The sequence below is a fragment of the Vibrio kyushuensis genome (assembly GCF_050337325.1).
Classification (GTDB): Bacteria; Pseudomonadota; Gammaproteobacteria; order Enterobacterales; family Vibrionaceae; genus Vibrio; species Vibrio kyushuensis.
This window is the reverse complement of record NZ_JAKJSV010000005.1, coordinates 288,357-346,027: the sequence shown is the minus strand read 5'-3', so window position 1 is coordinate 346,027 and position 57,671 is coordinate 288,357. Positions and strand designations below refer to the sequence as shown.

The following is a 57,671-nucleotide window of genomic DNA, read 5'->3' as shown; positions in this document are numbered from 1 at the left end:
TCTGTTTTGTTTTTCAATTGCTTGTACAACAGCTGCTGGAAAACACCACTTTGCTCCCTCTTGAATTAGTGCATCAAGGTGAAGCTTTGTTAACTGCCAATCAAATCTAAGACCATGCTCCGGCCCCAAAGGTTCTGTTGGCATCACTGGCGAAAAAGAAGCGGCGACATAATCTTCTGCTAAGCCACCTTTTCCGCTTTCGGGGTAGCTAGTGCAGCCCCCTAAAAAAGTGATGGATATAACTATAGCTATGTATACTTTAAGTCCATTCATGCCAACGTCCGTTTTTATAATAATTATTAGTAGTATAGTTATGTTTAGTGAGTATTTGAGTTAACTGGTATTGCTTGGCTTATACGCAATAGATTGATTATTTCTAAAGGCTGACCAGTTACGTTTTCAATACGCATATTTCGTTCACGTTCAACGAGTCGTTTGTAAAGGTAAACCAACGCACCAACACCTGATGAATCAAGGAATTCAACTCGACTGAAATCTAATTCAATTTCACTATGCAGGTCATCTGTTATCACTGCATCAATGTGAGGCTGTGCATCACGACTACCTTCAGCGTCAAGGTTACCGACAATTTCTAATGTAAGAATAGTTTCGTTTGCTTCAACAGTACGTAGTTCCATGATGCTATCTCCTATGCGATTTATTCTAATACAGCAGGTTCTGTGCCAATGTATAATAGCTTTATATTCAATACGTTAGAGATCTAGTTGCGAGTATTCTCAAATTGACAAATGACATTCTCAAATTGAGAATCATAAGTAGTGTTGAGAAATCGCTTCAAATATGATGAAACTAAATCATCATCATCGATGATTAGTATGAATCAAGTCGCACTGATGAATTACATTAATGAAGTGCTGTGACATTTCCTGTAAGAATGATCCTAGTCATTAAACAAGGAGTGTTTTATGCGATTGTCTTTTATCTCAATAGGTATTTTGCTAGCGGTCAGTGGTCCAGCCATCGCAGACGTCGGCTATGATTTGGGTGTAATGAATGCGCACAGTTATAAGTCTGGAGTTGATATCTCTGAATACTGGAAAAGTGAAAAACTTGACGGTATTCGCGCTATATGGACTGGTGAGATATTGGTAACACGACAAGGTAATCGAATATACCCACCTAAATGGTTTACCGATCCATTACCAGCTCACGCACTAGAGGGAGAACTTTGGGCGGGCCGAGGAAACTTTCACATCGTACAGCAAACCGTAATGGACCGTGTCCCATCAGATTCTGCATGGAAGCAGATCGACTACATGCTGTTCGACATCCCTCAAAGTGCAGGTGACTACCAGAAGCGATATTACAATCTAATACATTGGGTCGATTCAAATCCGTCATTACATCTAAAGTACGTAGAACATACACCTATTGCTTCAGAAACTGAGTTATTTGGCTACCTAGATAACGTAAGCAGTAATAAAGGCGAAGGAATAATGCTGCGCAAGATCACCAGTCGATATCAAGCAGGGCGCAGCAATGACATGCTTAAATTGAAAAAGCACGAAGATACGGAAGCGATAGTGGTGGGGTATAAGTTAGGTAATGGTAAATATAAAGGCTTAATGGGTTCATTGAGAGTAAAACTAGAATCGGGAAAAGAATTTTACATAGGCAGTGGCTTTAGTGATGAGCAAAGACGGAGCCCGCCTAGTATCGGATCGACAATTACATTTCGTTATAACGGAATGACACAAAATGGGATTCCGAAATTTGCACGTTATTTAAGAGAACGAGAAGGGTATTAGTGAACAGATAGCAGTATTTTTTAAGGATTACCTAATACGTAATCAAAAACTAATAAAGCCCAGATCTCATTAAATCTGGGCTTTATTACATCGTGAGTGGTAACTGATAAGTGTTAAGTTATTTTGATGCAAATGTTAGTTGGACATCATCATCTTGCTTATGCATCCAGTGCAGTCTTATACCCAACATCAATGCGGCTGACGATAGACCAACAATGAACCCAATCCAAAATCCATGAGCGCCCATTGGCTCAACTATCCAATCGGTCATACCAAGTATATAACCAGTCGGTAATCCAAGTATCCAATATGCGATAAAGGTACGATTGAAAATCGCGGTCATATCCTTATAGCCACGCAGTGCACCTGCGGCGACTACTTGAATTGAATCTGTACACTGATAAACCGCCGCGAACATCAGTAATTGCATTGCTATAGTGATAACGGCTTTATTATCCGTATATAGATAAGAGATGTTCTCTTTAAATATAATGGTTAACGTTGCAGTTAATATCGATAAGGCGAGGCCAACAAATATGCCGACACGAGATGCAATCATGGCACCTTCCGTATCTTGCTCACCAAGTTTATGGCCAACACGAATACTAACTGCAGCACCGATACTCATAGGTAACATGAACACGAGCGATGAAAAGTTAATCGCGACTTGGTGCGCAGCAACAACCAATGCCCCTAATGGCGCGACGAGTAGAGCAACGACAGCGAATAGCGTTACTTCAAAGAACATTGCCGCTGCAACAGGGAAGCCGAGTTTAAACAAACGTAAGATTGCTTTGGGTTGAGGTCGGTGAAATTGACTAAATAGCTGAATGTGAGCAAGCCTTTTTGACGTCACCACATAAAACAGCAACAAGGCAAACATTAACCAATAAACGATTGCCGTCGCTACACCACAGCCGACGCCACCTAGCGCAGGGGCACCAAATTTACCGTAAACAAAAATCCAGTTAAGTGGAATGTTAACCAATAATCCAATGAAACCGATAACCATTGCTGGTTTAGTTAATGCTAAGCCATCAGTAAAACTTCGTAGAGCTTGAAACAGCAGAAATGCTGGAACTGCAAATATAACCGCAAACATATAGCCGTTGGTCTTATCAGCCATCACCTGATCTATTTTCATCAAATCCATGATCCATTGCGTCTGAAGCAGCACAATAATGATAGGGACTGAAGTGAAGAGCGCTAAAGCAATACCCTGATGTATTTCAAACGGAATCTTAACTTGACGACCGGAACCGTTAAGTTGAGCAACGACGGGAACGATCGCCATTAACAGCCCGATGCCAAATAGGATAGAAGGCAGCCAGATACTTGAGGCTATAGATACCGCAGCCATATCAATAGCGCTAACGCCGCCGGCCATAATGGTATCGACAAAGCTCATTCCAGTTTGTGCGATTGAAGCAATGAAAACAGGCGTCGCCAGTTTAACTAAGTTAGATGTTTCTTTTTTATAACGATGCACAAAGACTCCGATAAGAGAAAGAAGAAAAAAGAGTCCACCGACGAAGAATTATGAATCTTGGTGTTGTCGGGCATGATAAAGAAATGTAACACTAAGCTCCATAAAAAACTCATGGAATCTACCGATGTTTACGGGAATTGTACAAGGCACAGCAAAAATCGTTTCAATTGAGAAAAAAGAAGAGTTTCAAACTCACACTATTTCACTCGCGGAAGAAAGCAGAGTTGGCCTGACTATAGGTGCATCAGTTGCTCATAACGGATGTTGTTTAACGGTAACCTCGATTGAAAATGAATTGGTCAAGTTTGATTTAATGCAAGCAACGCTTAAGTTGACTAACCTCGGTGAGTTAGCAGTCGGTGACTCTGTAAACATAGAGCGAGCCGCTAAATTTGGTGATGAAATTGGTGGGCATTCAATGTCTGGGCACATATCGCTAACCGCAGAGATAGACGAAGTGATTAATACACCGAACAATCGCACATTATGGTTTAGAATTGATAGATCAGCAATGAGGTATGTTTTAGAAAAAGGTTATGTTGGTCTAGATGGCTGTTCATTAACGATTGGAGAAGTCGAAAGTGATCGTTTTAGTGTCCACCTCATTCCAGAAACACTTGAACGTACGTTGTTTGGCGAAAGGAAAGTGAACGATAGAATTAATGTAGAGTTTGATCCGCAAACACAAGCTATTGTTAACACCGTTGAGCGTGTATTGGCACAGCGCCTTTAATCATCGTCACAATAGAATAAAAATAAGCGCCAAAAGGCGCTTATTTCACAATTAAGGTTAATGTAGGCATTAGCTGTATGGCTCGTCTTCAATACAGGCCGTTAAGTTGATTTGATGCTGATTACTATCAACCAACATATTTAGATGAAATGCACGGTGGCAATAAGGACAGTCGTCGTGAAAATCTTGGTTTCCGTTAGTAGGATCGAGAGTGAGGCCAATTGTATGTTCACAATGTGGGCACTGAACTTGTTTCTCTGTGTAATTTCGCATTGCGTACTCCCTAACATCTATGCAATACGGTAATCTTAATCGTCCAAGTTAGTAATGGTCGTGAATTAAGTAGAAACTTTGAGTTAGGCCAAAAAAACAAGAGAAAATTTTCCCACTATTTTCTTTGTCATTGTTTTCTATAAGTTTAGCTAAGGTATTGCTGATGGTTTTATTTGCATTGTGAATGCATTTGACGTGAGTATTTGTTTTATTTCGTAAACTGAACGCTTATTAAACTTAGATAGAAGGTTGCTATTCGATTAATTACCCCAATAGCTTATTGATACGGCAAAGAGACTATTCAAGTTTTACCCCAAAGTAAACCGGCAAAACAGAAGGCCTATCTATGCAAGAGCAATCTCCACCAGATGAAACTGTTGAAGCTGAAGTTCAACAGAAGAGTGATAAAAGTAAAAACTTAAGTATCTTGTTTGAGCTAGTAAAATTTATTCATCCCTATAAAGGTCGCGTTGCTGCTGCATTGGTCGCGTTGGTGTTTACTGCGTCTTTGACATTATCAGTCGGGCATGGTGTTCGAATTTTAATCGATGAAGGTTTTACTCAGCAATCCATTGTTGATCTTGGAAATGCGATTAAGTTTATTCTTGTCGTCACCGTTCTTATTTCTATAGGGACATTCTTTCGTTTCTATCTCGTCTCATCGGTTGGAGAGCGAGTCAGCGCCGATATTCGCCTCGCGGTGTTTAATCACGTGATCACCTTACACCCAAGCTATTTTGAAACCAATGGCAGCGGTGACATCATGTCACGAATTACTACTGACACAACGCTATTACAGAGCATTATTGGTTCCTCTTTTTCAATGGCAATGCGTAGTGCACTGATGTGTACGGGCGCGATTATCATGTTGTTTGCGACCAACGTAAAACTAACCTTAATAGTGTTGGCCTCTGTTCCCTTTATTCTTATTCCTATTTTGGTCTACGGCAGACGAGTAAGGGCGCTATCTCGTAAGAGTCAAGATTCGATGGCTGACGTAGGCAGTTATGCTGGAGAGGCCATTGAGCACATCAAGACGGTTCAAAGTTACAGCCATGAGGCACAAGAAAGAGAGTCTTTCGCGACTGAAGTAGAGAAGGCTTATGAAATTGGCCGTCAGCGTGTTAAACAGCGCGCCATTCTGATTTCTGGTGTGATAGTCATTGTCTTTAGTGCCATCGCTGGCATGCTGTGGGTAGGTGGCAGCGATGTTATTAAAGGCACTATGTCAGCAGGCGACTTAGGCGCTTTTGTTTTTTATGCCATTATGGTTGCGTCCTCGTTAGCGACAATTTCTGAAGTGCTTGGTGAACTGCAACGTGCAGCGGGCGCAACGGAAAGGCTCATCGAAATACTTCAAGTGGAAAGCCATATCGTTGCACCCAAACAAAACATAGCGTCCCCTAAAGCGCTCAATGCGGAAGTGCTTTTTGATAACGTTACGTTTCATTATCCTTCTAGACCCGATCAAGCCGCGACCGATAAGCTGAATTTGAAAGCAGAAGAAGGAAAAGTGTTGGCACTTGTTGGTCCTTCTGGCGCAGGTAAAACTACGTTGTTTGAATTACTTCAACGCTTTTATGATCCTCAATTTGGCAACGTTACTTTAGGCGGTGTCGACATTCGTGACTTCGAACCAAACGAGTTGCGTCAGCAAATGGCATTAGTTCCGCAGCAACCGGCTTTATTTAGCAATGATGTGTACCACAATATTCGCTATGGCAATCCAAAAGCAACGGACGAACAAGTGATAGAAGCGGCCAAAAAAGCGCATGCGCATGAGTTTATTATGAAGCTTCCTGAAGGGTATAAAAGCTTTCTCGGTGAACGCGGCGTTAGGCTTTCTGGTGGCCAGCGACAACGTATCGCAATTGCTCGCGCAATATTGAAAGATCCTAACCTTTTACTGCTTGATGAAGCGACAAGCGCACTTGATAGTGAAAGCGAGCATCACGTTCAGTTAGCATTGGAGGAGTTAATGCGTGGGCGAACGACGTTAATCATTGCTCACCGCCTATCAACAATTAAGCATGCCGATAAGATTGCGGTTATGGACCAAGGACGTTTAATTGATGTGGGTGATCATAAGTCATTACTGACAAGCTGCGATTTATATCAGCGATTGGTAGAGCTTCAGTTTAAGCACATGGAACGTTAGGCGATTACTAAATAAGCATAACGATTTTATTTATGTATTAACGCTTTATTTATTCGGCTTGGTTCCATAGGATCACGTTTCCTTTACTACTAAGTCGTTATTTATTTATGCCGTTACCGTTTTTGAACGCCATTCCCGTCGGGCTACGCTATATGCTTATGTCCGCATTGGCGTTTTCACTTATGTCTGCTTGTGTCAAATTAGTCAGTCACCATGGAATCCCCGTTTTTGAAATCGTTGCTGCTAGGGCACTCGTTTCGCTTATCATCAGTTACATCGACGTACGCAGGAAAGGAATTTCACTTTGGGGCAACAATAAAAAGCTTCTATTTGCGAGAGGGGCAGTGGGTTCACTGGCCCTTATTTGTGTCTATTTCGCCATCGCTACGCTGCCACTTGCTGAAGCGACCATCCTTCAATATTTGCATCCAGTATTTACCGCTGTACTAGCTTTAATCTTTTTACGAGAAAGAATCCAGATTTCGACTATTATCTGTATTCTTTTCTGTTTAACTGGTTTGTATTTGATCGTGTCGCCAGGTACAACATTGGCTGGTTCAATAGAGTTACCCGTTATAAGTGTTGCAGCAGCGTTATTCGGCGCGTTTGGTAGCGCGATTGCTTACGTTATCGTGAAAAAATTGAGTAGCACGGAAGATACCTCAGTGATCATCGTGTATTTCCCGTTAATTGCTTTACCTTTGTCACTTACCTTACTTGGCAGCGATTTTGTTGTGCCAAGCTTTGATGCCTTGATCCTACTTTTGTTTGTGGGGATTTTCACTCAAATAGGTCAGATAGGTTTAACCAAGGCAATGAAAGCTGAAGTTGCAAGTAAAGCAACGGCATTTTCCTACATACAGGTTGTCTTTTCCATTATCTTCGGCTGGCTGATCTTTAGTGAGATTCCGTCAACATGGACGTTAGCTGGTGGCAGTTTAATCATTATAGGTGCTTTGATAAATGTATTCGGTGGTCGAAGATCAAAACCACTTAAACCTAAAGAAGCTAGTTGATGATGGAAAGTTATAGGTAACAAAAAGCCGACATAGTGTCGGCTTTTTTATGAGTGTAATCTAAGGGTAGAGTGCGCTACAAACCTTGAACGTACTGAGCGTTTGTTCGAACTTGAACCATATTGTTCAACTGCTCCTGGGACCCTTCAACGCCATCAATCAAACCTTCAAAGTGTTTGATTAACTCGACCTTATTTTGCACCTCTTTTGAACCAGCACCGATATTTGTTAGGTCGATAAAGAACTCATCGAATAAACCAGAGAAATCAGTAACTGCATCTTGGTTTAAGAACTGTTCGTGATTATAAATGCTCGGGTAACCACCTTTTTGTTTATCAACAGCAAATGAAATACCTTTGACATTAGTAATGGTGGTCGCTTTTTCACACTTCAGCATGCAGCCAGCTTCAATAGAAGGTTTGTTACAGCCAACCGTTCTTTGGAAGAAACATTGGCGACTCGTCATCATTAAGATCGGGTGATAGATGCTGTAGAAAAGTTTAAACTTCTCAGGGCGGCTAATGTGTCGAATCTGGCCTTTATTGATCTCGTTAGAGATGAAAGCACCAGCACAGTTCAACTCTTCTTTTAGCGTGACGAGTGCATGAGAGTTAGTTGTGTTCATGAACGGTCCTGCCACCCATTCAATACCCATCTCATAGGCCTTGTACGCGATACCAGTATTGTTCGTTACGATACGTGACGGTTTGATTTCTTCAAGTACGCGGACCGCTTCATCATAATCTTTGCCAATCAGAACAGCTGGGAACCATGGAATTAATCGAGGGTTGGCAGCAAGAATATCGATGTATTTATTACAACGCTTCTTGAAGCTCTCTGGTAACTTGAAGTAAATATCAGCATCTGTTTCATTGCATAAATGAAGGTCTTCAATGTCGGCAATGAGCATTGACAACGTAGGCTTATCATTCACTTTAGGATGCTTAGGCAGCGCTGGAACATCGACATGTTTAATCACATCTTTTGAGCCGTTTAAGATAAAATCGATTTCATCTTTCAGCTCAGTCACTTCTCTTAAAGGAATGCTTAACCCTTCATCTAACTCATCGAAGTTGTAAGCTTCTAAAGTATGGACTGGGCTTTTCACTGACTTAAATCGTTTCTGTAATAGCTCTTGCGTGATTGCTTTTTCGCCAGCAATAGAAAGCAGAGACTTAGACTGAACCGTAAACGTTTCAGTGTTTGATTTGATTTTTACAATGAATGGCTTATCAATTTTTGCAACGAATGAGAATGTAAGTTCTGTTTTACTGATGTCCAGAAACTCAATCTTTTCACGCATCTCCACACCAATTTCATTTTTAGAGGTGTAAAGGTCACTGGTTACTTCTTGAATTTGTACAACCGAGATAGATTCATTTTCAGAGGTAGCTTTATCTACCGCATAGTTCACGCTGTTATCACGTGGATTATCGATAAACATGTCTTTCGTTAAGTTCCCTTTTAAGAAAGAGTTAGTAAAGTTTCGATTAAATACTTTATGAAGATTTGAATCATCTTCAATCAACAAGCCTTTTTCAACAAAGCTGTCGATCTGTTTACGCCATGTATCGACAACAGTATAAACATAGTGAGCGCCTTTAATACGGCCTTCGACTTTCAGTGAATCGACTTTAGCATCAACTAACTCTGGCAAGTCATAATATGCAGAGTTGTCTTTTAAATTAAGTGGGTATTTATTACCAGCTTCGGTAATTTCATACTCATCACGGCAAGCTTGGCTACAACGGCCACGATTACCTGAATTACCAACACTTACAGAGCTTGAATAACACTGACCTGAGAAGGCAATACACAGTGCACCATGGACAAAGACTTCAGTAAGAACATCATGGTCATGAGCAACTTCGGTAAGCATTTTAATTTCAGGAAGATTTAATTCACGAGACAAGTTCACACGTGTAGCACCGATTTTGGAAAGAAACTTAATCTGACCTTCATTATGCGTTGTTAACTGAGTTGATGCGTGAACATCTAACGAAGGGAAGTGCTTCTTTACCAAATCAAACAAACCTAAGTCTTGAACGATGATTCCGTCTACTTTGGTATTGACTAGTTGGTTGAGCAATTTGCTGATGCTCTTAATTTCATGCTCTAAAAGCACAATATTTAGAGTAAGAAAAACTTCGCAGCCATATTGATGAGCAAGGCGAATGACACCGTTTAGTTCATCCATTGATAGGTTGGATGCTCGGTTACGTGCGTTGAAAGTGTCTAATCCACAATAAACTGCGTTCGCACCAGCGACGATAGCCGCTTTGATCGCTTCAACATCACCACCAGGGGCCAACAACTCAATTTTTCTGCTCATTTAGAAATCGCTCGTTTATAGACTTATAATTTTTTGAGCGCGTATTCTAACTAGATCACCTATTTATTGCCACAACTCTCTCTTTTATTGATTTAAATCAAATTTAGAATCCGAGGTTATTTCTCTGTTTCTTAAGGCAATAGCGGTGGATTTTCTTTTGAAATTGGAGGTTTACTGGATTGGGCTGTAGCAAAGGGATAGCGTACAAAGGATTAGGCAGAGACTGATGCTATTCAATCTCTACCTCGTATTTCAATACGTTAAGGCATGAGGCAGGGCATTAATAGCTTAATATATTCTTAATCAACTCTTCAGACTCTGCTAAGTAGTGGCCACCAAACTGGTTGTAGTGATTGAGTAGGTGGTAGAGGTTATAAATATCTTTACGCTCTGAGTAACCAAAATCTAATGGTAAAACGCTTTCGTAACCTTGGAAAAACTCTGGTTGAAAGCCACCAAAGAGTTCAGCCATCGCAATGTCACACTCACGATCCCCCCAATAGCAGGCAGGATCATAGCAGATTGGACCAAATGCTGAGTTAGCGACGTTACCATGCCAAAGATCGCCATGAAGCAGGGAAGGGCGAGGATGATGATTTGAAAGTAACTCTTTTACTGTGTCGGTAAACTCTGCAATGTTGACCAGTTCAATACCTTTCTCACGTAAAAGTTGCAGTTGCCAGCCAATACGCTGCTCTGCAAAGAATCGGTGCCATTTACGATCCCATTTATTGGGTTGAAGCGTACTCCCCACGAAATTGTCTTGGTCATAACCAAACTCTTTTTGCTCACCCCAAGAATGAAGTTCGGCAAGCTGAGCGCCAAATTTGTAACTCTGTTTATTATCATCAAGCGGTTTAGTTGAAAGATAATTTAAAACGAGGAATGAATGGTCTTTACTGGTTCCCGTAAGAATGAGCTCTGGAACGTAGACAGTGGAAGTGCTGCGAAGAGATTTTATATTATCTGCTTCAATTAAGTACTTACTGATGAAGTTTCTGGTGTTTGTTTTAACAAAATATCGTTGTTCACCATCACTTATCATGTAACATTCACTTATATCGCCTCCTTTAACTTTTGTACGCTCGGCTATCGTGAAATTAAACATGAGTGTATCAGAGAGCTGTTGAGTCAGTGCTTGCCACATAGTAAAAATCCTTCAGATAAGTACTTATTTATAATCAGTTTAGGACAATAAACTTCGCTTTTCTGATTCTGCTTTCAAAGAACCGTATTAATTGTATTCATTTTTGAGAAAAAGGCCTGAAATGTGACCTTAATCAAATAGGTTCATAATGATAAACATGGCCTAGCTTGCTTAATTTCTAACTTGATGACAAAAAGAACACTGACTCATGTTTTTTGGCACTGCGGTCACGCAATTTGAATACAATTTAGATATTTCGATCTCTATCCTATTTACTGTTTTTTGACTGATCCATACGCCAATATTTGACAGCTACTCCATTAGTTCGCTTTAAAGCGTACTCATCACTATATTCAGGTTGTTAAAACTTGTAGAGTTGTCTTAATATTAGGTGTGAGTCTATTCTCAATGTATGCAGTAACTCGGAGATTTTAGTGTGGTTGTAGAAACCGATGGATATTTAGCCTTAATCGAACATTTAGCCTTTAACTTGGATGTCTTCACATCAAGAGATGGGGATACAGGGGCAGAAAGTGTTGAAGATGTCGCAACCGATATGGTCGCGAGTAATATCATGGCAATTTTTGAGCAAAACCCTGAGCTGCACTCTAGTGTTCGCTTCCAGCTACTAAAAGAAGCTGATTCAGTTGTAGAAGATTTGGGTGAAGTCTTAGCAGGCGTGTGGGGAAGACCCGCTACCAATGAACAAATCACCTTTTTGGACGAATATATTGCACTAGTAAAAAACCTTTTCGATGTTGCAGTCGCGACTTACGATTAAGCGTTAGTCACTAATTAAACTTAGGCGGGTGTTCTACTCGCCTGAAATGCCAAAATTTAGATGCCCAATAGGGGTTGTCCACTCTAGAAATGATCACTCCTTTAGACGTTGACGCATGTAAAAATTGACGCTCGCCTAAATACACACCCACATGACGGGTAGTTCTCGACGTTTTGAAAAAGACTAAATCTCCAATTGAGGCATCGTTATAGTTAACCGAAGATCCAACTTTGCTTTGATGCAGTGTCGTTCTTGGCAAAGTTATATTTAACGCGTCTCTATATGCTACCTGTACAAATGCCGAGCAATCTATTCCCTGAAATGAATTCCCGCCCAATCGGTAAGGTACACCTTCCCATCGATTGTATACACTAAGAAAAGCGTTTTTCGTTTTCTTTTCATAGCTTGATAGATTGGACGATTGACTCGCGGCACTGGGGTGGATGCTCGCAGTTTTAGCTGGAGTTGAACTGGTTGCACAACCGGTAACAAGAGAAAAAGTGATAGTAACTAGCACAACTGATTGAAATTTAATCATATGTAATATTTTCGAAATAGTGTTGAAATTAATTTGTAATACTAAACGCCTAGCATCGACAGCTAACAAATGTTGCTAGAGTCAGCCAGTAAAGTCCATGAAAGCAAAGACAACCAAATCATCGTCCGTGTCGTTAGTCCAAACGATTAACGTCGTTTTTCTCATCATATTAGTGTTAATCGCGATCTTCTCTTTCATTAGTTTTAAAAGCGTTGAACGAGTTGGTAAAGAGTTTAGTGTTTTATCAGAAGAAGCGCTGCCACTGGCTATTAATAATGCCAACTTGACCCAAACAATTTTGGAGCAGGTAAAGCAGCTAAGTTATGCAACTCAGCTAATAACGGTTGAACAATTACAAAGCAATCAAGCCACGGTCTCGACACTGACAAAGCAAAGTAACCGATTACTTAATAACGTAAGTCAGCTTTCTGCAAGCTTCACTAATATCGATGGCCAAAGACAGCAAACACAAGATACGTTTGAACTTAATAGCAAAGTTGAACAGCTCAACCTTTTATCCGGTGATGTACTGTCAACGCAACTGGCGTTATTACAACAACAAAGTATTATTGATGATCAGGTAGGTTCTTTCCGCTACGGTTTGAGCTCTATTGGGCCAGAAATGAATCGCATCTCTTCGTTTCTATCAAATGACAATCCAACATCATCAGATGCCGCGAACCGCTTTATCGCGAGTGCAAGCTCCTTAGAAAGCACCTTCTTAATGCTCATGATGCAAAGTGATCTTGAAAAAGCAGAAACAGAGTATCAAGAAATGCGAAATCGAATAGCTGGAATCAACTTAGCGTATGACGACTTTAAAGATTGGCACCCAGATATCGAAGAGTTCGCAAGCTTAACGACACCTTACGTTATGGTAAATGAAGGATTTCAAGATAATGGGATTCTAAAGAACATCATTGCCAAGCTAGAGCTAATGGAAGCACAAAGGGCTCAAGTCGCGAGAGTGGTAACTTTAGCGGACGAAACCATTGCAGAATTAGAGTCTATCTCCCAAACCGCACTTACCCTTATTGAACAGCGTGAACAAGCGGTCAATGACACTATTGCTTCAACTTTTTATCGCCTATTCGTCATTGGCGCGATAATCGCTGTTCTCATTATTAGTTTTGGTATTGGGATTCGTGGCTGGCTTAACCGAAGCTTAAAGAACATCAAACATCACTTAACGTTGCTTACTGACCACAATCTATCGTCGAGTGTTCCGATGGTAGGCCCATTTGAATTTCAAGAAGTGGCTCGTAAACTTAATCAGGTGATCGAATCGACACGAGAATCTATTTCAACAGTGACGCGAAATTGTGAAACCTTGTATCAAACAGCTGAAATCAGCTATGACGCAGCAGAAAGCTCGAGTAAGACGCTTATCAAACAAAATGAATCTCTCGCGAGTATGGTGACAACGGTCACTGAACTAGAAGCATCCATCCGTGAAATTTCAACGATTACCACTGAATCTTATAAAGATTCTCGGCATGCGACCGATCAATCAACTCGTGGTTTAGAAGTAGTTGAACAAAATAGGCAGCGACTAGAGAAACTGGAAGTTACGTTAGATCTCAATGAATCTTCAATGGTGGAACTCGACCATCGTGTTAAACAAATTCGCGAAATGGTCGAGCTCATTTCTGGTATCGCAGAGAATACCAATTTACTTGCGCTTAATGCTGCTATAGAAGCCGCTAGAGCAGGTGAACAGGGCAGAGGTTTTGCTGTGGTTGCTGACGAAGTACGCCAATTGGCGAGTGGTACATCCCAACAAACTGAGAATATTCGGGTGAAGATGAATCAATTGATTGCAGCGGCTGATAAATCTCGTCAGGCCGTTGAAGTATCACGTCGAGAAATGGCATCAGCATTAGCTTCTAGTGTTGAAGTAAAAACCACCTTCAATGACATTGAACTTGCAGTAAACCACATTCAAACACGGGTAGAACAAATCACTATCGCGACGGAAGAGCAAGAAAGAGCAACGACAGACGTCAGCGAATCGATCACTCATATTTCTGTTCAGGGCGAAGAGACCAAGCATCAACTTCAATCAATGGTAGAAAGCTCAGAGCAGGTTGCTGAAATTGCAGGACACCAGCAAGCAATGCTTCATAAATACACGCTCTAAGCTCTACAGAAGAATTGACTCAACCTTTACGAAAGGGTTGAGTCAGTATTTTATCTAACCATTGCTCTCTAGTTGTTCGGAACTTAGGCAATCCAATCGTCATTTCATCATGTCCAAGCGACGGCTGAGCAATGTAAGTCTTAAACAACCTATCCCAAATCGACAAGAAAAACCCAAAGTTGGAGTGTGTTTCTTTCACGATAATCGAGTGATGTACTCGGTGCATGTCGGGGGTGACAATTAATTTCCTCATTGCTTTGTCGACTGGCATATAGAGGCGAGCATTGCTGTGATTAAACATAGCGCTCACATTGAGTATGACTTCGAAGATCACAACCGCTGTTGCTGGAATACCCAGTGACATAACGATGACGATTTTGATGAGCATAGACAAGATAATTTCAATCGGGTGAAAACGCGATCCCGTTGTCATATCGATATCTTGGTCAGCATGGTGAACCTGATGCAATCTCCACAAGATAGGAATACGGTGAAAAATAACGTGCTGGCAATAAATGGCAAGATCGAGTAACAGTATAGAAAATATCAGCGTAGGAGTGATTGGCAGGGATATTTGGTTTAGTAAACCGATGTTTTGCTGTGCAGAATAGACTGCAGCTTGATAGGCGACAACAGGCAGTAGAATCGATACTAGAGCACTGCTCAGTGATATTAACGCTATGTTGTTAATCCAACGTACCCATTTACTTTGTGTGAGCGATTTTTTAGGTAATACCCATTCCCATGTTGCACACAATACAAACGTTAAAATAAAAAACATCAATCTTACTAATTCAGGATTCGCCATTCTTTCTCGTACCTCGGGTATTACTAAGTGACAGCATGCTTTGCTTCTTACCGTACTGTAAGTACAATGCCGTCAACTTTCTAGTACTAATCAAATGCCATGAGAATTCACGCTTTCCATCACCTGTATCAATATCGTCAAAGTCAGTCCACACGAGCTTTTAATGCTCGAGGTTCAAAAATAGAACGTTGTGGTTATTGCCAAGTCGCAACTAAGCATTGTTTGTGTGCGTTTCAGCCAGATGTTGATACCAACGTCGCGGCAATGCTGATTGTGTCTGAGAACGAGGTATTCAAACCGAGTAATACTGGAAGACTGATCGCCGATGTAGTGAAGAATACCAGTGTCTATCAATGGAATAGAACGGAACCTGACGCTGAGATGTTGGCTAAATTGAACGATCCAAATTTCTATCCAGTCATTATTTTTCCTGAAGATTATGTTGATGATAAAGCTCGGCTTGTTTCAGATGACATCGCATTAAAAACAAACTCTCTACAAGCAGGTAGAACGCCACTACTGATTTTTATTGATGGCAGTTGGCGAGAAGCTAGGAAGATATTTAGAAAGTCTGACTATCTTTCCAAGCTACCTGTATTCTCAATCAAGCCAGAATCTGTTTCTCAATACTTAATGAGAAAATCTGACAACGAAGATCATCTGTCCACGGCGGAAGTCGCATCTATAGTATTATCAAAGGTTAATGAAGAAAGCGCAGCGAATGTCTTAGAAATGTGGTTTGAAACATTCCGAGAAAGTTACTTGCTCACCAAGACTAGACTAAAGCCGGATCTTACGAAACCTGCATTGAAACATTTCCTCACCGAAGTGAAATTCGAGAAGTAACTCTAATAAATGAAAACTAGGTGGCTTAACAATGAACAGTTGCATTGATAGGCCGAATAAATAGATCGCATGTCACGGTTTGTAGGCTGGTCTATGTGGATAATGTGAAGAGAATAACTTTTAGCTCCTCTTTTGGGTGCTTTTTATGGAGAGAATTGCATGTTTTACGGCTTTGATGTGGGTGGTACTAAAATTGAGTTTGGTGCTTTTGATGACGAACTAAACAGAGTTGCAACAGAACGAGTACCAACACCTACTGACGATTATCCACTACTCGTTGAAACCATCACGGCGATTGTTAAAAAGTACGACCTGCAGTTTAATTGTGAAGGCAAGGTCGGTCTTGGGCTTCCAGGTATGGAAGATGCCGATGATGCGACAGTACTGACTGTTAATGTTCCTGCTGCTAAGGGCAAACCGCTACGTGCTGATTTAGAGAAAAGCTTGGGTCGTAGCGTAAAAGTTGAGAATGACGCTAACTGTTTCGCTCTTTCTGAAGCGTGGGATGATGAACTTAAAGACGAGCCAAGTGTTTTAGGGCTTATCCTTGGCACGGGTTTTGGTGGCGGTCTTATCTATGACGGTAAAGTATTTGGTGGACGAAATAACGTTGCGGGCGAAATTGGCCACACACGTTTACCCATCGACGCTTGGTTCCACCTTGGAGACAATGCACCGTTACTTGGTTGTGGGTGTGGTAAGAAAGGTTGCCTAGACAGCTACCTATCTGGTCGTGGCTTTGAGCTACTTTATGACCATTACTATGGTGAAAAGAAAAAAGCGATAGAGATAATCAAAGCAAATGCAGAAGGGGATGCAAATGCTGTAGAGCATGTTGATCGCTTTATGGAGCTTCTAGCTATCTGTTTCGCTAATATCTTTAGCGCAAACGACCCACATGTTGTTGCTTTAGGTGGCGGTTTATCTAACTTTGAACTCATCTATGAAGAGATGCCAAAGCGTATACCTAAATACCTGCTGTCAGTAGCCAAATGCCCTAAAATCATCAAAGCGAAACATGGCGATTCAGGCGGTGTTCGTGGTGCGGCATTCTTAAATATTAAATAAATGCTTTCATATGAAATCAATAAAAAATGGCTTGCAGTTGCAAGCCATTTTTAGTTTATAAATCGTTCTGACGAGTATGGTAACGGGTTATTTTTTACCAACACCAACGTTATCTTTTTGCTTTAAGGTAATCTTACCAAAGCCTAAACGTTGAAAGTGGTTATCTCGATAGTTGCGAACTGCTTTCGTATCAGAAATTGCTTCTATCTGTTGTTCCATTTTTAGATAACCAGAGATATCAATCCCTTCAGCTTCAGCCACAGCTTCATGAATATTACGGTGCTTTTCATACGAAAATGCTAACTCTTTGTTTTCATCTTTGTACGTGTAAAGGATCGTGCGTACCATAGTATTGTTCTCAAATAAATTGGATCGTTCTAAAATAAAAGCCGGCAAAGCCAGCCTTTATGAAATAGTTTGACTATTAAAATAGGTGGTTCAGTTAGATTCTGCCTTGAAGCGGTATAATTGTCACGCTTTCTCCAACTTTTACCGTATCTACTGCCGGAGAAACTTCAATTAAACAGTTTGCCTCGCTCATTGAACGTAAAATCCCTGAGCCTTGTTTGCCTGTTGTCGATACTGAAATAGTCCCTGAATTATCAACACTATAAACACCGCGGCTAAATTCAGTACGTCCAATGCGAGAGCGTAGTGGCTCAGAGGCTACAGCTGGAACTTTTAGCGGCTGCCAGTTCTGCTGGCCTTGCATCTTTCTAATTGCAGGCTCAACAAAATTGATGAATGAGACCATCACAGCGACAGGGTTACCCGGTAGACCGAAAAATGGCTTATCGTCAATGTGACCAAAAGCAAGAGGACGACCTGGACGCATATTGATACGCCAGAAGTCTATGTTCCCGAGCTTCTCTAAGGCTAGCTTTATATAATCGGCATCACCGACAGAAACACCACCAGATGTTAGAATGAGATCCGCCTGCACTGATGACTTTTCTAAAGCATCAATCATTAGCTTTTCATTATCTTCCAAAATTCCAAAGTCGATAACATCACAGCCGAGCTTCTCAAGTAATCCCATTAAAACAAAACGATTCGAATCGTAAATCGTATTGGCTTTCTGTTCACTTCCCGGCGCTTGAACTTCATCTCCGGTTGAGAATATCGCAACACGAAGTGGTTTTTTGACATTACAGTGAGCAAAACCTAACGATGCTAACATACCCATTTCTGGTGCCTGTATGCGCGTACCTTTGGTAAACACAGTTTGTCCTTCGGAAAGATCTTCACCCGCTTGGCGAACGTTCTGCTTAGCTTTAATGTTTCCACCAGAGAAGGTTACCGCGTCACCGCTGTCAATTGCTTGCTCGCGCATTACAACGGTATCACCGGCCAACGGGGTAGGCGCCCCCGTCATTATTTTAACCGCTTCACCTTTCTTTAATTCGCTGTCGTAAGAGTAACCAGCCAGAACTTCCCCAACCACTTTGTATTCATCACAATCGAGGTCATCACTTCGGATCGCATAACCATCCATCGCTGAATTGGTGTATTGAGGAACATCAATCGGAGAGATAACATCACTAGCTAAGACTCGACCGTAACTGTTTTCAATTGGCGTCGACTCCTTCAATGTAACGCTTGATACCATCGATAAGATTTTGTCTTGACCTTCTTGAACCGATAAAAAGGCAGGGGACAAAATGTCACAACATGTTGATGCTGCCTTTGCTGTCTCTTGCTCACCCACACTGTTAAATGACTTTGCGTAATCCAAAACGAACTGACATATGCCTTCTAGATCATCAATACTTAACTGAGGTAAGTTGCTTTCTACTCGAGTGTCGGCCGCGATTGCAATGATGTTATTGTCGTGAGGATAAATCCAAGGCTTACCGACAACTTCTCTGTGTAGCTCTATTTTAGGGAAAGCTATATTTTTACAACCTTCAACTAATATCAGATCCAGTTTGCTGGAATCAAAGCGAGTCAATAGATAATCAAACTCGGCTTCTGCATCCTCAGTCTCGGTCATCAGTGCATGTCGGTTACGAGATGCAATCAGCATTTGAGATGCGCCCGCTTTTCTTAGGCGATAGCTATCTTTACCTGGTTCGTCCACATCGAAATCGTGATGGGCATGTTTGAGTACACCAATCTTCAACCCCGTTTTAACTAACATCGGTAACAACGCTTCAAGTAGCGTTGTTTTTCCCGTTCCTGAATAAGCAGCAAATCCCAAAAGTGGCAGTTGAGTAGAATGTTTGATCATGACTGGAGTGCTCCAAATTGCGTAAGTTCTTCTGGGGTATTAAGGTTTAGGAAACAGTTGGGGGAATCACTAAAATCGACATATTCTGTGCGACATTCGTTGTAGAGCAAAATGATCTTTCGGTCGCCACGCTGTAAAAATGCATTGAGTTTATTAAGAACACGCTTATTAAAAAGGGTAAACACTGGCTGTTTAAATTCACCGTCGTGAGCGACTAAAATATCCACATCATCTGTGACCTGTTGACTAAAGCGTTTGACTAAATCGGTATTGATTAATGGACTATCACACGGAACAAAGCCAACCCAATCAGTATCCGAGTGAGTGAGGCCCGCATGGATGCCGCCTAGTGGCCCGGGGAAGCCTTCAAATTGATCATTTATAACGGGTGCGATTTTTCTATAGGTGTCTAAGTTTCTATTAGCATTAATCGTAATCGTATCTGTTTGCGTCTGTAATCGTTCGAACACATGCTGAATTAAAGGTTTTCCATCAAGGTTGATTAGTCCTTTATCTTGGCCGCCCATTCGAGTGGCTTGCCCACCAGCTAAAATAACCCAACTAATTTGCTCGGGTGCTAACATACGAATTCTCTTGTTCTAAATCTGGGATAACGTGCAATAGCGGTGATTCAATAAGTGTTGATTCTTTTATCCACCACTGTTTACGACATAGTTGTGTGAGGGCGTTAGTCTGGTGGCTAGTGATAACCAAACTAGAGCCTCTACTAATTAAATCTTTTGCCATGATAACCAAACGCTCAATCGATTCTTGATCGAGTGATGCGCTCGGTTCATCCATTAATAATATAGATGGTTTGAGTATCCAGGCTCTTGCCATTGCGACTCGTTGCTTTTCTCCGCCTGATAATACCGATATATGCTCATCAGCTAAAGTTTCTAGCCCGACCATTCTCAATGCTGTGATGACTTGCACACGTTTATCGATATTTGACTGCTTTTGGAAGCGTATTCCATAAACGACATTTTGATAGACTGTGCCATCAAAGAGGTAAGGGGACTGATGTAGGTAGACAACATCTTTGTGGCCACCACATGACGTTAAGCGATGAAGCCAGTTTTTATTGGGCGTGAGTATTTTCCCTGAGCTAGGTTTAACAAGGCCCGATAAAATCTTGAGTAATGTGGTTTTGCCTACACCATTATCACCTTTCAGATAGATGACATCACTAGGACCAATAGCCAGTTCTGGAATATGGAATAGCACTCGCTCTTTAAAGCGCATCGATAATTGCTGTGTTGTTATTTTTATTGTCATACAGCCTCGTTTAAGTACGTAGGTGGCCTTTGCCACGCATGCTAGAAAGTAAAAAGTTCAGCGCTAGAGCAAGTGTTAATAGCACAATACCCAGTGCCACACCTTGGGCAAACGCACCCTTATGACTTTCCATTGCTATTGCTGTCGGTATATTTCGCGTTAAGCCCATAATGTTACCGCCAACCATCATAGAGCAGCCAACTTCAGTTACAATTCTTGAAAACGCAGCGACCACAGCAGCCATTAATGGGAAGCGCAGTTCCCATATGTTTGTAAGAGCCACACGGTAGATTGAGACACCGAGAGTGATGGATGTTTCAACTGATCGACGGTCACTCGACTGTAATGCGCCATGCATCATCGAAACTAATACAGGGAAACAGATCAACATTTGGCCAATGATCATTGCTCGTTGGCTAAATAGCAGCTGCAAATCGCCTAATGGGCCGGATCGAGAAAGTGTCATATAAAGAAGTAAGCCAATCACAACCGTGGGGATAGCTTGTAGAGTATTGATAATTGAGAGTAAAAACCATTTCCCTCGGAACTCTGTGTACGCTAATACAAAGGAAAACAGTAAAGAGGGGATCAACACGACCGAAATTGCAGATAGCGACACACTGAAGGAAACAGCAACGATTTCCCATAATTCTCGGTCTAAGCTCACTAGTAGAGCTAGAGCATCCAACGTCGTTTGCCAAAGACTCATTAATTTTCTGTTCTCATATAGATATCTAACATCGGTTGTTTGTCTTATTTGCTCGTTTGCTGTTTGGTTTTAACTCATTGAGTTTTAATGAACTACTGGGCGCTAGCAACAAAAAGCTGCTTACCGTTTAGTTTAAAAGTATTGATGAGTTCTTGCCCTTTAGAGTCAATTAACCAATCACTAAATACTTTAGCGCCCTTATGATTAATACTCGGGTAGCGCTCAGGGTTAACGAGAATAACTTGGTATGGATTAAAGAGATTTTTGTCACCTTGGAACAAAAGAGACAAATCGAGCGTATTATTGTAGGCAAGCCACGTTCCTCGATCTGTCATCGTGTATCCCTGCATCTCTGACGCCATGTTTAGTGTTGGCCCCATACCTTGCCCAACTGAGCGGTAACCACCAAAATCTGGTTCAATTTTGCTTTGCTCCCAAAGTCCTTTCTCTTTTTTATGCGTACCAGAGTCGTCACCACGAGAAATAAACGTCGCATTCGTTGAAGCAATCTTACTAAATACTTTGAGTACATCTTTTTCGTTTGTAACTTTAGCTGGGTCCGATTCAGGTCCAACAATCACAAAATCGTTGTACATAAGTTTTCTAGGAAGAATACCGAACCCTTGAGAGACAAAATTAGCTTCTGCTTTTGGTGCGTGTGTCATTACCAAATCAACGTCGCCATTTTCACCCATTTTTAGTGATTTACCTGTTCCCGCTGCAACAACATCAACTTTATAACCGGTATCTTTTTCAAACTCAGGTAGTAGATAATTAAGCAAGCCCGAGTGATAAGTACTGGTTGTCGTCGCCAAGCGAATATGTGGCTGATCGTCATTAGCAAGTGATGAGAAACTAAACAAGCCAACTGATAATGTAACGAAAGCTGAAGTAACCATGTTCATAAAAATACTATTCCGTTAATTGATAAAACATATAGATACAGTGAATTCATAGCATCATTAAGCAAATCGAATGCCAAGTTTTCAATCTATCATAAATCATGGTTTTGGCTTGCTGATAATGTGTTTTCAGCAACTTAGCTGCACAAATAATATGCGGAAGGACAAAATGTCGCACATTCGCAATCGTAGTATGAGCAAAAGTTGGTACACTCTGTCTTAACCTTTGTTCTAATACGAGATCTTCATGTCTGCACTACTTAATCCAGCGACAACTCAAAAATACGATGCCTTTTCCGTTCTAATCGTTGATGATGAAATTGGTATGCAGACTATTTTAAAGAAAGCATTGAGTAAATGGTTTTCTATTGTCGATTGCGCCTCTAGCATCGAAGAAGCGGAAGTTAAAAGAACAGAGAATCATTTCGACTTGGTAATATTAGATATCAATTTACCGGGACGCTCAGGGATTGAATGGGAAGAAGTTTTTACTGACCCGGATAAACGCTGTGATGTGATTTTTATGACAGGTTACGCTGACTTAGAAACAGCAATCAGTGCACTCAAACTCGGTGCGAGTGACTTTATATTAAAGCCTTTTAATCTAGAGCAGATGCTGCAAGCCGTACAACGCTGTATGGAGAAGAGATTGGCGGAGCGTATGCATTACGCATTGCGTCGTGACGCTTTACGTCATTGCACAACGGATATTATTGGTAGCTCTGATAAAACCAAACAGTTAAAACGGATGATTGTTCAATTCGCACCGTCACGCGCTTCAGTATTGATTGAAGGCGAATCAGGTACAGGGAAAGAACTTGTTGCCCGCGGAGTTCACGAAGCGAGCCAGCGTAAGGGGCCGTTTATTCCGATTAACTGTGGGGCTATTGCGCCTGATTTATTGGCTAGTGAGCTATTTGGCCATACATCTGGAGCATTTACGGGAGCAAAGAAGAGTAAAGAAGGGCTATTTAGAGTTGCAAATGGCGGGACGCTGTTTCTTGATGAAATAGGAGAAATGCCTTTAGCGATGCAAGCTTCGTTACTCCGAGTGCTTGAGCAAAGAACCATTCGCCCAGTTGGAAGTGAGAGAGAAGTCAGCATTGATGTGAGAATTGTAGCGGCGACCAACCGTGATTTAGAAGAAGAAGTTAAAAAAGGGCTTTTCCGTTCAGATCTCTATTATCGCCTCAACGTATTAAAGATTGAAGTCCCATCATTAAAAGATCGAAAGGCGGACCTTAAAGATCTAATCCCATATTTTACGACCATGTTAACCAATGAACTTGGAATGCCCATTCCACAGTGGGCACATGAAGATATTTCCGCACTTAATGACTACGATTGGCCGGGTAATATCCGTGAACTCAAAAACCTAATAGAGCGATGCCTATTATTAGACAAGCCGCCAGCCCACTATTGGCGAGAGCTTAATGGCGAGACGATTACCCCTCATATTTCTATTCAAGTCTCCAGTGGTAATGAACTACCTGAACTGGAAGAGCGCAACGTCGTTCAAGGTGAGGGATACCCAGGTTCATGGACACTCAAAGAAGTAGAACGAGCCCATATACTAAAAATAGTTGAGATATACGATGGTAATAAATCGGCTGCAGCTAGAGATTTGGGTGTTGCACGTAAAACATTAGAGAGAAAGTTTAAAGAGTGGTCAATTGAAGGGATCTCTTATGCCGAGTGATTTAGCCTTTCTCTCCAAGTGGCGCTTTCGGTTCAAATCAATGGTGCGATACAGGTTATTAATATTAACGTCTGCCCCTATTTTGTTAATGCTTGTAGCACTAATTGGGATAACCGTTTATTGGTCTATACATTACACGTGGAATGCGACATTAATTGATGTATCTGAACGTTTAGGTATTGCCAATAACAGCATTACGCTGCTGCAAAAGAAACAAGCCAACGACATTGATTCTTTAGCTGAATCATATGATTTTAGAGTTCGCCTAAAAACCTTATCAGCTGATGATAAAGCCCTTACAAACAAAGAGCTTAGCTCTTGGGTATCACAACAAAAGCAGCGGTATGGACTTGATTTCCTGACCTTCCATTCAGTCCACTCCGAACAAAGCGTTTCAATACGCTCAATGGTTACCTACAGCGAAAATGAAAACCATGCAGTGGAAGCCCAAACATTCTTTGACCGACTAACCGCCGATGAATTGAATTATTTAGATGAACAGCTCCGAGTAGACGCTGAAATTTCATTGGTTAACTCAGAACAAATACAAAGTTCTGGTTTGGTTAGTCGTACAGTTTTACCTATAAGGGATGAAAATGGCACCATTGTCGGCTACCTCGATGGCGGGCTTCTTCTAAATAACAGCACAATACTTGTAGACCAAATTCGAGATCTCATTTATCCAGTCGACAACGTTGATAACCGAAGACCCAAAGGGACGGTAACAATATTTCTTGATGAACTTCGGGTTAGTACAAATGTACCGCTGAACAGTAATGACGAACAACGTAGTGGCCGTCGCGCCATAGGTACAAATGTTTCAGGCGAGGTAGAGAAGGCGGTTCTAATCGATGGTAATAAATGGGTGGATCGTGCATTTGTTTATGATGCCTGGTACATCACAGCCTATCAGCCGATTAAAGACAGCAATGATGAAATCATTGGCATGCTCTATACCGGTTACCTTATTTGGCCGTTTTTCAAAGAGTATATGACCAATATTGTCGAAGTTAGCATAATGACTTTGCTGATCCTCGTTGGGTCTGGCTATGTTGTTTATAGAGGCTCTCGGGATCTCTTTCAGCCAATTGAACGTATACACAAAGTAGTCAAACTCATACAGCTTGGTAAAGATAAACGAATTGGTGAGATTGGTTTGGATGAAAAGCATGAGTTAGCTCAGCTTGCGAGACAGTTTGATAACATGCTCGACTCACTAGAAAAACGTAAAGAACAAATTGAAGAGTCAGCCATGGAACTAGAGTTAAAAGTTCAAAAACGGACGGCAAGCCTCGAAGAGAAAACAGCCCAACTAGAGCACCATATCACGCTACTCAATCAAACCAAGGATAAGCTAGTAACAAATGAAAAGCTCGCCGCACTAGGAGAACTCACTGCGGGTATCGCTCATGAAATTAACAATCCAACTGCGGTTATTCTTGGTAATGCAGAACTGATTAAATTTGAACTGGGTGATAATGCAGCTCAAATTGAAGAAGAGATAAGTTCGATTTTAGAACAGGTTGATAGGATTAGAAACATTACGCGTAGTTTGCTTCAATACAGCCGACAGGGTGGGATTCAAGACGAAATTACATGGGAGCATGTGAACCCTATTGTGGAAGAGAGCGTTACGTTAGTAAAAACAGGCTCTAAGAAAAAACAGATTACATTTATTGCCGATCTAAATGCGCATGTTGCCGTTGAGGTAAATCGACATCAGTTTTTACAAGTGTTAGTCAACCTTCAAATGAACGCAATTTATGCGATGGAAGGCAAGGGGGAGTTAAGAATATCCACCTATGACTGGTATGAAGACGGCGAATTGAAAGGGGCTGTTATTCACGTAAAAGATCAAGGATGCGGTATTAGCCCTGAGCAGATAAAACGCGTTTTTGACCCTTTTTATACCACCAAACGAGACGGCACTGGGCTTGGACTATCAGTATCACAAAGTATATTGAGCCAGTCTGGTGGTGAAATCAAAGTGGAATCTGAGCTAGGAAAAGGTAGCCAATTTAGTGTGTACCTACCAAAGCAAGTCGAACACGTTCAATCAGTTTGCGTCGTGTAGACGACTTGTATTGTTAGCTCCGAATTAAACAGATTCAGGCTTTACTCTGCTTATGTTGATACATCAGTTTATCGGCTTTTTTGATCATCTCATCGAGGCTGTGTAGCTCATGGTGTTCAAAGGTAATCCCTCCACAACTAACAGATGTTAAGCCTGTAGGATCGTGCTTTTGAATCATAGAACGATAGCTCTTGATAATACGTTCAGAAAGCTCGTTGAGAGATTGATCATAGGGGCGTTCATTTTCTTCATTAATTAGGGTGATGATAATAAATTCGTCACCACCAACTCGCGCTTTAATATCATTTTCACGACAATTCAGTTCCAGTACTTTAGCAAGCGCTGAAATACAATGATCTCCAATTTGGTGACCTAATTGGTCATTGATTGTCTTAAGGTTATCGATATCCAAATACGTTAACCCGAGAACTTGTTTAGACCTCGTCGCGTCTTTGATGCGCTGCTCTCCAAGAATCATTAATCCCCGTCGATTATTTAGCCCCGTCAATTCATCGGTTAGTGCTAAGCTTTTTAATTCTTCAAAATCACTGAGCATTTTAAGATCAGCTGTGATGAGCTGGCAAAATTGCTCTAACAGTTTTAATAACGTTGTTGAATACTCACTCGCTTTATTATCAATAACACAGATAGTGCCAAACAAAGAACCGTCAGGCCAGTATATGGGCAAGCCACAATAAGAGCGCACAGGGCCTTCTACAACGGGAGGGGCGTTGTGCCAGTAGTTGTCCTGCAGCGCGCTATGAACATAAAGCGCTTTATTCGTCTCAACAATTTCGCGGCAGAAGCTCTTCATGCCCCAGTCCCAACTGTCATTTCGAACAAGGTAGTTATCTTCATTGCAGCTAGTAACCACAACCTTAAATTCATTATTACGAAATTGGACAATGGAGCCATTCACTGACCCATAAAGCTCAGACATCAAGTCAACACTTTGCTGCCATTTCTCCAAGTCGACAATGGTTTGTGTATCCCCTGACAAAGCGTGTCGTTCGTTCAACATTTGAATACCAAAATATTACTACGAATAGTTCTAATTATAGGAGAGCTTGTAGTGTTTGCTCAGTAGTAAAGGGGAGTCGTAGACTTAGTGCGCTAAGAAAAAAGAAGGCTTCATAATTGAAGCCTTCTTTAAACTAGCTCTGAGTAAAAGCTATTTTAGGTGGGTTAATACCGTGCTTTTTAAACTCTTTCATTACTCTTAGTGTAATGTCGGTTTCAAAAAGCTTTTCATATCCAGTATCAACAACATAGGCTTTGCAGGTTAATTGAATCGCTAAATAGTTATCTGTAATTGTTTGCTTAACTAGCACGACTACCGGTTTTGGTAGATGAATATAACGGCTCGAAGAGGCGGCTTCTTGGATCAGATCTCTCGCTAATGATATATCTTCGTCCATGCCGATGTAGAAGGGGATCACCACCTGCATATCGAGTGCGCCATAATTCCCGCTGACCGTTACTTCATTTAAGAATTTGTTATTTGGAATGGTAATAATATCGTCGTTCAGTGTACGCATACGAACAGAACGCAATCCTATCGTAATTATGTCTCCATAGTTCCCTTCAAATGTGACGCGGTCACCTACTTGAAATGGACGATCAACCATCACTGTCATACCTGCGATAAATGAAGCGGCAAGGTCTTTGAGTGCGAAACCAACCGAGACCGCAAGTGTTCCTCCTATCAGTGTGAGTATCTGATCATTGATTCTAAAGCTCATCATAAAGACCAAGATACCAGCCGACATATAAATGAAGAACTGCAAGAACGATTGTAGTTTTTGTAGCAGCATACGATATTGAACAAACTGCCCACCAATGCTGACAACCATTGAGTTAATAAATTTAAGCAGTATCCACGTTGCCAAGACCACAATCACAGACAGGAAAACGCCACTCCAACGAATCAAGCTTGTAAACTGTGAGATGTTTTCAACATTTGCAATCTCTTCTGTTGCGAAGCTAGAGAAGGATAAAATTGCAGTTATTACAAAAAATAGTATTCGAATCATGTTACTTCACCAGTAAATGTTGACGGTCTAGTACATTGGTAATGTGGCGGAACCAGTGGTCAGAAACTCGGGCTTTGTCTTCGCTCCACTCTATAAACCCTCTACTTTGGAAGTAGCGAAGTGTTCCAATGACTTCAGCAATACTTAGCTGTGTACACTCTGAGAGTTCTTCTGGTGAAGCGACTTCTAGTTGCACGATTGAACGTATCACAGCTAGCATTGGCTTGGGCATAGATTCAAGCTCCAGTGATTGAGGTGCATTGAATAGGCGAACCTTAACCTGATCCGTTTCTTTATCTCGATTAAGTGATAAGCGAAAGAAACGCAATGCAACGGTTGGGTTTCCATCAGAATAATGCCAAAGAATTCGATAAAATCCCTTCTTAGCACGCTCTTCTTCAGTAATATCTTCTTGGTCCCATTGCTTTGGAACAACAAGGCCGTCGAAACTCAGCGGATGTTCTATGTCTTGATTGATTCGGCTATCAAGAAGTTGTTGGATTTGTAATTCGTTCCAGCGCGGCATAAACGAAACCCAGTCAAACAGCAATCGTTCCCCTCTGGCTCTATCGACGAATCGCCAACTCGATTTTTCAATAGCCATAACAACACGATGGTTCTTTTTAGATCGTCTCAATAGATTAGTTAGGCGAATTAAACCTGTTAGACCGCCGACCATTGGCTTAACGAGCCTTTGAGCGTTATCTACCGCAATTAAATAAGTGGTATCACTCTTACGTAGAAAGGCGAGAATTTGAATTTCGGTCGCCGTTTCATCTAAACCAAGGCTAAGTGCTAATAGCTCAAGTAGTTCCTTGTATCCTGAGTAAGGGCAGTTTAGATAGAGTGGCTCAGCATTCTTAGCTCGATGTAACACAGAGTTGAGTAGCGTGGTTACGCCTACGCCTCTCTCTCCAGACACAACACAAATTGCAGGACTATCACTCAATAGGTACTTAGACAGTATTTTTAACTCGCTTTGAGCATAAGGGATGAGAGTACTGTCGTTATTACCGGGTAATACATACTTAAAAGTTTGCTCGCCTTTAATTCTAACTAAACTAGTTTGTGAATCACTATTATGAGCTTGCTTCGCTACCTCTATTTTAAATAAATAGGCAAGTGCTTGGCTAAAGAACGTATATTGAGACAAGGCTGAAACTATGCGGTGTTGGAGTGTGTGTATTGTAATCCAAACAATCGCAATAGCTGTTGCCAACATTCCTAATGCAAGTGTGTCTTTATGTTTAATCGCCCAATTAAGCCACACTGGTTTATCAGTTTGTCTAATCACGATCGAAAATACATGGGGTCTCCAAAGACGAAGAACCGAGAGCGTAACCAATATAAACCAGAAGAAAAGGGCACTATAAATCCAGTGATAGATCGTGGCTTCGCCAAGTGTACGTAGTGAAATTTGCAAAATGACACCGGCAAAGATAGCACTCCAAACGTAACGTTGAGTGCTCGATAAACGTAACGCAACCATCTCAGGGCTAGAGCTTCGACTGTTTCTATATACAAACTCCAAAATAAAACTAATAGCAATTGAACCACCGAGTATCCACCAGGTGAAAATTTCTAAGAAAATTAAATGTTGCAAGCTAGGTATACTTGATAGAACCCGTAATGACAGCGTAATGGCAACGAGCCATGCAATTGCTCGTTGTGCTCGGCTTAAATACCAAATTGTTCGAATCCAAACGGGAGGAGAGGTCGTTTTGTTTAGCTGAGTCTCACGAAATAGCGTGATAATCCTAGAGCTCTTAGTTAGCCACCAGGTCAATATGCAGTAAATAGCGAAAACCTTTAAAGCGACCCAAATAACAGGAATAGGAGAGATAAATAGATCACTAAAAAACACGCCAAAACTACGAACTTGAAAATAAGCCAAATAATCTAGATTGATTTGGACTAATTGCCACTCTTGCTTAAATTGAGTGACGCCATCAGGCCCAAACCCGATTAGTCTCTCTCTATTATGCTCAGTTGTCAGTGATAAAAGTGCCTGTTTACTCTGACTTAAGCTCTTAAGTGTCAAATATGAAGATTCAGTTTGGCGCCAAAGATCTTCCGTTCTATCTTCTTTATATAAAGTCAGTATTTTGTTGAATTGATGAATATGTTTAGCTTGCTGCTCTACCGTTGCAGTTAGAAGCTGATTAACTTTACGCTGCTCTGTTGATGAAATGAAAAGTAGTTCAGGAAACTGGTTAATTTCATTCGCAATAGATAATGCGGTTTCATCAATAGCTTGTGAGGTGGATAAGTCATAACTCCAGTTAGCATGAGAAGACATTGGCACAAGAAACAAAACGAACGTAATAAATCGTAGCAAGAAACGCATATAATTCACTTAAAACTTAGGTGGTTAGCTAATAGTGTAGGCACATATTTATTAAATAAGAACAAACACAGCGTTAAAGAAAGCGCGATACTTTAATCGCTAAGGAGACGAATGTCCGCTTCACTTATGAGACACGTCACCTATATTAACAGTCCGCTTTCAAAACTAACATTTACAAACACACTCTTTTGAAGAACAACGGTTGCAATTTATGTGATCTAAAGCAAACAACGCTTGCAGTTCTGGTTGTGAACAAGTAACGTTGCGCCGTTTATACAAATTCCATTAAATTAAAGGTAACGGCTTTGATCTCCACAGCGAATATCACACAACAATTTGGCGCTAAGCCACTATTTGAAAACATTTCTGTCAAATTTGGCGAAGGCAACCGCTATGGCCTAATCGGCGCAAATGGTTGTGGTAAATCAACCTTTATGAAAATTCTTAGCGGTGAGCTAGAGCAAACCTCGGGTAACGTTAGCTACGATCCTAACGAACGTGTTGCTAAGCTAAACCAAGACCAGTTTGCTTATGAAGAATTTTCTGTAATTGATACCGTTATCATGGGTTACAAAGAGCTTTGGGAAGTAAAACTAGAGCGTGACCGCATCTATTCTCTTCCTGAAATGAGCGAAGAAGATGGCATGAAAGTGGCTGATCTAGAAGTTCAGTTCGCTGAAATGGACGGCTACATGGCAGAAGCTAAAGCGGGTGAGCTGCTTTTAGCTGTTGGTATCGAAGAGAACTTACACTTTGGATTAATGAGTGAAGTAGCCCCTGGTTGGAAACTTCGTGTTCTATTAGCACAAGTTCTATTTGCTGACCCGCATATCATGCTTCTTGATGAACCAACCAACAACTTGGATATGGATACCATCGCTTGGCTTGAAGAGACGTTAAACCAACGTAACTGCACCATGATCATCATCTCGCATGACCGTCACTTCTTAAACTCTGTATGTACTCATATGGCGGATTTAGATTACGGCGAGCTTAGCCTTTTCCCTGGTAGCTACGATGAATACATGACTGCTGCGACTCAAGCTCGTGAGCGTCTATTAACAGATAACGCAAAGAAGAAAGCACAAATCGCTGAGCTTCAAACTTTCGTTTCTCGTTTCTCTGCGAACGCATCTAAAGCAAAACAAGCCACTTCTCGTGCTAAGCAAATTGATAAGATTCAACTTGCTGAAGTTAAAGCGTCTAGCCGTCAAAGCCCATTCATTCGCTTTGAGCAATCAAAAGAGCTTTTCCGTAACGCACTTGTTGTTGAAAACCTATCTCAAGGTTTTGAAGAAGATCTTTACAGCAAGTTCGATGGTATTTTCGAAGTTGGTGAGCGCGTTGCTATCATTGGTGAAAATGGCGTAGGTAAAACAACACTGCTTAACACTTTAGCGGGTGAATTGGCTCCGCGCACTGGTGAATACAAGTGGTCTGAAAACTCAAACATCGGTTATTACGCTCAAGATCATGCTCATGATTTTGAAGAAGAGATGAACCTTTTTGATTGGATGAGTCAATGGCGTCAAGAAGGTGAAGACGAGCAGGTTGTTCGTGGTTTCCTAGGCCGTATGATCTTTGGTCAAGACGACATCAAGAAATCAGTGAAGGTTATCTCTGGTGGTGAGCAAGGTCGTATGCTTCTTGGTAAAATCATGATGCATAAGCCAAACATCCTATTAATGGATGAACCAACGAACCACATGGATATGGAATCAATTGAAGCATTGAACCTAGCGCTTGAGAATTACAAAGGAACACTGTTCTTCGTCTCTCATGACCGTGTGTTTGTTGATTCACTTGCAACACGTATCCTAGAAATCAAAGATGGCAAAATCAACGATTTCCGTGGCACGTACGCCGAGCTTTTAAAATCAAGAGAAGCATAATAGAGTTTGGTTGTTAACTAACCTCTAAATGAAAGGCTCCCTATGGAGCCTTTTTTGATCGCTTTATTATAAATATTAATCAATTAGTTAGTATTTGAATTGACCAACGATACCCTGTAACTTATGACTCACATTAATCACTTCTAGACTTGATTCTCCCGTTTTAGAAACCTGCAATGCTGTGCTTCCTGCAAGATCTGCAATTTGAGTGATGTTCCTATCGATCTCAGCAGACACCATTGACTGCTCTTCAGACGCCGTCGCGATTTGGGCGTTCATGTCGAACACTTCTGAAATTTGATCAACGATCTTTTGAATCGATTCTACCGCTAGCACCGTTTGTTTATTCGATGTATTCACTTGCTCTAGGCTACTTTGCATCGTACTTACCGTTCTATCAACGCCAGACGTTAAACCATTAATTGTCTCTTCAATTTGCTTAGTTGATTCATTAGTTTTCAAAGAGAGCTGTCTTACTTCGTCAGCTACGACCGCAAAGCCTCGGCCATTCTCTCCGGCTCGTGCCGCTTCTATCGCAGCATTCAGAGCGAGTAAGTTGGTCTGCTCTGCAATACTGGTAATGGTGGATATAACCGTCTTTATTTCGTGGCTATGAACTGACAACTCGTTCACTAGTAGCTGCGAGTTCGATATGTTGCTCGCGAGTGCTTGTATACTTTCTCCTGCAATGTGAGTGACCTGCATACTTTTTTCCGCTTCCGTTTTTACTCGAAGCGCGTTATCTGCAGCACTCTCAATGTTTGCCGTGATCTCGTTGCTTGTCATCACCAACTCATTCACTGCGGTCGCAACCAATTCTGATTCTATTTTTTGTTGTTCCGCATTAGTCATACTCTTATTGGCGGCTTTTTCTGACGTTGAAGCGCAATCAGAAAGGGTGTGCATGACGGAGGCAATGTCAGCGATATTTTTGTGTAACTTGGCAACAAAGACATCGAATGAATTGGCTAGCTGGGCCAGTTCGTCATTGCCCTGGGCATTCATTCTGACCGTTAGATCGCCATTACCTTCGGATATATCTTTCATCAGCTCAGTGATCTTTCCAATTCTCCTAGTGATGCTTTTACCTATAAGAAGCAGCATAGAAGAGACAATGAGTGCGATACTTAAACCAATCGCTTGTAATTTAAAAGTAACTTCGGCTGTGGCAACTTGGTTTATTTCTGTTATTTGGTCCTGTAACGTATGGATAGCTTCTTCAGTACGATGAACGTTACTTCGTAATGCGCCTTGCAACCCTGTGTCAGCACTTAACCCAATAGCGACGTAACCATCAGTTAACGCGACAACCGCTTCTTTGTAGCGATTAACGCCTTCATGAATGAAGCTATATCGCTGGGACAAATTGGAAAAGCGTTTGAGTTCTGAAAGTAGGGCATTTAAAGACTCGGTATTCGGGTTTTCAGAGAAATGAAGATTTTGATTAAGCAGTAGTGAATAGGCGGCTTGTAATTCGGCATCACCAAGAAGATTAATATCTGCTGTAAGCTGGTGACGCGATTTAATTACCTCAGAAGTGAGTCCCGTTTCGTCTTTTGACCCTAAGGTAAGCAATTGAGCTGCAAGTTGGTGAAACTGTTGCTGATAAAGTGTCAGTGTTTCAAGCGAAAGCGTTACTGGTTTGATGATTTGAGCACTTTGATCGTCAAGTAACGACTGAATATTGCGAATTCGGTCTTGAAGCGTGGTGACCGTTTTGTCAAAACGTTCAAGGTACTTTGGGGTTTGACGAGCCAAAAAGTCCTTTTCATGCCTTCTCAGTGTCAGTAGGTCAACCTCGCTGCTTTGATTCTCGTGGTCTGCTAGTCGTAATTGATCGAGCTGATTGAAGCTGTATTGCTCATAGAGAGCATACGTTGAAATACCAATAAGTAAGAAAAATGTAATTAAGATTAACTGAGCTCGAATCGAGAGAGACAGCATTAAACGGGTAACAATAGGTTGCCTAGCCATAGATAACTCCTGGTGAACTGACGTTTGATGGCCACTCAAATATTATGTTTTTATGACGGTTTTGTTACAGTGGCTTTTAAACTAATAGCACCAAATTTCACCTATGCAAGGTGATGAGTAATTAATACTTCGGATACTGAACTAATCGCTAATAATTCCCATTATTGTGACGAAGTGAAGCTATAGGCATCTAGTACTGATAAGGCTGTAATTAAAAAGGGAGGCTCAATAGCCTCCCTTTGTATACTTTAATAAAATGACGTTACTCGTCTTTCAAATGACCTTTTACGTCAAACTCTATCTTGTCGGCTCCGGTAAAGACTTGAAAGCGTAATCCTTTCGCACGGGCAATAGTGGTAATGCCGAATTTCTGAGCCAGATCTAACCCCATTTGGGTGACGCCCGATCTTGAAAGTAACGTTGGTATACCCATCTGAGCAACCTTAATGACCATTTCAGACGTTAGACGACCCGTTGTATAGAAAATTTTATCTTCACCTGTTTGCTGGTTAAGCCACAGCTCTCCGGCCAATGTATCAACCGCGTTATGTCTACCTACATCTTCTACAAAGGAGAGTACCTCGTTGGCATTACACACAGCGCAGCCATGGACGGCCCCCGCTTTTTTGTAAGTATCGTTATAATGAGTTAACGCTTCTAGTGCAGAATAGATCTCAGACTGCTTAATGGAGACTTGAGGAACCTTATAATCCTCTAGTTGCTTCATCACATTGCCATACATGGTGCCTTGACCACACCCTGAAGTAACCGTTTTTTTCTTTAGTGCTTTATCAAGATGATCGGTATTTTCTTTAGTGATGACGGCCGCGCTGTAAGTTTCCCAGTCGATAATGATTGATTCAATGGCTTCAGGATCAGACAGAAAGCTTTGATTTTTTAAATAGCCCAACACCAATGACTCAGGACGAGAGCCAAGCGTCATTAAGGTAACGATTTCTTTCCAGTTAAGCATAACGGTAAGAGGACGCTCGCATGCAATCTGCTTTACAAGCTTCTCACCGTATTCATCGAATACTTCAACTTCCATTGTCTGCAATGGGTTTTCTGTTGTTTTTATAATTTTAGGCTTAACCACACTAAGTTCCTGTTTGTTGAAATTTGATAACTGGCGTAATTATTGCTTTTATCATGCCAAGAATACAATAATAAACAGGTTAACTGTAAATAGGTGAGCTATGTCTAACAACCTTAATGACGTAATAGAATTAGCAAAGAGTGAAAACGTATGGCCATTGAATTGTCATTTAGCCTTGCATGAGATCACCACAGGGGCATGGTCTACTACACAGTGGCAATTAAAAGGTATTGAGTTAACGAAGCAAACCGAAAGTGAAGGAACAGGCGAAGATATAACGCTAAGTGCAATTTTAGAGTTGTTTAAAGATGAGCGTACAGACTATCGATTTAACTTGAGTTCCAAGCAGCCCAAACTGTTTCTGGTATTGGATAACGTAGATAAAACATCTTTGCAATCCATCGTTACCATTACGGCCTCACAAGGTGTTGCTGGCCAATACATGGACGGGGATTACCTTGTTCTGTCTTGTGACATGCCGTTAGCGGTACAAGCGTGGATGGAGGCTTACATAGGCAGACATGGTGAACTCATCGAACAGCGACGTAAGAAACGTAAAGGAGCGGGGCGAGCCAGTGGCAACTAATTTCATTTCAAGGTGGTCAAAGAGAAAACTCAGTGAAGAAGAGCAAGAGTCACCACTAAATAGTGATGGAGTTAGTACACAACCCACTTCACTAGCAACTGAACACGCCGTTGATGAAGCCGATAATGTCTGTGTTCAATCAACAGAGTTAGATGTTATAGAAGAGCCTACAGATAACATAGAACCGTTAGAAGCTGCTGCCTTGTCAGAGAGTGAGCCTTCGATTTCAGCTATGCTTCTCAGCGATGTTGACCCTCTAATAAAAAAAGCCGCATTAAGAAAGCTCTTTATGTCTGAGGAATTTAATCAGGTTGACGCACTGAATGATTACGACCATGACTACAGTTCGGTAAAAAGCCTAACAAGTGAAGTCGCACAATCGCTGAGAGAGTGGGTAAATGATTCTGAAGCACCGTGTAGCAGTGAGTCATCAGAGGTGGGTGAACCTGCAATAGAAGAAGAGCTTCGTTCTACCCATTCTGAACAGCTAGATGGTAACGAGTCGATTGAGCCCGAGGAATTAGAGCAAACAAGTGAACTCGATCTATCGTCGACACAAAACGTAACGAACGCCGAACCTAACCTAGAAAGTCACTCCGCTTCAAAAGATGCCAACACGACAGATAGTAACCCTACATAAATAGGTACAATTTGTACCGTATCGTAGAATCAAGACTGGGACATTATGTCCCATCTTCGTTGGGATATGATACAAAGCCCTCACTAAATTGTTAAATCACTGATATTTATTGATAAAATAGTTGGAATGTAAATTGCAACGCAGTGCATGTGACTACCTGTTCTCACATGGAACTGAGCAATGTTAAAACAATTATTACAACAATCCATATCGACCAATGGTAAAGCTCGTAGCTATGCTATTGAAAATACCGTTGAATTAACCAATCTAATTCCGCCTACCGTTAGTTATGAAAGTGGTGGGCATACGCTCATCCTAGGCCCAACAGAAATTATACAGTCCACCGCTAAGCAACTGAGTAGTATGGCGTCGGTGACGCTATTGTCTACTGATGGTGAGAAAGGGAAGTCCGATGACATTTACTTTTCACGGTCTGTTGAGATCTCTGGCTTCCTTGGTGCTTTCCAAGTAAGCATTACTTTGGACTCAAATCTTTTTAGTAGCAATCTAGCTGAAATTGCGGTCAACCAAGACTGCTTTGACATTATTCTGGATCTTTCGCTAACGGGTGTAATGAACGAAGAAGTTCCAGTACCCGGTTATTACCCCGTCGGACGTGGCTATCCAACGATGCAAGAGGCATTAACCGAAATTCCAACACTTATGGGTACCTTTGATAAACCCAAATACTTCCGACTTGATACCGATTTGTGTGCCCATAGTTCACGCGGTGTGAAAGGATGTGACCGATGTGTAGATGCATGTCCAGCTGGCGCATTAGAGAGTAAAGGTAGCGATAAAACAGGTTACAACATCGAGATTAACCCTTATTTATGTCAGGGTGTCGGAACATGTGCAACATCCTGTCCGACAGAAGCCATCCGTTACGCATTACCAAATCCAGAAGATACCCAAAAGTTCGTTGAACGAACCCTAGCTAACTATCAGAAAGCGGGCGGGACTACGCCAATCGTTCTATTTTGTAGTGAACGCCACGAAGCCTATACGTTAATGGCACTTAAAGCGTTACCTGACAATGTTCTACCTATTGTGGTCGAGGAGCTACCCTCTGTCGGTATTGATACTTGGTTCACAGCACTGGTTAATGGCGCAACTCAGGTTCTATTTGCTGCGAGTCGACATATGCCTCAAACCATACTTCGAGTTCTAACCAAAGAAGTGGCGATGGCTCAATCATTATTAGAGCCTCTGGGCATTGAAAGCAGCTGTATTGACATCCTTTACTTGGAATCTCTGCGAGATGAAAAGCCAACTCTACTAACTGAGAAACTTATCCCTGCAATAGGTGAGCTTTCAGGATCAAAACGAGCCCGTCTATTTCAATCACTGGATGCGCTAGCGGTCGATCGTAATCCAGCAGAATCGGTTACCGTTTTACCGAGTAGTGCTCCTTACGGAAGCATCAATTGTGAAACAAAGGATTGCACACTGTGCATGGCGTGCGTAGCAGTCTGTCCTACTCGAGCACTACATCATGATGGTGATAGCCCGTCACTTAATTTTGTCGAGCAAGACTGCATTCAATGTGGCATGTGTGAAAAAGCGTGTCCTGAATCGGCATTATCTCTTGCACCACAAATCAATTGGGATCGAGCGTCACGTATTCAGCCTCGTGTTCTTCATCATGAAAAACCAGCCGAGTGTTTACGCTGTCAAAAACCATTTGCTCCACAGTCTATGATAACAATGCTGCAAGATAAGTTACGCGGTCACTCTCAATTCTCTGATGAGGCATCAATCAATCGTATTGCTATGTGTGAAGACTGCCGTGTCCGTGATGTGTTTGAAGTCATGGCAGACGACCCAACTAAACAATTGAAATATTAGGAGAACGCTTTGGATAACCAATATCAAACCCTGCGTGCTGATATCTATCTGCTACTTTCAACACTATTTCGTCAGCCGCCAACTGCAGAGCTGATTGAATTTCTGTCGACGATAGAAATAGAAGCAGAAGACAGCATCATGCAACAAGCTTGGCTTGCGATTAAACAGGCAGCCAATGCAGTAAATATCGAAGCGGTAAGCGAAGAGTATCAGGATCTTTTTATCGGAATAGGCCGGGGTGAAGTTGTTTTATTTGGTTCATGGCACATGACTGGCTCATTAATGGAAAAGCCGTTAGCAATACTTCGACATGATCTTCAAGTACTGGGCTTAGAGCGTGATGAGACAGTTAAAGAGCCCGAAGATCACATTTCAGCATTGTGTGAAGTAATGGCGGTATTAACTCAAGAAGATGAAAGCCAACAACAGGCCTTTTTTAATACGCATTTAGCACCTTGGTATTTGTCATTTAGTGAGCAAATCAACCAAGCCAAGCATGCGCAGTTCTATTTAAAAGCCGCGCAATTACTAGAGGCATTTCTGCACATTGAACAAGTTAGATTTAGCCAAAAAATTGCGGGTGCGAAAAGTAAGTTAACCATCAACGTAAATAACATCAGTAACTCACTTTAATTCAGCGGATAACTCAACAGATAACTAAACGTAAAGTATGCGGTGATTAACATTATTAACATAGAGACGCTAAAGCGTTCACCCGCATCTATCTAGGTTAAGCACGTAAGGAAGCAATGGATGAATAACAAAAGCAAAACAGAGAAAGAGACGGTCAATACCAGTCGTCGAGATCTGATAAAAGGCATGACAACAGCAGCCGTGGTAGGCGCAGTGGTAGCAGGAACAAGTACAGCAGCTTCTGCGAAAGAAGAAGTTATTGCAGAGCCTCAAAGTACAACTGATGGTTATCACGAGACTCAACACATTCGCGATTACTACGATTCACTATAGGAGCCAAACTAATGAAACTAACAAAGCGCTCCGATAGCGTAACGAAAAAAGAGAATCAGTTTGGTGTTAGTCGCCGAGCCTTCATGAAAAACTCATCTTTAGCGGCTGGTGGCGCAGTTGCTGGTGCATCACTTTTTGTTCCGGGAATGATGAAAAAAGCCGAAGCGAAATCCGTTGATCCAGAAGCTAAAACTGAGATCAAACGTACTATATGTTCTCACTGTTCAGTAGGCTGTGGTATCTATGCCGAGGTTCAAAACGGTGTCTGGACAGGGCAAGAACCCGCTTTTGACCACCCGTTTAACCTTGGTGGTCACTGTGCTAAAGGCGCAGCCTTACGTGAGCATGGTCATGGCGAACGTCGTCTAAAATACCCAATGAAGCTTGAAAATGGTAAGTGGAAGAAGCTTTCTTGGGATCAAGCGATTGAAGAGATTGGCAACAAAACATTAGAGATCCGCAAAGAGTCAGGCCCAGATTCTGTTTATTGGCTAGGGAGTGCCAAGCACAACAACGAACAAGCGTATATGTTCCGTAAAATGGCATCGCTATGGGGAACCAACAATGTTGATCACCAGGCGCGAATTTGTCACTCAACTACAGTAGCCGGTGTTGCAAATACGTGGGGCTACGGTGCGATGACCAACTCCTTTAATGACATGCATAACTGTAAGTCGATGCTTTTCATAGGTTCAAACCCCGCAGAAGCTCACCCAGTCGCAATGCAACACATCTTAATCGCAAAAGAGAAGAACAACTGTAAGATTGTGGTCGCCGATCCTCGTCGCACTCGTACTGCTGCTAAAGCAGACCATTATGTTTCACTTCGTCCGGGCTCTGATGTTGCTTTCATTTGGGGCGTGTTGTGGCACGTATTTGAAAACAAATGGGAAGATAAAGAGTTCATTCGCCAACGTGTCTTTGGAATGGAAGAGGTTCAAGAAGAAGTCGCCAAGTGGACACCGGAAGAAGTTGAACGTGTAACCGGTATTTCTGAAGAAGAAGTTTACCAAACCGCTAAACTATTATCTGAAAATCGTCCGGGCTGTGTTGTTTGGTGTATGGGTGGTACTCAACATACAACGGGCAATAACAACACTCGTGCATACTGCATTCTAGAACTTGCACTTGGCAATATGGGCAAATCGGGTGGTGGCGCTAACATTTTCCGTGGTCACGATAACGTACAAGGTGCGACAGACTTAGGCGTTCTTTCTCATACGTTACCAGGCTATTACGGCTTGGCTGATGGTTCTTGGAAACATTGGGCTGGTATTTGGGACCTAGACCATCAATGGGTTAAAGATCGCTTCGATCAGAACAAATATCGCGGCAAGTTACCGATGAACAACATGGGTATTCCCGTATCCCGTTGGATTGATGGTGTACTTGAAGATAAAAGTAACATCGAGCAAAACGATAACATTCGCGCCATGTTTTACTGGGGTCATGCAGTAAACTCGCAAACTCGTGGTGTTGAAATGAAAACCGCGATGCAGAAGCTCGACATGATGGTCATTGTTGACCCATATCCAACCGTTGCGGCCGTAATGAACGACCGCACTGATGGGGTTTACCTACTACCGGCTACAACTCAATTCGAAACCACAGGATCGGTTACCGCATCTAATCGTTCACTCCAGTGGCGAGAGCAAGTGATCCCACCACTATTTGAATCTAAACCGGATCACGAAATCATGTACTTGCTCAGCAAGAAGCTTGGTTTCTCAGATCAATTGTTCAAGCACATCAAAGTTGAAAACAACCAACCTGTTATTGAAGACATAACCCGTGAATTTAATAAAGGGATGTGGACTATCGGTTACACAGGACAAAGCCCTGAACGTATCAAAGCGCATACGATGAACTGGCACACTTTCCATAAAACGTCACTAGAAGCAGAAGGTGGTCCAGTACATGGGGAAACCTACGGTCTACCTTGGCCGTGTTGGGGTACGCCTGAAATGAAACACCCAGGCACTCATATTCTTTACGATACATCAAAACCGGTGGCACAAGGTGGAGGTAACTTTAGAGCGCGCTTTGGCGTTGAGTTTGAAGGCAAAAGCTTGCTTGCTGAAGACAGTTACTCGAAAGATTGCGAACTACAAGATGGCTACCCTGAGTTTAGCGATAAGCTATTGAAACAACTTGGTTGGTGGGATGATCTTACCGAAACAGAAAAAGCCGCTGCTGAAGGTAAAAACTGGAAAACGGATGTATCTGGTGGAATTCAGCGCGTAGCAATCAAGCACGGTTGTATGCCGTTTGGTAATGCGAAAGCGCGTGCCATTGTATGGACGTTCCCAGATCGAGTTCCTCTACACAGAGAGCCTCTCTACACACCAAGACGTGACCTTGTCACTGATTATCCTACTTGGGATGACAGTGAATCAATCTATCGTCTACCAACAATGTACAAATCAATTCAAGATCAAGATAAGTCAAAAGAGTACCCAATCATTCTGACTTCTGGTCGTTTGGTTGAGTACGAAGGTGGCGGTGAAGAGACACGTTCTAACCCTTGGCTTGCTGAGCTTCAACAAGAGATGTTTGTAGAAGTTAACCCGAAAGATGCTAACGATCTTGGCTTTAAAGACGGTGATATGGTTTGGGTAGAAGGCGCAGAAAAAGGGCGTATACATGTTAAAGCCATGGTCACACGCCGAGTTAAACCGGGGCTTGCGTTTATTCCGTTCCACTTTGGCGGTAAATTCCAAGGTGAAGATTTACGTGACAAGTACCCAGAAGGCACTGACCCGTACGTAATTGGAGAATCCGCTAACATTGCGACTACATACGGTTATGACCCTGTGACGCAAATGCAGGAAACTAAAGTGACTCTTTGTAACATTCGTAAAGCTTAGGAGTAATAAAGATGGCTAATATGAAATTCCTTTGTGACACCAAGCGCTGCATCGAATGTAATGGTTGTGTCACTGCGTGTAAAAATGAAAATGACGATGCTTTAGAGTGGGGAATCCAACGTCGCCGCGTTGTTACCTTGAATGACGGTGAGCCGGGTGAAAACTCTATTTCTGTCGCGTGTATGCATTGTACTGATGCACCTTGTATGGCGGTATGTCCGGCAGACTGTTTTGAAAGAACGGAAGATGGGGTTGTTTTACACAATAAAGACCTCTGTATTGGTTGTGGATACTGTCTGTTTGCTTGCCCATTTGGTGCTCCACAATTCCCTAAACAGAGTGCGTTTGGTGAACGTGGCAAGATGGACAAATGTACTTTTTGTGCTGGCGGGCCAGAAACAGAAAGTGGTTCAGAAGAAGAGCGTCAGAAATACGGTGCAAACCGTATCGCTGAAGGCAAGCTACCTATGTGTGCGTCTCTTTGTTCTACCAAAGCGCTGATTGCAGGTGATGCTAACAAAGTCTCTGAGATCTTCCGTCAACGTGTCGTAGAGCGTGGCGCGAAAGACGCAGGTTGGACAAATGGCGAAGACCTAGCGTTTGATGCAACTAAAAGCTAATAATGGAGAGGGATATGTTCAAACGTTTTAAGCGTACCTCTCTTGTAGTGCTGTCGATAATGACAGCATTGCTTCTTAGCTTGTCTTCATCCGTTTACGCCGAGGACACGAGTAACAGTAATAATGCGAGGCCTAGTGTTTCTGAGCGAGAAATCACTCAGTTAGCAGGTGCGGATTTTTGGCGTCAAGTAAGGCAAGGGGAAGAAGGTTATACGACTTCTCAATCACCTGAGCACGGCGTATTGATCAGTACACCAGGTCAAACATGGTACATATTAAAAGAGAAGTGGATGTCTCCCGCTGGGGCCGTTGCTATTTTTGGTAGCATCTCAGTGGTTATCCTTGCTTATCTAATTGTTGGCCCTGTTATGTTGAGTAAGCCTCGTACAGGCAGAAAGATTAAGCGTTGGACTCGATTGGATAGAGCGCTTCACTGGAGTATGGCATTTACGTTTTTGACCCTAGCATTTAGTGGGCTCATGCTCGTTTATGGTAAGCACTTTCTAAAACCTTACGTGCCAACAGAGCTATGGGGCTTCGTCATCATGCTCGCCAAGCAATACCACAACTATTTAGGTCCTTTGTTTGGCGTGCTGCTTATACTGATTTTGTTTAAGTGGTGGCGAAAGTCTATCTTCAGTCGAGTCGATATTACATGGTTCATGAAATTAGGCGGAATGGTTGGAAAACATAAAGGTTCCCATCCTTCAGCAGAGTTCTCTAATGCGGGTGAAAAGGCGCTGTTTTGGTTATTGATTGTGGCAGGCTCAATCGCCGCATTCAGTGGCTTAGTTCTGGATTTCCCTATATTTGGCCAGACTCGTCGAGATATGGAGCTTTCTAACCTTGTTCACATGTTATCAGCACTGATTTTGATCTGTGGCTTTGTGTTCCATATCTATATCGGTCTTTTTGGTATGGAAGGAGCGCTGGAAGCGATGGTAACAGGCGAGGTTGATGAAACATGGGCCAAAGAACATCACGATATCTGGTATGAAGAAGTCATGTCTGAAAACGTAAAAGAGAGTTCAGTTGAAGAACATAGCAAGCAAGGGAGAAATAATGAACAAACATCATAACGGTATATGGTTTGCTTATATCGCTAGCTTGTTTACGCCGCTAACTTGCTTGCTCTCAGGTGTCGTTGCGATTGTCTATGCTGGGTACCGTTTAGATAAGGGGGAAGACTCTGAAGTCGTTAACTCTCACTACTATGGATTGATCCGGAGTTTCTTTCTAAACCTTACTTTCTTCGTCGTGTTGATCGTGACCATTGCTACGTCAAACGGTGTTTTAATTGGTATTAATGACTACTGGTATAAAAGCTCGATGCTCGACAGTATTGCTTACATTATTCCTATTGTTGGTATGGTGTTCGCCGCTTTAGCCATTGTCATTTGGTTCTATCGCATGTTTAAAGGGATGAAACAGCTCAAAGCGAATCTTCCTCATCAGCCAACGAAAGGCCCTAATCTGTAGTAAATGCTAGATGTCAAAAGAGAAGGGAGATCGTGCATATGATCTCCCTTTTTATTTATTAGGTTGTCCTTTGGATGCTGCTGCGGACTAAGTTTTGAATTCACCAAGTGCTGAGCTTAATGTATTACTTGCGTCAGAAAGCGAATCTATTAGTGACGATATATTGTTCACTGAGTCCATGTTATTAGACGCCATTTGGTCGATGCGATTTATCCTTTCACCGATACCTTCTAAAACGGATGTTTGTTCTTCGGCAGAACTTGCTATTTGATGATTTCTGTCATTAATCAAATCAACGGAGCTAACTAACGATTGAATCTGATCCATTGTTTCTCCGCCGGCGCTCACTCCTTCATTAGCGTGCGTAACACACTGAGATATGGACGTTGACACTTCACCACTAATTCGTTTGAAGTTATTGAGCATTTCTTCAATCTCACCCGTTGAATCTTGAGTTCGCTGCGCTAGGGTTCGCACTTCATCAGCAACTACCGCAAAACCTCGTCCTTGATCGCCAGCCCGAGCAGCCTCAATGGCCGCGTTAAGAGCAAGAAGGTTCGTCTGCTCTGCAATCCCTTTAATGACGTCAAGAACCGATACGATACTATTTGAGTCGGCCTCTAGCTGATTCACCAGTTTTTGAGTGCTGTTGATGGTTTCGTTAACTAATGAGAACTTACCTATCGCTTGTTCCATTGACTGGTTGGTGTTTACAACGATCTGCTTGGTCTTTGAGGTTTGATCAAGTGTATCACTAGTAAGAGTTGTCACTTCTCGAGCTGCAATACCGATTTCATTCAAGTTAGACGCCACTTCCTTTGTGTCGTTTGTTTGTTCTTGAACTGTCTCATTGGTTATCTGTATAAGATCATTAAGACTGTGAGACGTTGTATCTAATGTACCGTGAGCATTGGCTATGTCACCGACAACTCTTCGTAAACCATTTTGCATGTATTGAAGGTCTTCAACGATGTCTGCCACTTCATCTTTTGCCACCGTTTGAAATTGATGAGTCAAATCGCCCTTACTGAAGATTCGTATTGAATTTTGCGCAGAAGCGACAGAGGTCGCCAGCGAACGAATGGTCAAATAAGAGAATGGCAGCGATACCAGTAGCGTAATACACACCGTGATGATGAGGTTACGAACAAGTTGGTGCTCATACTCTTCAATTTTAATAACGTGATGAGCACTGACTTCTTCAATATTTTCTAGCAATCCGATTACTTCATGAGACAACTCAGAAGCCAGCGCTTCTACACCCGGCGTCATCAGTTCGGCTTCATGAACATTTCTGATCGCGAGTTCTTCGAGAAGTAGAACAGCTTGCTCTTGCCATTCAAAATGGTGCTGTCGAATTTTAACTAATAACGCATCGAATTTGTTCATTGCCTCAATAAGGAAGGGACTGATGTGATCAGATTGTCGGTGTTCAGACACAAAGTTTTCAAGGTCGACAAGGTTTTTCTCGGCTTGTGCACCGTAGGAAGTAAAATGTTCAATCGCGACCTGTTCTTCTTGAAACGCTTGGTCCTCAATATCGAGTAATAACATTGCACGATAAGCTTGTTCGAAAGCGATCTCTTGTTGCAATTGATGCTCTGTCAATTTTGTTGCTATCTCCGTCATGTGCATATCAATACTAGTAATACTATGCGTACCTTCTGCGACTTTATTGAGCCCTGAAATAGCGATATAGGAATTAATCAGCAGCATAATGACAAAGATGCCAACCAAAAACATAACTTTTTGTTTAATAGATAACTTATTCATCAAAATCACCTTGCTTGCATGAGTACGTTACGCCAGTTGAGCGCTTGTGTTGGCCGAGCATTCTCACCCATGATCTTCAAAAATTGTTCTTTTTGACTGTTAGATATTTCTAATACATCGCTCATGACAAACCACTTTACATCTTCGCTACAAGGAGGTGTCGTCAGGGAACCTTGATAGTGATAATAGGAGAGATCACTCACCATTAAATCGTTGGCAGATAGCATTGATGATTTTTCAACGTAACCCACTCGATTTGGCGCGTTATCAAGAAGAGCCTGAAAAGTTTTGTTTATACTTCCCGTTTTAAATAAAACACCAATGACTGCTAGCGCTCCGACAGAATTCTTATGAACGAAATGAACTTCTAGCGGGTAGTGCTCACCATCAATTGAATGTTCACTTGGAGAATGAAAATGAAATTGTGCTAAGTCATACTTCTGAGGGCCAAGCATCATATAGCTCGGGTAGTGCTTCTTACCGGCAATATCAATGACGTGATCCGCGGCTTGTACATTCTTATGCTTTTGGTCAAACATATTCATTTGTAGTGTGTGGCCATTATTTACAACATTCAAAGAATGATCACTATAAGAGAGTTGAAGAGGGTAATACGTACCCGATGAGCCAGTAATAATATCAATAGGCGATTGCTGCATACCTTCATTACACATAAAAAAGCTTGGGCTTAAAGTTCCCCATGTATTAGGACCGTTCTTTCCTTTATAACTCCAAGCTGTTTCATGACCTGATTCTGAATACGCCAAACTTGAGAATAATAAGAAGCTTCCTATTAGAAGAATTAGAGGGCATTTGGGCGTTGAGATTTTTATTTGCCTTATATTGATGTTCTGTTTAGCCACCCAATACCCTACATCCCAAATTGTGTTCATTTTCATACTGAACCTTTGTTATCGACCAGATAATAAATTGAGCATAGTGTCTAAGTGGTAAGTAGGCGAATTTATGAAGAAGGTTGAACTATGAATAGAGACGAATAAAACTAAATGGATGACTCTGCATATAACTGTTCATTTTGGTGCGTATGTATCAAGTTGGTGCATCAAAAACACCGTAAACAATTCCCGTGACAAATAGGAGTGTAATTAAGTCATTGATTTTTCACCTAGATTGATTTGAATCAAATCAATCTAGCGACCACTTTTCCTATGGCATGCTTGTTGCTCTACCACTCCTAAATAGTGACTAAATCATTCATTTAGTTCTAAATGGCCAATTTTTAGCACCAGAATGGTGCGTAACGAATGAGTAAGGAGAGCTCAACCTATGTCAGAATCCTCAAACCAAATCCAAGGTGTCGTTCAAGTTTTAACACAAAGCTCGGATACACTGTTTCTACTCCTTGGTGCCATAATGGTGTTTCTCATGCACGCTGGTTTTGCTTTCTTGGAAGTTGGTACTGTTCGTCGTAAAAACCAGGTTAACGCTTTAGTTAAGATATTGGCGGACTTTGGCATTTCTGCCATCGCCTATTTCTTCATCGGCTACTGGGTTGCTTACGGGGGACATTTCTTTTCAAGTGCAGAAACCCTTTCCCAAGGAAATGGTTATGAATTAGTTAAGTTTTTCTTTCTACTCACTTTTGCGGCAGCTATACCGGCCATTGTCTCTGGTGGCATTGCAGAACGAGCACGTTTTTACCCAATATTGATTGCAACCTTTTTGACTGTTGGTTTTGTATACCCATTTTTCGAAGGCATGATTTGGAACGGTAACTATGGCGTTCAAAATTGGTTTGATACGACTTTTGGTGCGCCTTTTCATGATTTTGCAGGCTCTGTTGTTGTGCACGGCGTTGGCGGATGGATAGCTTTAGTTGCCGTTATTTTCTTGGGAATGCGTAAAGGCCGTATTCGTGCAGGGAAGCATACTAACTTTGCGCCATCTAATATTCCTTTCCTTGCTTTAGGTGCATGGATCTTATGTGTCGGGTGGTTTGGTTTCAATGTAATGTCGGCTCAGTCATTAGATGGAATTAGTGGTTTAGTCGCGCTAAATTCGCTGATGGCGATGGTTGGCGGTATTATTGTCGCATTAATCGCTGGTAAGAATGACCCGGGCTTTATTCATAATGGTCCATTAGCCGGTTTAGTTGCCGTATGTGCAGGCTCTGACCTCATGCACCCAATTGGAGCGCTTGTAACGGGCGGTATTGCTGGTGGCCTCTTTGTGTATTTATTTACTTATTTGCAGAATAATACCAAAGTTGATGATGTACTAGGTGTGTGGCCTCTTCATGGTGTGTGTGGCGCGTGGGGTGGAGTTGCAGCAGGGATCTTTGGTCAGACAGTACTAGGTGGCCTTGGTGGTGTTAGCTTTACTGTTCAGCTACTAGGAACTGTTCTTGGCATTTTAGTTGCTGTTGCTGGCGCGGCTATCGTGTATGGAGCACTCAATAAGATTACTGGATTGAGGTTGTCTGAAGAAGATGAATTCAAAGGTGCTGATCTTGCTATTCATAAGATTTCTGCCGTCAATGAAGATTAATTTGTAGAACGAATACTTAGTTAAGAAAAGAGAAGCAATCGCTTCTCTTTTTTTGTCATGGTTCACATAACCCATAGTAAATTAAGGGAAATAATACTATGGTCTAATGCCATACTCTTCTGATGTAAAAAGATCAGTGTTAGGCTTAAATTAAGTCAGGGCTAAAAGGATATAGCATGCAGTTTCCTTATAAAAACATCGTAATTTTAACCGGCGCTGGAATTTCAGCAGAGTCAGGAATACAAACCTTTAGAGCTCAGGATGGACTTTGGGAAAACCATCGTATAGAAGATGTAGCGACGCCAGAAGGGTTCAACCGTGATCCTGATTTGGTTCAGGACTTCTATAATCAACGCCGTCATAAGTTACAGTCCGAAACCATTCAACCTAATGCTGCACACATTGCGTTAGGAAAGCTTGAAGCAGAGTTAGACGGTCAGGTTACCGTCATTACACAAAACATTGATAACCTTCATGAGCGTGGTGGTAGCCAAAATATAATTCACATGCACGGGGAATTATTGAAATCTCGTTGCAGTGAATCAAACCAAGTCATCGAGCATGCTGGCGATATCAATACAGGTGAACTTTGCCATTGCTGTCAAATCCCAGCTCAAATGCGACCTCACATTGTTTGGTTTGGCGAAATGCCGCTTAGAATGGGGGATATCTACTCCTCACTAGAAGAAGCAGACCTGTTCATATCAATTGGAACGTCCGGTGTTGTATACCCAGCCGCTGGCTTCGTTCATGATGCAAAAATGCATGGTGCTCATACGATAGAGATAAACTTAGAGCCGAGTGCGGTAGAGAGTGAGTTTGAAGAGAAAAGGTACGGTAAAGCAAGTATTGAAGTACCAAAGCTCATTGATGAATTACTAGGGGTTACGAGTCAAGATCGTCAACTAGCATAGAGTAAATGAGTTAACCACCATAAACTCTCAGTCAGCTTCGTTGCTCTGAGAGTTTTTCATTTTGTACATGGCCTTGTCTGCTCTGATCAATGCTTGCTCAAAGCCTTCTAGAGTTGTCGTTTCAGACCCATAGCTAAAGGTAATTGTCTCACCTTCTAAAATTTTATGAATGGAATCTACATAACGCTGGGTTCTTCCGACATCTGCAATCACGAGAAATTCATCACCTCCAAGTCGAAATACCTGTTCACCACTTTCTTTTGCGATAGTGAGAGCTTGGGAAAAGCGAATTAACAACAGATCACCAACAGCATGACCTTTGGAATCATTAACTTTTTTTAAGTTGTTAAGGTCAATATAAATAATGTCGAAACGTTGTTTATTAATTTCGGAAAGTTTCTTGCGGTTAAACAAGCCTGTAAGCTCATCAATAGAACTTTCATGGTGCACTTTTTTGATCATTCCGGTAATACCAAAAGCGATAAGCAAAAATGATACTTGAAGAATACCATCTTCTAAAAACGTATCGATAAACTCATACTCGTCAGCTAGCGTATCAAGTACTTTTATTTCAGTAACAACATCATAAATTTTATTAAAAACAAGTAATAAGATACCAAGTTGCAAGATTGGGTTTGATTGAATTGCTTTGCGAGAAACGAAGTAGATGTAGAGAGTGATAAACAGGGTGTTGCTTTCAAAGAGCAGATCATAGTGAGAATCAATTTCTATAAAATAGCTGACTATTTTCATAGAGATCGAAACTAGAAACATTAATGTAATTAGCGCTAGTACACTGCGGTACTTAATATCGTATCTAATTAGTTCACCATCTTATGTTAGAGGACATGAATGAAGCCGCTAAGGCTTTACTCATGTCCCTATATATTAGTTGCCTACTTTAAGGCGCTGGAAATAATCTTCGTATAACACGCTTGCCTCGCCAACCTCATCTTGCCATACACCTGAATCCATTATTTCTTGAGGAGGGAATATATTGGTGTCATTCGCAAACTCAGCAGGAAGCAAAGGGTAGGCAGCTTTAACTGGGGTTGGGTAGCCAATCTCTAATGCAATTTTAGCCGCATTTTCGGGGCGAAGAAGGAAATCAATCATCTGGTGTGCCGCGTCAACATTCTTAGCCCCAGAAGGGATGGCTAAGCTGTCCATCCAGAAGATAGCGCCTTGCTCTGGCCAAATAATATCAATTGAAGCGCCTTCTTCACGCGCCATATACGCAGAGCCATTCCAAAGCATGCCTAATGAAACTTCACCCGCAAGGTAAGGATTAGCAGGAAAATCAGAGTTAAACACCAAGACGTTTGGCATTAACTTGCGCAGTTCCTGATAAGCTTCTTCGATCTCTTTTGGATCGGTAGTATTTGGTGAATAACCTAATTTACTTAAAGCAATATGGAAGACTTCACGAGAGTCATCCATCAACATGAGTTGACCTTCCCATTTACTATCCCAGAAGTCTCCCCAATTACTAAGCGAAGAGCCATCAAGCATATCAGAGTTAACACCAATGCCAGTTGCACCCCAAATATATGGGATGGAGTAGGTGTTATCTGGATCAAAAGGTTTGTTTAAATAATTAGGATCTAGGCCAGAAAATTGTGTTAGCTTGCTCTTATCAATCTCTTGCAGCATATCTTCTTTGTGCATTTTTGACACAAAGTAAGTTGAAGGTACGACAAGATCGTAACCTGAGCCTTGTGTCTTTAACTTGGCATACATGCTTTCATTAGATTCGTAAGTTGAATAAATGACTTTAATCCCGGTCTCTTTTGTAAAGCTCGCTAAGACATCATTTGGGATATATTCAGACCAATTATAAAAATACAGCTCTTTGTTCTCAGCAAACGCTGAATGAGAGAATAAAGTTGCTGCAAATAACGTTGCGACACCTAATTTACTTTTCATGGTACTTCCAATTTTTGTAACAAGCTTAAGCTTGCATATCTATCTGATAAAAATATGACATAAGCATAGGAAAAAATTCGTATTTTTCAACTATATAACACCAATTTTTTAGTTTACTGTTTATCGACACGTGCATCATAACCCATCAAGAATCTTACGCAATATTGTGGTAAATAGTACGTTTACATTTTTTTGGATAATCTATCTTTACTAATGAACTGAGATAGCATTACCAAAGCCAATGAGACAATCAGCATAACGGTTGCTAAAGCGTTCACTTCAGGTGAAATACCAACTTTAACCATTGAGTAAATCTTTAGGGGTAATATTTCATATGCAGGCCCGGTAACAAACGAGCTGATAATAACATCGTCCAAAGAGAGGGTGAAACTCAATAACCAACCAGCGGCAATCGCGGGTTTAGCGATGGGCAAGATGATTTTCGTCAAAATGGTCCACTCACTTGCCCCAAGATCTTTCGCGGCTTCGAGCATTTTCACATCAAATCCTTTTAACCGGCTATAAACTGTGACGACAACAAAGGGCAAACAGAACGTGATATGCGCGATAAGCAATGTAAAGAAGCCAAGTTGGACACCAACGACCAAAAAGAGCGCTAAAAATGAGATGGCCATTACGATATCTGGTGACATCATTACGATAAATAGCATGCCATTAACCACTCGCTTGCCTTTAAATTGATAACGAAATAGTGCAACGGCAGTCAAACTGCCAATAACAACTGCGGCAGTCGCTGAGAAAACAGCAATATTGATAGAGTGCCACGCAGCCTGCATTAAGCTGTCATTATTCGCTAACGACTGATACCACTTAGTCGTAAACCCACCCCATTTCATACCAAATTTATTGCTGTTAAACGAATTCACGATTAGTACGATAATTGGCAGGTACAGGAATGCATAAACGAGTGTAATAAAGCTGAATTTAGTTAATCGTCCCATTAGTTAAGCTCCGAATTACGATTGAAGAGCTTTCCTGCTTTGTAGTATAGGAACAGTAGCATTGCCATTGCTGCGGTGAGTGCAATACTGGTCGCTGCACCAAAAGGCCAATCTCTAGCGTTAAGTACTTGGCTCTTAATAACATTACCAATGAGTAGGTTTTTAGCACCGCCTAGCAAATCTGCTACGTAAAACATGCCTAAAGCCGGAAGTAGAACCAATAAGCATCCACCAATAATCCCAGGCATTGTAAGGGGAAGGATAACTCGAATAAATGTCTGGAACTTGCTAGCACCTAAATCTTTTGCAGCTTCAATATACGACTTGTCCAATTTTTCGATTGTTGAGTAGAGCGGTAATATCATAAATGGCAACAGTACATAGACTAAGCCAATCATTACGGCTGATTCGGTATACATTATTCGAATCGGTTTCTCAATAATGTCTAATGCTAGAAGCCCTTTGTTCAAAACCCCTTGAGTACCAAGGACAATTTTGAGTCCGTACGTACGAATTAGAGAGTTAGTCCAAAAAGGAACGATGACTAGAAATAGCATCAAAGGCCGTGTTCTAGTTGGCATTTTTGTAATTAGGTAAGCAAATGGATAGCCAATAATCAAACAAATTAGAGTAGCGATGGTGGCCATGTAAAATGAGTGCCAAACAACTTTTACATATAACGGATCCATCAAGCGAATGTAGTTGTTGAACGTCAACGTGAACTCAATTAGATTCGATTCATCACGTGTCAAAAAGCTTGTAGCGATAATCATCAGGTTGGGTACAAGAACAAACAGCGTTAGCCAACCAATAATTGTCGCTAAAACTGTATTCTTAAAACTAAACAGTTTGAGCATCAGTGAGTACCACTTCCCATGTTTCAATCCATGTAATCGCGACTTTTTGACCTAAAGAGTGGTCGACATCGGGATCGTCTTCATTAAAGAATTCGCTGGTCATTACGCGCATGCCTGAAGGCAACTCAATAACAGAATCAAGCGTCATACCTTTGTATGTACGGTCAATCACATGGCCCATAATACCCATTTCGTCTGACTCTTTAATCTCGGTTACTTTCAAGTCTTCTGGTCGAAGCAATACATTCAACACTTCGCCAGGTTGAACTGGCTTACTGTAATGAATAACCGATTTTGATCCTTCAATGGTTACGAGTATTTTTTCTTCATCAATACGGGAGATAACCGTCGCTGTGAAATTATTAATTTCACCAATAAACTCGGCAACAAATAGGTTTTGGGGTTCTTCATAAATTTGTCTTGGCGTTCCATCTTGCTCAATCACACCGTCACGCATGACAATGATTCGGTCTGACATCGATAACGCTTCTTCTTGATCATGAGTAACGAAGATGAATGTAATACCTAGTTTGCGTTGTAGCTGTTTAAGCTCGATTTGCATCTGCTTACGCAATTTATAATCAAGAGCTGATAATGATTCATCAAGGAGAAGAACTTTTGGTTTGTTCACAACAGCACGAGCAATTGCAACTCGCTGCTGTTGACCTCCAGAAAGCTGATCAGGCATACGGTTAGAGTACTCTTGCAAGCGAACCATCTTCAGAGCATCCAACACCCGATCTTTAATCTCGTCCTTGGCTACTTTTTGCATACGCAAACCAAATGCGACGTTTTCAAAAATTGTCATGTGGGGAAATAAAGCGTAGCTTTGAAAAACTGTATTTACATGCCTTTGTTCTGCAGGCGTGTTGGTGATATCAACACTGTCTAAAACAATAGCGCCTAAATCTGCTTGCTCAAATCCAGCAATCAGTCTTAGTACTGTTGTTTTTCCACAGCCAGAAGGACCTAAAATAGTCAAAAACTCACCATGGTTTACATCAATGGAGAGGTCATTGATTACCTGTTTACCATCAAAGCTTTTACTAATCGCAGATAATTGAATAATTGATTTTGTATTGATCGTTGGTGTATTCAAAGTTTCTGCTCTTCTTGTTGATGAGTTGGCTGTCTTTCATTCGAGTGTAATACAAGATCGAATAATGGGCGGATGATAATCATCAATACAGTGAATTTAAAGTGTTTTTACATTGAATTTACGTAATTTCTTATTAGTTACCGCACCAGTTTGAAAAATACAGCATGACAAGTGACTAAATTGAAGAATAATCATACGAATATGTAAGAAAGTTAAGATAAACAACAGATCAGATTTTCGAATATATGCCATTTAAGTATAATGCGGCTACTTTTCATTAATAAGTAATTTAGAGCAATCGATATTGCTACGGACAAAGAATGAATAACGATATTGAAAAAGACTTCAACCTCGGTGGCAGTGTAGAAAAAGCCCTGTCAGGCAATTACGAATTAAAAGTAGGAGAGGTTTTAAAAGAAGCAGGCAGCATTACAGTTAAGCACTTTCTCTCTTTCTCACCCGCTGTGATGATTCTACTGTTTGTGCAGCTTGCAATCTTCTATATTGCACTGAAACTGCAGCTAGGCGATCCATCGGTAATATTGACGGTCCTCGACAATCCAGAAGGCTTTAACCAATCGATGGTGCAAGCTATATTCGTTGCAAACTTTAGCTACGAAGTCGTCAGCGCCCCAATCTTTGCCGGGATTAGTTTAATGGCGATGAGCCATACAGCAGGGCTTAATACAAAACTACGCCATATTGGTAAAGGGTTGCAGTTCACCGTTCCTGTTATTATCGCCACGCTTATTGGCCTTGTACTTCAAGGAATTGCGGGTGCCGTACTGCCATTTGTATCTTTATACTTATCTTTGGCTTTTAGTAACTCAATCCTACTTGTCTGTGAAAAGCGCGTATCACCACTGCAATCGTTATGGATGTCGTTACGTGCCGTCAATAAGAAGATATTCACTATTGCAGTGATCTATTTTGCGGTAACGATGATGTTTATTGCCGCTGCAATGTTCTACGGAATTGGATTGATCTTTGTCTTGCCATTTTTCTTCCACGTGAAAGGCATTATCTATCGCAATATGTTCGGCATTAAACTGAAGATTGTTGCATCAGACAAATCTGATGATGACACACCTAGTGACGATGATACTCCTAGCAATGATGACCACGATAAAGATTCTAAGGTGTTCAATGCGTAATAACCTTATATTTTTAGCGATCACATTTGGTTTGTTGGCTGGCGCAATTGTTTGGAAAAACAATCAATCAACATCAGAAATTGAAATTGAAGTTGTCGAAGAAGATGAACAGCGTGAAATCATTGTTGCTGCAAAGAACATTAGTGACGCACCAGACTTTTCGTTAATCACCGATATACAAGAGAAGAAAAGCACATTCTTTGATTACTTGAAGCCAGGAGTTGCATTAGAAAATGCTCGCATCATTAAAGAGCGTTCAAGGCTTGAGAAAATTCAAACGCGTTTTGAGTCTGGAGAGTTAACTTCAGAAGACACATCTTACGCTAAGCGCCTTGGTGATTTATATCATGCAGACCTTTCATCTGAGGGGGTCACTGAACAGTGGCTAGACAGGATGTTTCATCGTGTCGATGTATTACCAGAAGCGTTAGTACTGACGCAAGCGGCAAAAGAATCAGGTTGGGGCACATCTCGATTTGCAACTAAAGCAAATAACTATTTTGGTCAGTGGTGTTATAGTGCTGGATGCGGTGTTGTTCCAGAGCATCGAACAGACGGAATGACACATGAAGTCGCTAAGTTTAGTTCTGTTCAAGAGTCTATTCATCGTTATTTTATGAACGTAAACCGCAATAGAGCTTACCAAGAACTAAGAGATATTCGCTTTGAACTTCACTCCAATAATCAAGATCTGTTAGCAATAGAAACGGCTCTTGAACTTACTAACGGTTTAATTCGCTACTCTGAGCGTGGCGAACCGTACGTATTAGAGTTACAAAGTATGATTCGATTTAACCAACCATTCTGGTCTAAATAATAAGAAGTTATATGAAGAAATTATCGTCGCTATTATTAGCCACTACAGTACTGATTTCAGCTTTCCCTCTGTCAGCTGAAGAGTATAGATTCACATATTCAAAACTCTACAGCCAAATGAAAAATAACCTTAGTGAAGGGCACGATGACGTAAAGGTAGGTTTTTTCTTTATCAATCAAGAAACGCGTCAGTTGTGCAACATTGAGAAAGCGTGGATGGAAAAAGAAGAGCATTATGAAGAGTTAAAAGTCGCATCTAATCGCGAACTTTTAGTTCCTCTTGACGAGAACTTACGTGGTGCTAATCCTCTTGTGTATGTTCATACACAGAACGACATGCAATGTGATTTTTCAATGGTTGTGACGACTAAAGAGCCACTGAGCAATGTCGTCAGCTATGAGCAGATCGCTAAATATGTTCCACAAATGAAAACTCTTCTCGATGACTTAGGCGGCATGTTCTCGAGCTGGTTCTCACCAGATGTGGAAGGTGTAACTCTTGAGTTTGGTGACCGCCTGAACGCTAATATCGAATTATCTCAAGGTGGCTTAATTCCAATTGAGAATGGCGTAGCTACCGTTTTATTAAGTGATATTGGTCTGGGTGGTGAGATGACACTCCCTCAGGAAACCGTTAGGGTTTTACCTTATATCCCTAAAGCAAATTAATACAACTTCTATTTTGTAATATACCAGATCCAAAAGAGCCGCTATTAGCGGCTCTTTTCTATTTAGTTCGCTGCTGCATTAGACGACAACACTTCCAACCAAACAGCTTTAGTCAATATTGGTCACATCCAAAGCTAAACTAGGATCGAATTCAGTAACGATGTCTTCACCTACTGGCGTAATAACTGGCATCTCAGGCTTGTCGAAGCCAATATCGCCACCATTAATAACGCCAGAATCACGATCAATAGATTTAAAATCAAACAAATTATGATCAGCTAGGTGACTAGGCACAACATTTTGCATAGCGGTAAACATGGTTTCGATTCTTCCTGGGAACTGTTGGTCCCAAGTGTTGAGCATCTGCTTAATATTCTGACGCTGCAAGTTTGGCTGAGAGCCGCATAGATTACACGGAATGATTGGGTAATCAGTCATCTCAGAGTATTTAATGATGTCTTTTTCACGACAGTAAGCAAGTGGTCGAATAACGACATGTTCACCGTTATCAGAAACCAGCTTAGGCGGCATTGATTTTAGCTTTCCACCATGGAACATATTTAGAAACAGGGTCTCAATAATGTCATCACGGTGATGGCCTAAAGCTATCTTGGTCGCGCCTAGCTCTTTTGCCGTTTTGTATAAAATACCACGG

At 41.5% G+C, this 57,671-nt stretch carries 52 protein-coding genes (2 of these 52 cut by a window edge); 25 read left to right on the top strand and 27 right to left on the bottom strand.

What is annotated here, in order from left to right; translation table 11 throughout:
- Nucleotides 1–273: the 5' end (the start) of an OmpA family protein gene (locus L4D20_RS13180; RefSeq protein ID WP_428802054.1), read on the bottom strand. Its footprint begins 561 nt before the window's first position; only the first 273 of its 834 coding nucleotides appear in the window; it begins with the start codon at nt 271–273; its stop codon lies beyond the left edge, outside the window.
- Nucleotides 274–317: 44 nt separating this feature from the next.
- Nucleotides 318–638 carry an STAS domain-containing protein gene (locus L4D20_RS13175; protein ID WP_428802053.1) on the bottom strand — a complete coding sequence of 107 codons (321 nt, stop codon included), beginning with the start codon at nt 636–638 and terminating at the stop codon, nt 318–320.
- Between the two features lie 288 nt (nt 639–926).
- On the opposite strand from L4D20_RS13175, the gene L4D20_RS13170 reads away from it, so the two are divergent.
- On the top strand, nt 927–1,769 hold the full coding sequence (locus tag L4D20_RS13170) for a DNA ligase (protein WP_428802052.1): 843 nt from the start codon (nt 927–929) through the stop codon (nt 1,767–1,769).
- Between the two features lie 118 nt (nt 1,770–1,887).
- Here the strand turns inward: L4D20_RS13170 and L4D20_RS13165 are convergent, their stop codons facing one another.
- Nucleotides 1,888–3,258, bottom strand: coding sequence for an MATE family efflux transporter (locus L4D20_RS13165; RefSeq protein WP_428802051.1), 1,371 nt, complete (start codon nt 3,256–3,258; stop codon nt 1,888–1,890).
- Nucleotides 3,259–3,382: 124 nt separating this feature from the next.
- Here L4D20_RS13165 and L4D20_RS13160 point away from each other — a divergent pair, with 124 nt between their 5' ends.
- Nucleotides 3,383–3,991 (top strand): riboflavin synthase subunit alpha, encoded by a 609-nt coding sequence (locus L4D20_RS13160; RefSeq protein WP_428802050.1) that lies wholly within the window; start codon nt 3,383–3,385, stop codon nt 3,989–3,991.
- A 69-nt stretch (nt 3,992–4,060) separates the two neighbouring features.
- On the opposite strand, the gene L4D20_RS13155 is transcribed toward L4D20_RS13160, so the two are convergent.
- Complete coding sequence (locus tag L4D20_RS13155) at nt 4,061–4,264, bottom strand: zinc ribbon domain-containing protein (protein ID WP_428802049.1); 204 nt, start codon at nt 4,262–4,264, stop codon at nt 4,061–4,063.
- Between the two features lie 346 nt (nt 4,265–4,610).
- Here L4D20_RS13155 and L4D20_RS13150 point away from each other — a divergent pair, with 346 nt between their 5' ends.
- Both L4D20_RS13150 and L4D20_RS13145 read left to right on the top strand, forming a co-directional pair.
- Nucleotides 4,611–6,422, top strand: a complete 1,812-nt coding sequence (locus L4D20_RS13150) for an ABC transporter ATP-binding protein/permease (RefSeq protein WP_428802048.1) — start codon at nt 4,611–4,613, stop codon at nt 6,420–6,422.
- Nucleotides 6,423–6,529: 107 nt separating this feature from the next.
- A complete protein-coding gene (locus tag L4D20_RS13145; RefSeq protein ID WP_428802047.1) occupies nt 6,530–7,438 on the top strand; it encodes a DMT family transporter in 909 nt (302 codons plus the stop codon).
- A 76-nt stretch (nt 7,439–7,514) separates the two neighbouring features.
- On the opposite strand, the gene L4D20_RS13140 is transcribed toward L4D20_RS13145, so the two are convergent.
- Both L4D20_RS13140 and L4D20_RS13135 read right to left on the bottom strand, forming a co-directional pair.
- Nucleotides 7,515–9,770 carry a peptidase U32 family protein gene (locus tag L4D20_RS13140; protein WP_428802046.1) on the bottom strand — a complete coding sequence of 752 codons (2,256 nt, stop codon included), beginning with the start codon at nt 9,768–9,770 and terminating at the stop codon, nt 7,515–7,517.
- A 280-nt stretch (nt 9,771–10,050) separates the two neighbouring features.
- Complete coding sequence (locus tag L4D20_RS13135) at nt 10,051–10,917, bottom strand: fructosamine kinase family protein (protein WP_428802045.1); 867 nt, start codon at nt 10,915–10,917, stop codon at nt 10,051–10,053.
- Between the two features lie 436 nt (nt 10,918–11,353).
- On the opposite strand from L4D20_RS13135, the gene L4D20_RS13130 reads away from it, so the two are divergent.
- Entirely contained in the window at nt 11,354–11,698 is a 345-nt protein-coding gene (locus L4D20_RS13130) for a DUF3802 family protein (protein ID WP_428802044.1), read from the top strand.
- Nucleotides 11,699–11,708: 10 nt separating this feature from the next.
- Here L4D20_RS13130 and L4D20_RS13125 read toward each other — a convergent pair whose 3' ends face one another.
- Nucleotides 11,709–12,233: an NlpC/P60 family protein gene (locus tag L4D20_RS13125; protein ID WP_428802143.1), complete on the bottom strand. Its 525-nt coding sequence runs from the start codon at nt 12,231–12,233 to the stop codon at nt 11,709–11,711.
- 100 nt (nt 12,234–12,333) lie between these two features.
- On the opposite strand from L4D20_RS13125, the gene L4D20_RS13120 reads away from it, so the two are divergent.
- Nucleotides 12,334–14,376 (top strand): methyl-accepting chemotaxis protein, encoded by a 2,043-nt coding sequence (locus L4D20_RS13120; RefSeq protein ID WP_428802043.1) that lies wholly within the window; start codon nt 12,334–12,336, stop codon nt 14,374–14,376.
- Nucleotides 14,377–14,395: 19 nt separating this feature from the next.
- Here L4D20_RS13120 and L4D20_RS13115 read toward each other — a convergent pair whose 3' ends face one another.
- Entirely contained in the window at nt 14,396–15,184 is a 789-nt protein-coding gene (locus L4D20_RS13115; RefSeq protein ID WP_428802042.1) for a sterol desaturase family protein, read from the bottom strand.
- Nucleotides 15,185–15,283: 99 nt separating this feature from the next.
- On the opposite strand from L4D20_RS13115, the gene L4D20_RS13110 reads away from it, so the two are divergent.
- A complete protein-coding gene (locus L4D20_RS13110) occupies nt 15,284–16,030 on the top strand; it encodes a tRNA-uridine aminocarboxypropyltransferase (RefSeq protein WP_428802041.1) in 747 nt (248 codons plus the stop codon).
- A 159-nt stretch (nt 16,031–16,189) separates the two neighbouring features.
- Nucleotides 16,190–17,098 carry an N-acetylglucosamine kinase gene (gene nagK / locus L4D20_RS13105; RefSeq protein WP_428802040.1) on the top strand — a complete coding sequence of 303 codons (909 nt, stop codon included), beginning with the start codon at nt 16,190–16,192 and terminating at the stop codon, nt 17,096–17,098.
- 87 nt (nt 17,099–17,185) lie between these two features.
- On the opposite strand, the gene L4D20_RS13100 is transcribed toward nagK, so the two are convergent.
- The 6 genes from L4D20_RS13100 to L4D20_RS13075 form a co-directional block, all read right to left on the bottom strand.
- Complete coding sequence (locus L4D20_RS13100) at nt 17,186–17,446, bottom strand: DUF2960 domain-containing protein (protein ID WP_428802039.1); 261 nt, start codon at nt 17,444–17,446, stop codon at nt 17,186–17,188.
- A gap of 94 nt (nt 17,447–17,540) precedes the next feature.
- Complete coding sequence (locus tag L4D20_RS13095) at nt 17,541–19,328, bottom strand: bifunctional molybdopterin-guanine dinucleotide biosynthesis adaptor protein MobB/molybdopterin molybdotransferase MoeA (RefSeq protein ID WP_428802038.1); 1,788 nt, start codon at nt 19,326–19,328, stop codon at nt 17,541–17,543.
- Entirely contained in the window at nt 19,325–19,912 is a 588-nt protein-coding gene (mobA, locus tag L4D20_RS13090; protein WP_428802037.1) for a molybdenum cofactor guanylyltransferase MobA, read from the bottom strand. The genes L4D20_RS13095 and mobA overlap by 4 nt, the downstream gene beginning before the upstream one ends.
- On the bottom strand, nt 19,890–20,606 hold the full coding sequence (locus L4D20_RS13085) for an energy-coupling factor ABC transporter ATP-binding protein (protein ID WP_428802036.1): 717 nt from the start codon (nt 20,604–20,606) through the stop codon (nt 19,890–19,892). The genes mobA and L4D20_RS13085 overlap by 23 nt, the downstream gene beginning before the upstream one ends.
- 10 nt (nt 20,607–20,616) lie before the next feature.
- The gene (locus L4D20_RS13080; RefSeq protein WP_428802035.1) at nt 20,617–21,315 is read right to left on the bottom strand and encodes an ABC transporter permease; all 699 of its coding nucleotides are present in this window, start codon (nt 21,313–21,315) and stop codon (nt 20,617–20,619) included.
- A 92-nt stretch (nt 21,316–21,407) separates the two neighbouring features.
- Entirely contained in the window at nt 21,408–22,220 is an 813-nt protein-coding gene (locus L4D20_RS13075; RefSeq protein ID WP_428802034.1) for an ABC transporter substrate-binding protein, read from the bottom strand.
- A gap of 244 nt (nt 22,221–22,464) precedes the next feature.
- Here L4D20_RS13075 and L4D20_RS13070 point away from each other — a divergent pair, with 244 nt between their 5' ends.
- Both L4D20_RS13070 and L4D20_RS13065 read left to right on the top strand, forming a co-directional pair.
- On the top strand, nt 22,465–23,916 hold the full coding sequence (locus L4D20_RS13070; protein WP_428802033.1) for a sigma-54-dependent transcriptional regulator: 1,452 nt from the start codon (nt 22,465–22,467) through the stop codon (nt 23,914–23,916).
- Nucleotides 23,906–25,990, top strand: a complete 2,085-nt coding sequence (locus L4D20_RS13065) for a sensor histidine kinase (RefSeq protein ID WP_428802032.1) — start codon at nt 23,906–23,908, stop codon at nt 25,988–25,990. The genes L4D20_RS13070 and L4D20_RS13065 overlap by 11 nt, the downstream gene beginning before the upstream one ends.
- Nucleotides 25,991–26,024: 34 nt before the next feature.
- Here the strand turns inward: L4D20_RS13065 and L4D20_RS13060 are convergent, their stop codons facing one another.
- From L4D20_RS13060 to L4D20_RS13050, 3 genes are all read right to left on the bottom strand, one after another.
- The gene (locus tag L4D20_RS13060; RefSeq protein WP_428802031.1) at nt 26,025–27,011 is read right to left on the bottom strand and encodes a sensor domain-containing diguanylate cyclase; all 987 of its coding nucleotides are present in this window, start codon (nt 27,009–27,011) and stop codon (nt 26,025–26,027) included.
- 133 nt (nt 27,012–27,144) lie between these two features.
- Complete coding sequence (locus tag L4D20_RS13055; RefSeq protein ID WP_428802030.1) at nt 27,145–28,023, bottom strand: mechanosensitive ion channel family protein; 879 nt, start codon at nt 28,021–28,023, stop codon at nt 27,145–27,147.
- 1 nt (nt 28,024) lies between these two features.
- Nucleotides 28,025–30,370 (bottom strand): AAA family ATPase, encoded by a 2,346-nt coding sequence (locus L4D20_RS13050; RefSeq protein WP_428802029.1) that lies wholly within the window; start codon nt 30,368–30,370, stop codon nt 28,025–28,027.
- A 305-nt stretch (nt 30,371–30,675) separates the two neighbouring features.
- Here L4D20_RS13050 and L4D20_RS13045 point away from each other — a divergent pair, with 305 nt between their 5' ends.
- The gene (locus tag L4D20_RS13045; protein WP_428802028.1) at nt 30,676–32,262 is read left to right on the top strand and encodes an ABC-F family ATPase; all 1,587 of its coding nucleotides are present in this window, start codon (nt 30,676–30,678) and stop codon (nt 32,260–32,262) included.
- Between the two features lie 87 nt (nt 32,263–32,349).
- Here L4D20_RS13045 and L4D20_RS13040 read toward each other — a convergent pair whose 3' ends face one another.
- Together L4D20_RS13040 and L4D20_RS13035 are read right to left on the bottom strand one after the other, a co-directional pair.
- On the bottom strand, nt 32,350–34,236 hold the full coding sequence (locus L4D20_RS13040; protein WP_428802027.1) for a methyl-accepting chemotaxis protein: 1,887 nt from the start codon (nt 34,234–34,236) through the stop codon (nt 32,350–32,352).
- A 262-nt stretch (nt 34,237–34,498) separates the two neighbouring features.
- Nucleotides 34,499–35,332, bottom strand: a complete 834-nt coding sequence (locus L4D20_RS13035; protein WP_428802026.1) for a formate dehydrogenase accessory sulfurtransferase FdhD — start codon at nt 35,330–35,332, stop codon at nt 34,499–34,501.
- Between the two features lie 100 nt (nt 35,333–35,432).
- Between L4D20_RS13035 and L4D20_RS13030 the strand changes: the two genes are divergently transcribed.
- From L4D20_RS13030 to L4D20_RS12990, 9 genes are all read left to right on the top strand, one after another.
- Nucleotides 35,433–35,918, top strand: coding sequence for a DUF3305 domain-containing protein (locus tag L4D20_RS13030; RefSeq protein WP_428802025.1), 486 nt, complete (start codon nt 35,433–35,435; stop codon nt 35,916–35,918).
- The gene (locus L4D20_RS13025) at nt 35,908–36,558 is read left to right on the top strand and encodes a DUF3306 domain-containing protein (protein ID WP_428802024.1); all 651 of its coding nucleotides are present in this window, start codon (nt 35,908–35,910) and stop codon (nt 36,556–36,558) included. The genes L4D20_RS13030 and L4D20_RS13025 overlap by 11 nt, the downstream gene beginning before the upstream one ends.
- A gap of 180 nt (nt 36,559–36,738) precedes the next feature.
- Nucleotides 36,739–38,406 (top strand): 4Fe-4S binding protein, encoded by a 1,668-nt coding sequence (locus tag L4D20_RS13020; protein ID WP_428802023.1) that lies wholly within the window; start codon nt 36,739–36,741, stop codon nt 38,404–38,406.
- 9 nt (nt 38,407–38,415) lie between these two features.
- Complete coding sequence (locus L4D20_RS13015; protein WP_428802022.1) at nt 38,416–39,039, top strand: TorD/DmsD family molecular chaperone; 624 nt, start codon at nt 38,416–38,418, stop codon at nt 39,037–39,039.
- Between the two features lie 120 nt (nt 39,040–39,159).
- Nucleotides 39,160–39,372, top strand: coding sequence for a twin-arginine translocation signal domain-containing protein (locus L4D20_RS13010; RefSeq protein ID WP_428802021.1), 213 nt, complete (start codon nt 39,160–39,162; stop codon nt 39,370–39,372).
- Nucleotides 39,373–39,383: 11 nt separating this feature from the next.
- Nucleotides 39,384–42,239, top strand: a complete 2,856-nt coding sequence (locus L4D20_RS13005; RefSeq protein ID WP_428802020.1) for a formate dehydrogenase subunit alpha — start codon at nt 39,384–39,386, stop codon at nt 42,237–42,239.
- A gap of 11 nt (nt 42,240–42,250) precedes the next feature.
- On the top strand, nt 42,251–42,859 hold the full coding sequence (gene fdh3B, locus L4D20_RS13000) for a formate dehydrogenase FDH3 subunit beta (RefSeq protein WP_428802019.1): 609 nt from the start codon (nt 42,251–42,253) through the stop codon (nt 42,857–42,859).
- A gap of 14 nt (nt 42,860–42,873) precedes the next feature.
- A complete protein-coding gene (locus tag L4D20_RS12995; protein WP_428802018.1) occupies nt 42,874–43,938 on the top strand; it encodes a formate dehydrogenase subunit gamma in 1,065 nt (354 codons plus the stop codon).
- The gene (locus L4D20_RS12990; protein WP_428802017.1) at nt 43,922–44,338 is read left to right on the top strand and encodes a hypothetical protein; all 417 of its coding nucleotides are present in this window, start codon (nt 43,922–43,924) and stop codon (nt 44,336–44,338) included. The genes L4D20_RS12995 and L4D20_RS12990 overlap by 17 nt, the downstream gene beginning before the upstream one ends.
- Nucleotides 44,339–44,425: 87 nt before the next feature.
- On the opposite strand, the gene L4D20_RS12985 is transcribed toward L4D20_RS12990, so the two are convergent.
- Together L4D20_RS12985 and L4D20_RS12980 are read right to left on the bottom strand one after the other, a co-directional pair.
- Nucleotides 44,426–46,111 (bottom strand): methyl-accepting chemotaxis protein, encoded by a 1,686-nt coding sequence (locus L4D20_RS12985; protein WP_428802016.1) that lies wholly within the window; start codon nt 46,109–46,111, stop codon nt 44,426–44,428.
- Nucleotides 46,112–46,116: 5 nt separating this feature from the next.
- Complete coding sequence (locus tag L4D20_RS12980) at nt 46,117–47,010, bottom strand: carbonic anhydrase (RefSeq protein WP_428802015.1); 894 nt, start codon at nt 47,008–47,010, stop codon at nt 46,117–46,119.
- 388 nt (nt 47,011–47,398) lie between these two features.
- Here L4D20_RS12980 and L4D20_RS12975 point away from each other — a divergent pair, with 388 nt between their 5' ends.
- On the top strand, nt 47,399–48,619 hold the full coding sequence (locus L4D20_RS12975; RefSeq protein ID WP_428802014.1) for an ammonium transporter: 1,221 nt from the start codon (nt 47,399–47,401) through the stop codon (nt 48,617–48,619).
- A gap of 176 nt (nt 48,620–48,795) precedes the next feature.
- Nucleotides 48,796–49,533 carry a Sir2 family NAD+-dependent deacetylase gene (cobB, locus tag L4D20_RS12970; RefSeq protein ID WP_428802013.1) on the top strand — a complete coding sequence of 246 codons (738 nt, stop codon included), beginning with the start codon at nt 48,796–48,798 and terminating at the stop codon, nt 49,531–49,533.
- A gap of 27 nt (nt 49,534–49,560) precedes the next feature.
- Here cobB and L4D20_RS12965 read toward each other — a convergent pair whose 3' ends face one another.
- The 5 genes from L4D20_RS12965 to potA form a co-directional block, all read right to left on the bottom strand.
- Nucleotides 49,561–50,307: a GGDEF domain-containing protein gene (locus L4D20_RS12965; RefSeq protein WP_428802012.1), complete on the bottom strand. Its 747-nt coding sequence runs from the start codon at nt 50,305–50,307 to the stop codon at nt 49,561–49,563.
- Nucleotides 50,308–50,421: 114 nt separating this feature from the next.
- On the bottom strand, nt 50,422–51,459 hold the full coding sequence (locus L4D20_RS12960; RefSeq protein WP_428802011.1) for an extracellular solute-binding protein: 1,038 nt from the start codon (nt 51,457–51,459) through the stop codon (nt 50,422–50,424).
- Nucleotides 51,460–51,641: 182 nt separating this feature from the next.
- Nucleotides 51,642–52,421, bottom strand: coding sequence for a spermidine/putrescine ABC transporter permease PotC (potC, locus tag L4D20_RS12955; RefSeq protein WP_428802010.1), 780 nt, complete (start codon nt 52,419–52,421; stop codon nt 51,642–51,644).
- Nucleotides 52,421–53,278, bottom strand: coding sequence for a spermidine/putrescine ABC transporter permease PotB (gene potB / locus L4D20_RS12950; protein ID WP_428802009.1), 858 nt, complete (start codon nt 53,276–53,278; stop codon nt 52,421–52,423). The genes potC and potB overlap by 1 nt, the downstream gene beginning before the upstream one ends.
- Nucleotides 53,262–54,377: a spermidine/putrescine ABC transporter ATP-binding protein PotA gene (gene potA, locus L4D20_RS12945; protein ID WP_428802008.1), complete on the bottom strand. Its 1,116-nt coding sequence runs from the start codon at nt 54,375–54,377 to the stop codon at nt 53,262–53,264. The genes potB and potA overlap by 17 nt, the downstream gene beginning before the upstream one ends.
- A 320-nt stretch (nt 54,378–54,697) precedes the next feature.
- On the opposite strand from potA, the gene L4D20_RS12940 reads away from it, so the two are divergent.
- The 3 genes from L4D20_RS12940 to L4D20_RS12930 are packed head-to-tail and all read left to right on the top strand — an operon-like array spanning nt 54,698 to nt 57,016.
- Entirely contained in the window at nt 54,698–55,531 is an 834-nt protein-coding gene (locus L4D20_RS12940; protein ID WP_428802007.1) for a DUF2189 domain-containing protein, read from the top strand.
- Nucleotides 55,524–56,348 (top strand): glucosaminidase domain-containing protein, encoded by an 825-nt coding sequence (locus tag L4D20_RS12935; RefSeq protein WP_428802006.1) that lies wholly within the window; start codon nt 55,524–55,526, stop codon nt 56,346–56,348. The genes L4D20_RS12940 and L4D20_RS12935 overlap by 8 nt, the downstream gene beginning before the upstream one ends.
- 11 nt (nt 56,349–56,359) lie before the next feature.
- Nucleotides 56,360–57,016, top strand: a complete 657-nt coding sequence (locus L4D20_RS12930) for a DUF2987 domain-containing protein (protein ID WP_428802005.1) — start codon at nt 56,360–56,362, stop codon at nt 57,014–57,016.
- A gap of 108 nt (nt 57,017–57,124) precedes the next feature.
- Here the strand turns inward: L4D20_RS12930 and ttcA are convergent, their stop codons facing one another.
- Nucleotides 57,125–57,671, bottom strand: partial view of a tRNA 2-thiocytidine(32) synthetase TtcA gene (gene ttcA / locus L4D20_RS12925; RefSeq protein WP_428802004.1) — the 3' portion only. 389 nt of this gene lie beyond the right edge of the window; 547 of the gene's 936 nt are visible here — the last part of the coding sequence; its start codon lies beyond the right edge, outside the window; it ends in the stop codon at nt 57,125–57,127.

Bases quoted from the DNA above. Each gene is read 5' to 3' on its own strand.
- L4D20_RS13175 (WP_428802053.1), bottom strand. From the start codon at position 638: ATGGAACTACGTACTGTTGAAGCAAACGAAACTATTCTTACATTAGAA.
- L4D20_RS13170 (WP_428802052.1), top strand. From the start codon at position 927: ATGCGATTGTCTTTTATCTCAATAGGTATTTTGCTAGCGGTCAGTGGT.
- L4D20_RS13160 (WP_428802050.1), top strand. From the start codon at position 3,383: ATGTTTACGGGAATTGTACAAGGCACAGCAAAAATCGTTTCAATTGAG.
- L4D20_RS13155 (WP_428802049.1), bottom strand. From the start codon at position 4,264: ATGCGAAATTACACAGAGAAACAAGTTCAGTGCCCACATTGTGAACAT.
- L4D20_RS13150 (WP_428802048.1), top strand. From the start codon at position 4,611: ATGCAAGAGCAATCTCCACCAGATGAAACTGTTGAAGCTGAAGTTCAA.
- L4D20_RS13145 (WP_428802047.1), top strand. From the start codon at position 6,530: ATGCCGTTACCGTTTTTGAACGCCATTCCCGTCGGGCTACGCTATATG.
- L4D20_RS13140 (WP_428802046.1), bottom strand. From the start codon at position 9,770: ATGAGCAGAAAAATTGAGTTGTTGGCCCCTGGTGGTGATGTTGAAGCG.
- L4D20_RS13135 (WP_428802045.1), bottom strand. From the start codon at position 10,917: ATGTGGCAAGCACTGACTCAACAGCTCTCTGATACACTCATGTTTAAT.
- L4D20_RS13120 (WP_428802043.1), top strand. From the start codon at position 12,334: ATGAAAGCAAAGACAACCAAATCATCGTCCGTGTCGTTAGTCCAAACG.
- L4D20_RS13115 (WP_428802042.1), bottom strand. From the start codon at position 15,184: ATGGCGAATCCTGAATTAGTAAGATTGATGTTTTTTATTTTAACGTTT.
- L4D20_RS13110 (WP_428802041.1), top strand. From the start codon at position 15,284: ATGAGAATTCACGCTTTCCATCACCTGTATCAATATCGTCAAAGTCAG.
- nagK (WP_428802040.1), top strand. From the start codon at position 16,190: ATGTTTTACGGCTTTGATGTGGGTGGTACTAAAATTGAGTTTGGTGCT.
- L4D20_RS13100 (WP_428802039.1), bottom strand. From the start codon at position 17,446: ATGGTACGCACGATCCTTTACACGTACAAAGATGAAAACAAAGAGTTA.
- L4D20_RS13095 (WP_428802038.1), bottom strand. From the start codon at position 19,328: ATGATCAAACATTCTACTCAACTGCCACTTTTGGGATTTGCTGCTTAT.
- mobA (WP_428802037.1), bottom strand. From the start codon at position 19,912: ATGTTAGCACCCGAGCAAATTAGTTGGGTTATTTTAGCTGGTGGGCAA.
- L4D20_RS13085 (WP_428802036.1), bottom strand. From the start codon at position 20,606: ATGACAATAAAAATAACAACACAGCAATTATCGATGCGCTTTAAAGAG.
- L4D20_RS13080 (WP_428802035.1), bottom strand. From the start codon at position 21,315: ATGAGTCTTTGGCAAACGACGTTGGATGCTCTAGCTCTACTAGTGAGC.
- L4D20_RS13075 (WP_428802034.1), bottom strand. From the start codon at position 22,220: ATGAACATGGTTACTTCAGCTTTCGTTACATTATCAGTTGGCTTGTTT.
- L4D20_RS13070 (WP_428802033.1), top strand. From the start codon at position 22,465: ATGTCTGCACTACTTAATCCAGCGACAACTCAAAAATACGATGCCTTT.
- L4D20_RS13065 (WP_428802032.1), top strand. From the start codon at position 23,906: ATGCCGAGTGATTTAGCCTTTCTCTCCAAGTGGCGCTTTCGGTTCAAA.
- L4D20_RS13060 (WP_428802031.1), bottom strand. From the start codon at position 27,011: ATGTTGAACGAACGACACGCTTTGTCAGGGGATACACAAACCATTGTC.
- L4D20_RS13055 (WP_428802030.1), bottom strand. From the start codon at position 28,023: ATGATTCGAATACTATTTTTTGTAATAACTGCAATTTTATCCTTCTCT.
- L4D20_RS13050 (WP_428802029.1), bottom strand. From the start codon at position 30,370: ATGCGTTTCTTGCTACGATTTATTACGTTCGTTTTGTTTCTTGTGCCA.
- L4D20_RS13040 (WP_428802027.1), bottom strand. From the start codon at position 34,236: ATGGCTAGGCAACCTATTGTTACCCGTTTAATGCTGTCTCTCTCGATT.
- L4D20_RS13030 (WP_428802025.1), top strand. From the start codon at position 35,433: ATGTCTAACAACCTTAATGACGTAATAGAATTAGCAAAGAGTGAAAAC.
- L4D20_RS13020 (WP_428802023.1), top strand. From the start codon at position 36,739: ATGTTAAAACAATTATTACAACAATCCATATCGACCAATGGTAAAGCT.
- L4D20_RS13010 (WP_428802021.1), top strand. From the start codon at position 39,160: ATGAATAACAAAAGCAAAACAGAGAAAGAGACGGTCAATACCAGTCGT.
- L4D20_RS13005 (WP_428802020.1), top strand. From the start codon at position 39,384: ATGAAACTAACAAAGCGCTCCGATAGCGTAACGAAAAAAGAGAATCAG.
- fdh3B (WP_428802019.1), top strand. From the start codon at position 42,251: ATGGCTAATATGAAATTCCTTTGTGACACCAAGCGCTGCATCGAATGT.
- L4D20_RS12995 (WP_428802018.1), top strand. From the start codon at position 42,874: ATGTTCAAACGTTTTAAGCGTACCTCTCTTGTAGTGCTGTCGATAATG.
- L4D20_RS12990 (WP_428802017.1), top strand. From the start codon at position 43,922: ATGAACAAACATCATAACGGTATATGGTTTGCTTATATCGCTAGCTTG.
- L4D20_RS12985 (WP_428802016.1), bottom strand. From the start codon at position 46,111: ATGAATAAGTTATCTATTAAACAAAAAGTTATGTTTTTGGTTGGCATC.
- L4D20_RS12980 (WP_428802015.1), bottom strand. From the start codon at position 47,010: ATGAAAATGAACACAATTTGGGATGTAGGGTATTGGGTGGCTAAACAG.
- L4D20_RS12975 (WP_428802014.1), top strand. From the start codon at position 47,399: ATGTCAGAATCCTCAAACCAAATCCAAGGTGTCGTTCAAGTTTTAACA.
- cobB (WP_428802013.1), top strand. From the start codon at position 48,796: ATGCAGTTTCCTTATAAAAACATCGTAATTTTAACCGGCGCTGGAATT.
- L4D20_RS12965 (WP_428802012.1), bottom strand. From the start codon at position 50,307: ATGTTTCTAGTTTCGATCTCTATGAAAATAGTCAGCTATTTTATAGAA.
- L4D20_RS12960 (WP_428802011.1), bottom strand. From the start codon at position 51,459: ATGAAAAGTAAATTAGGTGTCGCAACGTTATTTGCAGCAACTTTATTC.
- potC (WP_428802010.1), bottom strand. From the start codon at position 52,421: ATGGGACGATTAACTAAATTCAGCTTTATTACACTCGTTTATGCATTC.
- potB (WP_428802009.1), bottom strand. From the start codon at position 53,278: ATGCTCAAACTGTTTAGTTTTAAGAATACAGTTTTAGCGACAATTATT.
- L4D20_RS12940 (WP_428802007.1), top strand. From the start codon at position 54,698: ATGAATAACGATATTGAAAAAGACTTCAACCTCGGTGGCAGTGTAGAA.
- L4D20_RS12935 (WP_428802006.1), top strand. From the start codon at position 55,524: ATGCGTAATAACCTTATATTTTTAGCGATCACATTTGGTTTGTTGGCT.
- L4D20_RS12930 (WP_428802005.1), top strand. From the start codon at position 56,360: ATGAAGAAATTATCGTCGCTATTATTAGCCACTACAGTACTGATTTCA.